49 protein-coding genes, 2 tRNA genes and 1 pseudogene (1 of these 52 running past the window's edge) are annotated in these 57,671 nt (G+C 61.8%); 18 read left to right on the forward strand and 34 right to left on the reverse strand.

Annotated features, from left to right (window positions below):
- A protein-coding gene (locus tag G3N58_RS08605; RefSeq protein WP_205988904.1) for a DUF3443 domain-containing protein crosses the window boundary here: on the forward strand, positions 1 to 707 show its 3' portion. The gene continues 562 nt to the left of window position 1, outside the view; 707 of the gene's 1,269 nt are visible here — the last part of the coding sequence; its start codon lies off the left edge, out of view; it ends in the stop codon at positions 705 to 707.
- Between the two features lie 100 nt (positions 708 to 807).
- Here G3N58_RS08605 and G3N58_RS08610 read toward each other — a convergent pair whose 3' ends face one another.
- Positions 808 to 1,275, reverse strand: coding sequence for a hypothetical protein (locus G3N58_RS08610; protein ID WP_205988903.1), 468 nt, complete (start codon positions 1,273 to 1,275; stop codon positions 808 to 810).
- A gap of 211 nt (positions 1,276 to 1,486) precedes the next feature.
- On the opposite strand from G3N58_RS08610, the gene G3N58_RS08615 reads away from it, so the two are divergent.
- Both G3N58_RS08615 and leuA read left to right on the forward strand, forming a co-directional pair.
- Complete coding sequence (locus G3N58_RS08615) at positions 1,487 to 2,143, forward strand: cadmium resistance transporter (protein ID WP_167043462.1); 657 nt, start codon at positions 1,487 to 1,489, stop codon at positions 2,141 to 2,143.
- Between the two features lie 340 nt (positions 2,144 to 2,483).
- Complete coding sequence (gene leuA, locus G3N58_RS08620) at positions 2,484 to 4,190, forward strand: 2-isopropylmalate synthase (RefSeq protein WP_167283257.1); 1,707 nt, start codon at positions 2,484 to 2,486, stop codon at positions 4,188 to 4,190.
- Between the two features lie 182 nt (positions 4,191 to 4,372).
- Here leuA and G3N58_RS08625 read toward each other — a convergent pair whose 3' ends face one another.
- From G3N58_RS08625 to G3N58_RS08645, 5 genes are all read right to left on the reverse strand, one after another.
- The gene (locus G3N58_RS08625; protein WP_167043466.1) at positions 4,373 to 5,152 is read right to left on the reverse strand and encodes an amino acid ABC transporter substrate-binding protein; all 780 of its coding nucleotides are present in this window, start codon (positions 5,150 to 5,152) and stop codon (positions 4,373 to 4,375) included.
- A gap of 282 nt (positions 5,153 to 5,434) precedes the next feature.
- Positions 5,435 to 6,670 carry a benzoyl-CoA 2,3-epoxidase subunit BoxA gene (boxA, locus tag G3N58_RS08630; RefSeq protein WP_167283258.1) on the reverse strand — a complete coding sequence of 412 codons (1,236 nt, stop codon included), beginning with the start codon at positions 6,668 to 6,670 and terminating at the stop codon, positions 5,435 to 5,437.
- A gap of 57 nt (positions 6,671 to 6,727) precedes the next feature.
- Complete coding sequence (gene boxB, locus G3N58_RS08635) at positions 6,728 to 8,155, reverse strand: benzoyl-CoA 2,3-epoxidase subunit BoxB (protein WP_205998930.1); 1,428 nt, start codon at positions 8,153 to 8,155, stop codon at positions 6,728 to 6,730.
- A gap of 97 nt (positions 8,156 to 8,252) precedes the next feature.
- Positions 8,253 to 9,932, reverse strand: coding sequence for a 2,3-epoxybenzoyl-CoA dihydrolase (gene boxC, locus G3N58_RS08640; RefSeq protein ID WP_205998931.1), 1,680 nt, complete (start codon positions 9,930 to 9,932; stop codon positions 8,253 to 8,255).
- 118 nt (positions 9,933 to 10,050) lie between these two features.
- A complete protein-coding gene (locus G3N58_RS08645) occupies positions 10,051 to 11,016 on the reverse strand; it encodes a helix-turn-helix transcriptional regulator (RefSeq protein WP_167043474.1) in 966 nt (321 codons plus the stop codon).
- A gap of 226 nt (positions 11,017 to 11,242) precedes the next feature.
- On the opposite strand from G3N58_RS08645, the gene G3N58_RS08650 reads away from it, so the two are divergent.
- The 5 genes from G3N58_RS08650 to G3N58_RS08670 all read left to right on the forward strand — a co-directional run bounded on the left by G3N58_RS08650 (position 11,243) and on the right by G3N58_RS08670 (position 17,103).
- Positions 11,243 to 11,710 carry a DUF4863 family protein gene (locus G3N58_RS08650; protein WP_167043476.1) on the forward strand — a complete coding sequence of 156 codons (468 nt, stop codon included), beginning with the start codon at positions 11,243 to 11,245 and terminating at the stop codon, positions 11,708 to 11,710.
- A 131-nt stretch (positions 11,711 to 11,841) separates the two neighbouring features.
- The gene (locus tag G3N58_RS08655) at positions 11,842 to 13,455 is read left to right on the forward strand and encodes a benzoate-CoA ligase family protein (protein ID WP_205998932.1); all 1,614 of its coding nucleotides are present in this window, start codon (positions 11,842 to 11,844) and stop codon (positions 13,453 to 13,455) included.
- Positions 13,456 to 13,474: 19 nt separating this feature from the next.
- Complete coding sequence (locus G3N58_RS08660; RefSeq protein ID WP_205998933.1) at positions 13,475 to 14,344, forward strand: alpha/beta fold hydrolase; 870 nt, start codon at positions 13,475 to 13,477, stop codon at positions 14,342 to 14,344.
- Between the two features lie 239 nt (positions 14,345 to 14,583).
- A complete protein-coding gene (locus G3N58_RS08665; protein ID WP_241017038.1) occupies positions 14,584 to 14,877 on the forward strand; it encodes a hypothetical protein in 294 nt (97 codons plus the stop codon).
- Between the two features lie 105 nt (positions 14,878 to 14,982).
- Positions 14,983 to 17,103 (forward strand): phospholipase C, phosphocholine-specific, encoded by a 2,121-nt coding sequence (locus G3N58_RS08670; RefSeq protein WP_167283264.1) that lies wholly within the window; start codon positions 14,983 to 14,985, stop codon positions 17,101 to 17,103.
- Between the two features lie 149 nt (positions 17,104 to 17,252).
- Here G3N58_RS08670 and G3N58_RS08675 read toward each other — a convergent pair whose 3' ends face one another.
- Entirely contained in the window at positions 17,253 to 17,633 is a 381-nt protein-coding gene (locus G3N58_RS08675; RefSeq protein WP_205998935.1) for a DUF5594 family protein, read from the reverse strand.
- A 283-nt stretch (positions 17,634 to 17,916) separates the two neighbouring features.
- On the opposite strand from G3N58_RS08675, the gene G3N58_RS08680 reads away from it, so the two are divergent.
- A complete protein-coding gene (locus G3N58_RS08680) occupies positions 17,917 to 18,783 on the forward strand; it encodes a hypothetical protein (protein ID WP_167043488.1) in 867 nt (288 codons plus the stop codon).
- Positions 18,784 to 18,792: 9 nt separating this feature from the next.
- Here the strand turns inward: G3N58_RS08680 and G3N58_RS08685 are convergent, their stop codons facing one another.
- The gene (locus G3N58_RS08685; protein ID WP_205998936.1) at positions 18,793 to 19,701 is read right to left on the reverse strand and encodes a LysR family transcriptional regulator; all 909 of its coding nucleotides are present in this window, start codon (positions 19,699 to 19,701) and stop codon (positions 18,793 to 18,795) included.
- A gap of 119 nt (positions 19,702 to 19,820) precedes the next feature.
- Between G3N58_RS08685 and G3N58_RS08690 the strand changes: the two genes are divergently transcribed.
- The 5 genes from G3N58_RS08690 to G3N58_RS08710 all read left to right on the forward strand — a co-directional run bounded on the left by G3N58_RS08690 (position 19,821) and on the right by G3N58_RS08710 (position 26,065).
- The gene (locus G3N58_RS08690) at positions 19,821 to 21,029 is read left to right on the forward strand and encodes an acyl-CoA dehydrogenase family protein (RefSeq protein WP_167283267.1); all 1,209 of its coding nucleotides are present in this window, start codon (positions 19,821 to 19,823) and stop codon (positions 21,027 to 21,029) included.
- A gap of 12 nt (positions 21,030 to 21,041) precedes the next feature.
- A complete protein-coding gene (locus tag G3N58_RS08695) occupies positions 21,042 to 22,172 on the forward strand; it encodes an acyl-CoA dehydrogenase family protein (RefSeq protein WP_205998937.1) in 1,131 nt (376 codons plus the stop codon).
- A 150-nt stretch (positions 22,173 to 22,322) separates the two neighbouring features.
- Entirely contained in the window at positions 22,323 to 22,742 is a 420-nt protein-coding gene (locus G3N58_RS08700; protein ID WP_205988891.1) for a lysozyme inhibitor LprI family protein, read from the forward strand.
- Positions 22,743 to 23,069: 327 nt separating this feature from the next.
- Positions 23,070 to 25,313: a TonB-dependent siderophore receptor gene (locus G3N58_RS08705; protein ID WP_205998938.1), complete on the forward strand. Its 2,244-nt coding sequence runs from the start codon at positions 23,070 to 23,072 to the stop codon at positions 25,311 to 25,313.
- Positions 25,314 to 25,381: 68 nt separating this feature from the next.
- A complete protein-coding gene (locus G3N58_RS08710; RefSeq protein WP_167043497.1) occupies positions 25,382 to 26,065 on the forward strand; it encodes a Fe2+-dependent dioxygenase in 684 nt (227 codons plus the stop codon).
- Between the two features lie 65 nt (positions 26,066 to 26,130).
- Here the strand turns inward: G3N58_RS08710 and G3N58_RS08715 are convergent, their stop codons facing one another.
- The 5 genes from G3N58_RS08715 to G3N58_RS08735 all read right to left on the reverse strand — a co-directional run bounded on the left by G3N58_RS08715 (position 26,131) and on the right by G3N58_RS08735 (position 33,212).
- The gene (locus tag G3N58_RS08715) at positions 26,131 to 26,895 is read right to left on the reverse strand and encodes a ParA family protein (RefSeq protein WP_167043499.1); all 765 of its coding nucleotides are present in this window, start codon (positions 26,893 to 26,895) and stop codon (positions 26,131 to 26,133) included.
- A 253-nt stretch (positions 26,896 to 27,148) separates the two neighbouring features.
- Positions 27,149 to 29,269 carry a bifunctional diguanylate cyclase/phosphodiesterase gene (locus G3N58_RS08720; RefSeq protein ID WP_205998939.1) on the reverse strand — a complete coding sequence of 707 codons (2,121 nt, stop codon included), beginning with the start codon at positions 29,267 to 29,269 and terminating at the stop codon, positions 27,149 to 27,151.
- A gap of 809 nt (positions 29,270 to 30,078) precedes the next feature.
- Entirely contained in the window at positions 30,079 to 30,681 is a 603-nt protein-coding gene (locus G3N58_RS08725) for a PAS domain S-box protein (protein WP_205998940.1), read from the reverse strand.
- A gap of 271 nt (positions 30,682 to 30,952) precedes the next feature.
- The gene (chrA, locus tag G3N58_RS08730; RefSeq protein WP_205998941.1) at positions 30,953 to 32,197 is read right to left on the reverse strand and encodes a chromate efflux transporter; all 1,245 of its coding nucleotides are present in this window, start codon (positions 32,195 to 32,197) and stop codon (positions 30,953 to 30,955) included.
- A gap of 121 nt (positions 32,198 to 32,318) precedes the next feature.
- Positions 32,319 to 33,212 carry a LysR family transcriptional regulator gene (locus tag G3N58_RS08735; RefSeq protein ID WP_205998942.1) on the reverse strand — a complete coding sequence of 298 codons (894 nt, stop codon included), beginning with the start codon at positions 33,210 to 33,212 and terminating at the stop codon, positions 32,319 to 32,321.
- Between the two features lie 137 nt (positions 33,213 to 33,349).
- On the opposite strand from G3N58_RS08735, the gene G3N58_RS08740 reads away from it, so the two are divergent.
- Positions 33,350 to 33,760 (forward strand): cupin domain-containing protein, encoded by a 411-nt coding sequence (locus G3N58_RS08740; protein ID WP_205998956.1) that lies wholly within the window; start codon positions 33,350 to 33,352, stop codon positions 33,758 to 33,760.
- Between the two features lie 12 nt (positions 33,761 to 33,772).
- Positions 33,773 to 34,009: a tautomerase family protein gene (locus tag G3N58_RS08745; RefSeq protein ID WP_205998943.1), complete on the forward strand. Its 237-nt coding sequence runs from the start codon at positions 33,773 to 33,775 to the stop codon at positions 34,007 to 34,009.
- 315 nt (positions 34,010 to 34,324) lie between these two features.
- Here the strand turns inward: G3N58_RS08745 and G3N58_RS08750 are convergent, their stop codons facing one another.
- The 3 genes from G3N58_RS08750 to G3N58_RS08760 all read right to left on the reverse strand — a co-directional run bounded on the left by G3N58_RS08750 (position 34,325) and on the right by G3N58_RS08760 (position 37,577).
- Positions 34,325 to 35,374 (reverse strand): porin, encoded by a 1,050-nt coding sequence (locus G3N58_RS08750; RefSeq protein WP_240159021.1) that lies wholly within the window; start codon positions 35,372 to 35,374, stop codon positions 34,325 to 34,327.
- A 120-nt stretch (positions 35,375 to 35,494) separates the two neighbouring features.
- On the reverse strand, positions 35,495 to 36,826 hold the full coding sequence (locus tag G3N58_RS08755; protein WP_205998944.1) for an MFS transporter: 1,332 nt from the start codon (positions 36,824 to 36,826) through the stop codon (positions 35,495 to 35,497).
- A 46-nt stretch (positions 36,827 to 36,872) separates the two neighbouring features.
- Entirely contained in the window at positions 36,873 to 37,577 is a 705-nt protein-coding gene (locus G3N58_RS08760) for a DJ-1/PfpI family protein (RefSeq protein ID WP_205192971.1), read from the reverse strand.
- Between the two features lie 102 nt (positions 37,578 to 37,679).
- Here G3N58_RS08760 and G3N58_RS08765 point away from each other — a divergent pair, with 102 nt between their 5' ends.
- Positions 37,680 to 38,630, forward strand: coding sequence for a DJ-1/PfpI family protein (locus G3N58_RS08765; protein ID WP_205998945.1), 951 nt, complete (start codon positions 37,680 to 37,682; stop codon positions 38,628 to 38,630).
- A 118-nt stretch (positions 38,631 to 38,748) separates the two neighbouring features.
- On the opposite strand, the gene G3N58_RS08770 is transcribed toward G3N58_RS08765, so the two are convergent.
- The 4 genes from G3N58_RS08770 to G3N58_RS08785 form a co-directional block, all read right to left on the reverse strand.
- Complete coding sequence (locus G3N58_RS08770) at positions 38,749 to 39,165, reverse strand: DUF2817 domain-containing protein (protein ID WP_205998946.1); 417 nt, start codon at positions 39,163 to 39,165, stop codon at positions 38,749 to 38,751.
- Positions 39,166 to 39,174: 9 nt separating this feature from the next.
- Positions 39,175 to 40,251, reverse strand: a complete 1,077-nt coding sequence (locus G3N58_RS08775) for a GlxA family transcriptional regulator (RefSeq protein ID WP_205998947.1) — start codon at positions 40,249 to 40,251, stop codon at positions 39,175 to 39,177.
- Between the two features lie 291 nt (positions 40,252 to 40,542).
- Positions 40,543 to 41,952, reverse strand: a complete 1,410-nt coding sequence (locus tag G3N58_RS08780; protein WP_205998948.1) for a lyase family protein — start codon at positions 41,950 to 41,952, stop codon at positions 40,543 to 40,545.
- A 21-nt stretch (positions 41,953 to 41,973) separates the two neighbouring features.
- Complete coding sequence (locus G3N58_RS08785) at positions 41,974 to 43,323, reverse strand: MFS transporter (RefSeq protein ID WP_205998949.1); 1,350 nt, start codon at positions 43,321 to 43,323, stop codon at positions 41,974 to 41,976.
- Positions 43,324 to 43,526: 203 nt separating this feature from the next.
- Here G3N58_RS08785 and G3N58_RS08790 point away from each other — a divergent pair, with 203 nt between their 5' ends.
- Positions 43,527 to 44,510, forward strand: a complete 984-nt coding sequence (locus G3N58_RS08790) for a LysR family transcriptional regulator (protein ID WP_167043524.1) — start codon at positions 43,527 to 43,529, stop codon at positions 44,508 to 44,510.
- A gap of 159 nt (positions 44,511 to 44,669) precedes the next feature.
- Here G3N58_RS08790 and G3N58_RS34100 read toward each other — a convergent pair.
- From G3N58_RS34100 to G3N58_RS08855, 14 genes and pseudogenes are all read right to left on the reverse strand, one after another.
- A pseudogene (locus G3N58_RS34100) lies at positions 44,670 to 44,880 on the reverse strand (SET domain-containing protein-lysine N-methyltransferase); the annotation flags it as partial.
- Positions 44,881 to 45,223: 343 nt separating this feature from the next.
- A tRNA-Pro gene (locus G3N58_RS08795) sits at positions 45,224 to 45,300 on the reverse strand.
- A 78-nt stretch (positions 45,301 to 45,378) separates the two neighbouring features.
- Positions 45,379 to 45,801: a MerR family transcriptional regulator gene (locus G3N58_RS08800; RefSeq protein WP_167043539.1), complete on the reverse strand. Its 423-nt coding sequence runs from the start codon at positions 45,799 to 45,801 to the stop codon at positions 45,379 to 45,381.
- Positions 45,802 to 45,845: 44 nt separating this feature from the next.
- Positions 45,846 to 46,256 (reverse strand): integration host factor subunit alpha, encoded by a 411-nt coding sequence (locus tag G3N58_RS08805; RefSeq protein ID WP_205192979.1) that lies wholly within the window; start codon positions 46,254 to 46,256, stop codon positions 45,846 to 45,848.
- Positions 46,257 to 46,321: 65 nt separating this feature from the next.
- Positions 46,322 to 48,757 carry a phenylalanine--tRNA ligase subunit beta gene (gene pheT / locus G3N58_RS08810; protein ID WP_205998950.1) on the reverse strand — a complete coding sequence of 812 codons (2,436 nt, stop codon included), beginning with the start codon at positions 48,755 to 48,757 and terminating at the stop codon, positions 46,322 to 46,324.
- 160 nt (positions 48,758 to 48,917) lie between these two features.
- The gene (gene pheS, locus G3N58_RS08815; RefSeq protein ID WP_167283278.1) at positions 48,918 to 49,931 is read right to left on the reverse strand and encodes a phenylalanine--tRNA ligase subunit alpha; all 1,014 of its coding nucleotides are present in this window, start codon (positions 49,929 to 49,931) and stop codon (positions 48,918 to 48,920) included.
- 158 nt (positions 49,932 to 50,089) lie between these two features.
- On the reverse strand, positions 50,090 to 50,449 hold the full coding sequence (gene rplT, locus G3N58_RS08820) for a 50S ribosomal protein L20 (RefSeq protein WP_006052502.1): 360 nt from the start codon (positions 50,447 to 50,449) through the stop codon (positions 50,090 to 50,092).
- Positions 50,450 to 50,478: 29 nt separating this feature from the next.
- The gene (gene rpmI, locus G3N58_RS08825; protein ID WP_167043545.1) at positions 50,479 to 50,676 is read right to left on the reverse strand and encodes a 50S ribosomal protein L35; all 198 of its coding nucleotides are present in this window, start codon (positions 50,674 to 50,676) and stop codon (positions 50,479 to 50,481) included.
- A gap of 261 nt (positions 50,677 to 50,937) precedes the next feature.
- Positions 50,938 to 51,462 carry a translation initiation factor IF-3 gene (infC, locus tag G3N58_RS08830; protein WP_075643713.1) on the reverse strand — a complete coding sequence of 175 codons (525 nt, stop codon included), beginning with the start codon at positions 51,460 to 51,462 and terminating at the stop codon, positions 50,938 to 50,940.
- A 50-nt stretch (positions 51,463 to 51,512) separates the two neighbouring features.
- Positions 51,513 to 53,420 (reverse strand): threonine--tRNA ligase, encoded by a 1,908-nt coding sequence (gene thrS, locus G3N58_RS08835; RefSeq protein ID WP_167283279.1) that lies wholly within the window; start codon positions 53,418 to 53,420, stop codon positions 51,513 to 51,515.
- A 274-nt stretch (positions 53,421 to 53,694) separates the two neighbouring features.
- Positions 53,695 to 53,771, reverse strand: a tRNA-Val gene (locus G3N58_RS08840).
- A 153-nt stretch (positions 53,772 to 53,924) separates the two neighbouring features.
- Positions 53,925 to 56,168, reverse strand: coding sequence for a bifunctional (p)ppGpp synthetase/guanosine-3',5'-bis(diphosphate) 3'-pyrophosphohydrolase (locus tag G3N58_RS08845; RefSeq protein ID WP_167283280.1), 2,244 nt, complete (start codon positions 56,166 to 56,168; stop codon positions 53,925 to 53,927).
- A gap of 83 nt (positions 56,169 to 56,251) precedes the next feature.
- Positions 56,252 to 56,605: a RidA family protein gene (locus G3N58_RS08850; protein ID WP_205998951.1), complete on the reverse strand. Its 354-nt coding sequence runs from the start codon at positions 56,603 to 56,605 to the stop codon at positions 56,252 to 56,254.
- An 84-nt stretch (positions 56,606 to 56,689) separates the two neighbouring features.
- The gene (locus tag G3N58_RS08855) at positions 56,690 to 57,604 is read right to left on the reverse strand and encodes an alpha/beta hydrolase (protein WP_205998952.1); all 915 of its coding nucleotides are present in this window, start codon (positions 57,602 to 57,604) and stop codon (positions 56,690 to 56,692) included.
- Between the last annotated feature and the right edge of the window lie 67 nt (positions 57,605 to 57,671).

Below are 57,671 nucleotides of genomic sequence, written 5' to 3' on the forward strand. Positions count from 1 at the left end.
GCCCGGCGATGCTGACGGTCGCGAGCCTGCACTCGAACGGCATTCTCGGCGTGGGCCTGTTCCCCGTCGATTGCGGCAGCGGCTGCGCGAACGCCGCGCTGCCGCGCTGGTACTACAGCTGCACCACGAGCGGCACCTGCACGGCCAGCGCGCAGGCCGTCGCGCAGCAGGTGACCAACCCGGTCAGCAGTTTCGCGCTCGACAACAACGGCGTCGTGATCGACCTGCCCGCCGTCGCCGATGCCGGCGCGGCGAGCGTGTCGGGCTCGCTGATCTTCGGCATCGGCACGCAGGCGAACAACACGCTCGGCGGCGCGAGCGTCATCAAGGCGAATTCGGTGACGGGCTACGTGACCACGACCGCGGGCGAGCAGACCTATACTCTGAGCTACCTCGACAGCGGTTCGAACGGGTTCTTCTTCCACTCGTCGCAGTTTCCGCTGTGCGGCATCTGGTACTGCCCGGGCTCGACGCAAGCCGCGAACGCGTCGATCGCAGGAAGCAATGGCGTGTCGAACACGGTCGCGTTCGATGTCGGCAATGCGAGCACGCTGTTCGCGTCGTCGAACAACGCGTTCGACAACCTCGCGGGCACGTCGAGCCAAGGCTTCGCGTGGGGCTTGCCGTTCTTCTACGGGCGACGGGTTTATACGGCAATCGCGTCGCGTAATACGGCGGCCGGAGCCGGGCCGTATTACGCATTTTGAGGGAGTGAGGAGGCGCGCTGACGGATTCAGCGCCGAGGCGGCGAGGAAATCTGGCTGGGGTGGAAACCGGTGCCGCCCTGGCACCGGCGCTCCCGTCGATTCAACCCGCGGCGCCGTCCGCCTGCTCCGCCGGTGCCGCGAGCTTCGCGGGCGCGAGCCAGCGGAATACGTCGAGTTCTTCGCCGTGGAACGTGCATTCGGCGGCAGCCGGTGTCACGACCTTTTTGGGCGCCGCAGGCTTGGCCGCCACGGCGACAGCCGAGGCTTCCTTCGTCGCCGAGGCCATGACCGGTGCCGAGGCCGCCCGCGGAGCGGACGCCGCGGCCGCAGCCGAGGCGGCTACTTCGGATGCGCTCGGCACATGCTCGATCGAGCCTTCGACCACCACGCGCGAGCCGCGAATCGCAACGCCGCGATGCGCGACACGCAGCGTATCCGACGACGTTTCGGCCAGCCTGTTTCGCATCAGTTGCTCGCATGCGCCCGAGTTGCGGGAAGCGATCGTGCAGGCCGTCAGCAGCGCGGCGGCGATCGCGACACAGGCGATAGGGAGAATCCGCATCTTCATCGACATTCCGTTTTTTAGCCGTCGGCCATTGTAGCTTACGGCCCCGCCCGCCGGCGGCGCTGACGCATGCCGCATGCCGCATGCCGCCTGACGCATGCCGCTTGACCTCGCCGGATCGCATCGGCATCGTGTGGGTCGGCCGCGTTGCCGTCCAGCGGAAGGGCCACTGGGCCCGGCGCGGTTTTGCCATCCTGTATCGATCCGTTTCCTTATGTTCAGCCTCGTCCTGCTCGCAATCGTCGCCTATGCCGCGACCAATATCGACAACCTGTTCGTCCTGCTCGCGTTTCTGACCGAAGCCGGCGCCGAGCGCCGCCGCGTGATCGCGGGACAGTACGCGGGCTCGCTGATCCTCGTCGCGGCGGCACTGCTGCTCGCCGCGCTGCTCGCGCGCCTGCCGACGGGCTATGTCGGCCTGCTCGGGTTCCTGCCGATCGGCGTGGGCCTGAGCAAGGCCTGGGAGCGCTTCGGCCCCGCCCGCGCGCAACGCGAGGACAACGGCGCGGAGCCCGATGCGGGCGAGCCCGCCGCGCATGCTCCGGCCGCTCGCCACAGCCCGGCGCCCGCGGGACGCGGCTCGTCGAGCTGGGCCGTCGCAAGCGTTGCGATCGCCAACGGCTCGGACAATCTCGCCGTCTATGTGCCGCTGTACGCGAGCCACGGTGTCGGCGAAAACGCGCTCGTATCGCTCGTGTTTGTCGTCATGATCGGGCTGTGGTGCGCCGGCGCCGTATGGCTGGTCGAGCATCCGCTACTCGGCGCGCCGGTGCGCCGCTACGGCTCGGCGCTGCTGCCGCCGATCCTGCTTGCGATCGGCGTATCGACGATCGTGCACAACGATACGTTGCACGTCGTATTCGGGCTGTAGACGGCGCGGTGCGGGACCGCCACGGCGCAAAGCCCGCTGCCCCACGAGCCACGAGCCACGAGCCACGAGCCACGAGCCACGAGTCACGAGCCTTGACTCCATCCCGATAATATGTTCCCATTGCGCCCTATGTACCGCGCCCAGACCACCCTATCGCTACTACTAGCCCGCTCTACCGGGCTAGGTCTGCTGCTGCGCGCGTCCGCTTCTCTCTGATACACCGAAGCAACCGCTTGATTCCCCAGTAACTGACCCAGCCCCGGTTTCCGACCGGCGGCCCAGTATCGCGTTTTCGTCGTCCGGTCGACACCTGCCACGGTCTCACCCTCGGATGATGAAAATGTTGAAGAACCCCGCTACCAAATACCGCTCGTTCAAGCCGATCAATTTGACGGATCGCCAATGGCCGTCGCGCACCATCACGCGCGCACCGATCTGGATGAGCACCGACCTGCGCGACGGCAACCAGGCGCTCTTCGAACCGATGAACGCCGAGCGCAAGATGCGCATGTTCAAGACGCTCGTGCAGATCGGCTTCAAGGAAATCGAAGTCGCGTTTCCGTCGGCCTCGCAGACCGACTTCAACTTCGTGCGCGAGCTGATCGAGGGCGGCCATATTCCCGACGACGTCACGATCGAAGTGCTCACGCAAGCGCGCGACGATCTGATCGAGCGCACCTTCGAATCGTTGCGCGGCGCCCCGCGCGCGATCGTCCATCTGTACAACGCAACCGCGCCGGAATTCCGCAAGATCGTCTTCGGCCTCGACAAGAACGGCGTGATCGAACTCTCGCAGAAGGCCGCGCGCACGATGAAGCGTCTCGCCGACGCGCAGCCCGACACGCACTTCACACTGCAATACAGCCCGGAAGTGTTCAGCGGCACCGAACTCGAATTCGCCAAGGAAGTCTGCGACGCGGTCTTCGACATCTGGCAGCCGACGCCCGAGCACAAGGCGATCGTCAACCTGCCCGCCACTGTCGAAATGGCAACGCCGAACGTCTACGCCGACCAGATCGAATGGATGCACCGTAACCTCAAGCGCCGCGATTCGCTGATCGTCTCCGTGCATCCGCATAACGATCGCGGCACCGCCGTGGCCGCCGCGGAACTCGCGGTGATGGCCGGCGCGGACCGCATCGAAGGATGTCTGTTCGGCAACGGCGAGCGCACCGGCAACGTCGATCTGGTCACGCTCGCGCTGAACCTCTACACGCAGGGCGTCGACCCCGAACTCGATTTCTCGAACATCAACGAAGTCGCGCGCACGGCCGAAGAATGCACGCAGTTGCCGGTGCATCCGCGTCATCCGTATGTCGGCGATCTGGTCTTCACCGCGTTCTCGGGCTCGCACCAGGACGCGATCAAGAAGGGCTTCGCCGCGCAGAAGCCGGACGCGATCTGGGAAGTGCCGTATATGCCGATCGATCCGAGCGACCTCGGCCGCACCTACGACTCCGTGATCCGCGTGAACAGCCAGTCGGGCAAGGGCGGCATCGCGTATCTGCTCGAACAGAGCTATGGCGTCGTGTTGCCGCGCCGTCTGCAGGTCGATTTCAGCTCGGCCGTGCAGCGCTTCACCGACGAGAGCGGCCAGGAAGTCACGCCGGCGCAGATCTGGGAACTGTTCCAGCAGGAATACGTGAGCACGGCCGAGCCGGTCCGCTATATCGGCCACAGCCTGTCGGAGCGTGACGGCCGCGAACACATCAAGCTCAACGTCGAAATCAACGGCACGGCGCGCGTGCTGTCCGGCGCGGGCAACGGTCCGCTCGACGCGCTGATGCATGCCTTCGACGTGCCGGTGCGCATCCAGCACTACGAAGAACGCGCGCTCACGCAAGGCGCCGACGCCCGCGCGATCGCGATCGCCGAAATGGCCGGCGCCGAGGTGTCCGGCAGCGCGTTCGGCGTCGGGGTCGATGCGAACCTCGTGACGGCGTCGATCCGCGCGGTGATCAGCGGTGTCAATCGCGCGTATGCGCGTGCCAATGCGCAAGCGCAGGAGCGCTTCTTCGAAGCGGCCTTGAGCGATGCAACCGTGTGAGGCGCGTGAGTAGTGTGCGTTGCCGGTCCGCTGTGCCGGTCTGGTAATCGGTGCGGCGCGCGGTAGTATCGGGAGGGGGCGTTGCAATTGCAACGCCCCTTCTTTTTTATTGCGGCTTCGTTTCACCGGCTCATGTCACCGCTTCATCGCACCGACTCACCCGCGAGAACGGCGCCACGCGCTCAACGAAACACGTCGCGACCGAAATACTTCTGCGAAATCCGCTGATATGTGCCGTCTTTTCTCAGGCCGGCGAGCGCCTCGTTGAGCGCCGCGCGCAGCTTCGGATTGCCCTTGCGGATCAGCACCGCGGACTGGCCGCTGTCCTCGCCCGACGTATCGACCGCGACGACCTTGAGCCTCACGCCGGGCATGCGCTTCCTGTAGTCGATAAACGACAGCGAATCGTTGACGGTGGCATCGACGCGCCCCCCGGCGACCAGATCGATCGATTCCTCGAAGCCGTGCGTGGGGATCACCTGCGCGCCGTGCGCCGCCGCGATCCGGCCGAGATGGCTCGTCGGCGTATTGGCGGATTTCCGGCCCAGAAGGTCGTCGAAGGATTGGATCGTCGTGTTGTCCGAGGCGACGATCAGCACCGCGTGCGACGTGATGTACGGATCGGAGTAATCGTATTTGAGCTTGCGCTCGTCGGTCACGGCGACTTCGTTGATGACCGCGTCATAGCGGTCGATGTCGAGACCGGCCAGCAGCCCTTCCCATCGGGCCTCGATGAATTGCGGCTTGACGCCGAGACGCTGCGCGATCGCCGTGCCGAGTTCCACGTCGAAACCGGTCAGCCTGCCCGCGTCGTCGTGAAAACTGTACGGCTCATAGGTGCCCTCCGTGCCGATGCGGAACACGCCCGAGGTCCGGATCTGCGCGAGTTTGTCGCCGGCGAATACTGGGTTCGCGACCACCTGCAGCAGCACGGCCAGCACCAGCAAACGAATCGGCTTCATCGAGGGCTCCAACAGATTGGCCATGCCGGTGGCCCGGATTGAAATCCGAGAGCGCCGGCTGGCGAGCGCTATCGGGCGGCATGGGCCGACTGTAGCAAACCGGTCGTTTTTTTCAAGAAGCAGGTCCAGGCGGCAAGCGGTGCCGGGCGGCACGATGGAAAGCCAGATCGGCGAGGAAAGAACGCGTCTCGAGTCCGCGACGCATGAATTCGACGCGATCCCCCGCATTGCCGCGCGTCGCCGGAGAGTTTGATGCGCCGTCCCGGAAGCCATTCCGGGACGTCAGTATGTCTCCAGATGCAGCCGCCCTTCGCGCTTCAACTTCGCCCACAGCGCTTCCCAGTCGAGCTGATGCTGCTCGCCGATATCCTTCAACGCCTGCAGCACGCCGTCTTCCATGCCCTTGAGCCCGCATACGTAGATATAGGTGTTGTCATCCCTCAGCAGGTTTGCGACGTCGGGGCCGCGCTCGCGCATCGCGTCCTGCACATAGCGCTTCGCCTGACCCGGCGTGCGCGAAAACGCGAGCGTGGTGTCGATGAAATCCTTCGGCAGATTCGTCAGCGGTCCAAAGTAAGGCAGCTCTTCCTGAGTGCGCGCGCCGAAGAACAGCATCAGCTTGCCGGTCGCGCCCTTCAGACGCTTGCGCCGCCGATACTCGGTCATCGCGCGCATCGGCGCGGAGCCGGTGCCCGTGCAGATCATCAACAGATGCGAGTTCGGATGATTCGGCATCAGGAACGTGCTGCCGAACGGGCCGATCACGTTGACCACGTCACCCTTCTTCAGATCGCACAGATAGTTCGAGCAGACGCCGTCGATCGTATCGCCATGCTGGCGCGACACGCGCCTGACCGTCAGCGACACGTTGTTATAGCCGGGCCGCTCGCCGTCGCGCGGACTGGCAATCGAATACTGGCGCGCATGATGCGTACGGCCATCGGCGGCGGCGCCCGGCGGCAGAATGCCGATCGACTGCCCTTCGAGCACCGGAAACGGCATAGAGCCGAAATCGAGCACGATGTGATGAATGTCGCTCGACGTCGCGCTGTCGGTGAGCCGGTAGTTGCCGACCACAGTCGCGGTAGTCGGCGTCTTGTGCGTGTAGAGATTCACGTACGGCTTCGCGGCCGACCACGGCGGCACGACCGCGCCGCGCACGGTATCGACTTCGATGCCGTCCGCTTCGGCGGCGGCGGCGTCGCTCGCGGCGGGCGCAGCTTCTTCGGCCGGCACCGCCATCGTGTTCTGCTCCGGCAGCACGTCCCATGTGAACTGCTCGTCGATCGAATACGCGTCGGCCTTCAGCACCGTGCGCCAGTTGTCGATCGCGCCGGTCGGGCACGGCGGCACGCAGGCCATGCAGCCGTTGCAGACCTCGGCCTTCACGACGTAGTTGTTGTCGTCGTGCGTAATTGCGTCGACCGGGCAAGTCTCTTCGCAGGTATTGCAGCGAATGCAGATTTCCGGATCGATCAGATGCTGCCGCAACACTTCGATCGACACTGGAGCGTTCATGACTTCCTCCACCTGGTGATACAGCGCGCCTCTCGTGCTTCGCCTGCCGCCATCGCTTCAGTTAAAGCGCACGTACTCGAAATCGACGGGCTGACGGTTCACGCCCATCGCGGGCGGTGCGATCCAGTTCGCGAACTTGCCCGACTCGGCGACACGGCCCATCAGCGACGCAACGAACGCGCGGTCCTCCGGCGTGGCGAGCCACTTCGCTTCGTTGGCGGCCCATTCGGCTTCGCCAATCACGCGGCCATCGGGCGACACGCGCGTGCCCGCGAAGGTGCCGATCTGCCGGTTGAATGCCTTGTGCGGCACCGTCATGCGGAAATCGATGCCGGCCTTCTCAAGCACCTTGTTCCAGCGCCCGACGCCCGCGACCGAATCCTTGATGTAATCGTCGCGCAGCACTTCGTTCATCGCGTTGAGCATCGGCACCTCGCGCTCGACGAGCTTGCCGTCCTGCACGTCGAGCAGCTTGTAACCATGCTCGCTCAGGCGATGATCGTCGTCGCGCTTGCCTTCTTCATAGCGGCCCTTCAAGCCCGAGCTATAGAACGTCGCCGCGTTCGACGAATGATCGGCGCCGAACAGGTCGATCGTGACCGAGTAGTGGAAGTTCAGATAACGCTGGATGGTCGGCAGATCGATCACGCCGGCCGCGCGAATCTTCGCGACGTCGTCGGTGCCGAGTTCGTTCATCACCTGCGCAGTGCGCTGGATCACGCGCGAGACGCCCGACTCGCCGACGAACATATGATGCGCTTCCTCGGTCAGCATGAACTTCGTCGTGCGCGCGAGCGGATCGAAGCCCGACTCGGCCAGCGCCGACAACTGGAACTTGCCGTCGCGGTCGGTGAAGTACGTGAACATGTAGAACGCGAGCCAGTCCGGCGTTTTCTCGTTGAACGCGCCGAGAATGCGCGGATTGTCGTCGTCGCCCGAACGGCGGCCGAGCAATGCTTCGGCTTCCTCACGGCCATCGCGGCCGAAGTAGCGATGCAGCAGATAGACCATCGCCCATAGGTGGCGCCCCTCTTCGACGTTGACCTGGAACAGGTTGCGCAGGTCGTACATCGAGGGCGCCGTCAAACCGAGGTGACGCTGCTGCTCGACCGAAGCCGGCTCCGTATCGCCCTGCGTGACGATGATGCGGCGCAGGTTCGCGCGATGTTCGCCGGGCACGTCCTGCCATGCGGCTTCGCCCTTGTGCTCGCCGAAGTGAATCTTGCGGTCCTGCTCGCCCGGCGTAAGAAAAATGCCCCAGCGGTACTCGGGCATCTTCACGTAGTCGAAGTGCGCCCAGCCGCCCGCGTCAACGCTGACAGCCGTGCGCAGATAGACGTCGTAGCCGTGCGAACCTTCCGGGCCCATATCGCCCCACCACGACAGGAAGTTCGGCTGCCATTGTTCGAGCGCGCGCTGCAAGGCGCGATCGTCGGCAAGGTTGACGTTGTTCGGAATCTTTTCGCTGTAGTTGATCGTGGACATGGTCGGTTCCCTGAGTCGGTTCCCTGTTCAGAAGCTGCAATCGCGAGAAGCGCATATCGGCGGACGGCGCGATGAGGTCAATCGGGCGTCACGCGCCTCAAACGCGCGATACGTCGAATTGCGCCTTGCTGCCCTTGCCGTACACCTTGAGCGCACCCTTCTCGCCCACCGCGTTCGGCCGGTTGAAAATCCAGTTCTGCCAGGCGGTGAGCCGGCCGAAGATGCGCGTCTCCATCGTCTCCGGGCCGTTGAAGCGCAGATTCGCTTCGAGGCCCGTCAAGGCATCGGGCGACATTGCCGCGCGTTCTTCGAGCGCAATACGGATTTCGTCGGCCCAGTCGATATCGTCGGGCGAGGCGGTCACGAGACCCAGGCGCTCGGCCTCGACGGCCTTGACCGGCTGGCCGATCAGCGCACGCACCGCGTCGAGCGGTTCGGTTTCCTCATAGAAGCGCCGCGCAAGCCGCGACTGCTGCGTGACCATCGGGTACAGACCGAAGTTGACTTCCGACAGCGTGATGGCCGGCTCCTCGTCTTCGTTGGCCGGCAACGCGGCCATATAGGTGCGGTCGGCCGCGAATGCGAATTCGGCGAAGGTGCCCGCGAAGCACGAGCCCGGTTCGATCAGCGTGAATAGCGAACGCGACGACACATCGATGCGCGCGAACGTGCGGCGCAGCAGGCCGATCGTTTCGCGCACGAGCCAGTGGTCCCTGTGCTGCAGCAGCGTCGCATCGACGGCGAGCAGGTTGCGCGCATCGCCTTCGGTCCTGAACACCCACGTGCCGATGTCGAGTTCGTTGGTGCGCATCGACAGGATCGCGTCGTCGAGTTCGCGTGCGAATTGCAGCGGCCACCAGTTCGCGCCGGCCGCGACGATCGCATCGAGGTCCGCAGGCTGCACCTCTTGCGGCGCGCGTGCGGTGAAGGTCGCCACGCGTTTCGCGCGATCGATCGTAACGTCGACGGTCCGGTAGCCAAGACCGTCTTCGCGCTCGGTGCGCTCGATACGCGTGAGCGCAACGCCTGGCGCATCGGCTGGGCGATCGCTGTGCGCGGCAAGGTCGAGCGCGCGCGCCTGGATCGCCTGATCGAACCGGTTCGGCTTCACGACTTCATCGACGAGACGCCAGGCCTTCGCGCGCTCGCCGCGCACGCCTTCGACCACCGTGCAGAAAATATCCGCGCGATCGTGGCGCACCTTGCGCTTGTCGGTGACGCGCGTGAGACCGCCCGTGCCCGGCAGCACGCCGAGCAGCGGTACTTCCGGCAGCGACACCGACGAGGAACGATCGTCGATCAGATAGATTTCGTCGCAGGCGAGCGCCAGTTCATAGCCGCCGCCCGCGCAGGCGCCGTTCACCGCGGCGAGAAACTTGAGCCCTGAATGGCGCGACGAATCTTCGAGCCCGTTGCGGGTTTCGTTCGTGAACTTGCAGAAGTTGACCTTCCACGCGTGCGTCGAAAGGCCCAGCATGAAAATGTTCGCGCCCGAGCAGAACACGCGGTCCTTCAGGCTCGTCACCACCACGGTCCTGACTTCGGGATGCTCGAAGCGGATGCGCTGGATCGCGTCGTGCAGTTCGATGTCGACGCCGAGGTCGTACGAATTCAGCTTCAGCTTGTAGCCGTCGCGAATACCGCCGTCTTCAGCGATATCGATGCCGAGCGTCGCAACCGGACCGTTGAAGCTCAGCTTCCAGTGCCGGTACTGCGAGGGATCGGTGCGGTAGTCGACCCGCGCGGCCGGCGCAACGGCGGGGTGTGCTGTGGACATGGGGCGTCTCCTGACTGGACGATGCGAATCTGTTTTTTTGAACAATAGTGCATCAACATATCCGAGTAAAGAATTTTAGTGCATTTTTAGGTGCAAACCCTGACGCCCCAGCGACCGCTCAGCCGGCCCGCGCCTCGTCGGGCGCTTCCGCCGCGAGGCGCGCGGCAAGCCGGTCGCGCAATTGCAGATAGGCGTCGGCAAGCGTCTTCTCGCTCGTGTCGAAGCTCATGTCGGCACGCCCGTATAGTTCGGCGCGGCCCGCGAGGATACGTTTCAGGTCGTCCATCGCCTCGTTGTTGCCCGACATCGGCCGCAGATCGCCCTGCGCGACGACGCGGCGCATATGCTCCTCGGGCGTCGCCTGTAGCCATACCGTGAAGCAGTGCGACAGCAGCGCATTGAAGGTGCCCGACTCCGACACGAGCCCGCCCGGCGACGCGATCACCGCGCGCTCGTGCTCCTCGATCACGGCGTCGAGCGCGCGCTGTTCGTAGCGCCGGTAAGCGCTCGCGCCGTACAGCGAATGAATCTCCGACGGCGGACAGCCCGCAAGCTGTTCGATCACGCGCGTCAGCTCGATGAACGGCACCTTGCGCTCCTGCGCGAGCATGCGCCCGAACGTCGATTTGCCCGCGCCGCGCAGGCCGATCAGCGCGATGCGGTGCTTGCGGTGCGGATCGCGCGGCGCCTGCGCGAACATCTCGGCCAGCGCCGCGCGCGCGCGTTGCAGCGCCGCCTGGTCGCGTCCTTGCAGCAATTCGCGAATCAGCAGCCATTCGGCGGACGCCGTGGTTTCGTCGCCGACCACTTCGGCGAGCGAGCAGTTCAGCGTGGCCGCAAGCTGCCGCAGCACGAGCACCGAGGCATTGCCGAGGCCCGATTCCAGATTCGCGAGATGCCGCTCCGAGAGGCCGGTTTCGGCCGCGAGCGTCTTGCGGGTCATGCCGCGGCGCGCGCGCAGCAGGCGCACGCGCTCGCCCATCGCGGTCAGAAACGGATCGCGCTCTTCACGCTCGCCGCGCTCGGCGCGAGCCGGGTCGGCGGCGGCTTCATCCAGCGGTGCGGCGGAGTATTTTCGATTCATGTTTTGCGACCTCGATACTTCGATATATGTACTATAGTGCTTGACACGCACTAGATGAACAGTTTAATTTTCATCAAAAGCCGCTTCAACTACAAACGCTCACGAAATATCAGAACACCGCCGGCTGGCCCGGCGGCGTAACGGAGACAGCGCGGCAGCACGCATGCAGCAAAGTTCCGGCGGTGGAACGTCTGCCCTGCGTAAACGCGCTTTTCTGGAGGCTCGCATGTCCCCGCAAGAATTCCAGCACCTGATCGCCGGCGTAACGGCACAACTTGACGGGCGCCCGCTCGACGCGTCGCTCGCGGCCTGGCTGAACGCCACCTGGCCGGCCGGCAGCACGACTTTCCGCGAACTCGCCCAGGCCTGCCGCGACGGCGTCGCCGAAGGCTGGCTGTGCAACCGCGAAGCGGGCGGCATCCGCTACGGGCGCATCTTCAAGGCGCTGCCCGAGACCCACGGCTTTTCCGTCGACGTCGTCGCGATGCAGGACATTGCCGGTCCGCACCATGTGCATCCGCACGGCGAAATCGATCTGATCATGCCGCTCACCGAAGGCGCGACGTTCGACGGCCATCCGGCCGGCTGGTGCGTGTACGGCCCCGGCTCCGCGCATCGTCCGACGGTCGCGAACGGTCGGGCGCTCGTGCTGTATCTGCTGCCGCAAGGCGCGATCGAATTCACCGCGACATAAAACCGCCGGCGCGACGGCACAAGCCATAGCGGCAGCAACGTCAGCGCGGCGCATGGCGACGCGAGCATCAGGCATCGAGCGGATCACGAGCGCCAAACAGCCGGACCGCGCCCACCGATGGAGGAGACAATATGGAACCCCCGCTGGAAACGAGCGCGCGAACGAGTGCGCATCAGGCGGCCGCGCCGCCACCCCCGCTCTTCAATTTCGCGCGCTATCTGTTCGAACTGAACGAGGCGCGCGCGAACAAGCCTGCCTATATCGACGACACGCACACGCTGACCTATGGCGAACTCGAACAACGCGCGCGGCGTTGCGCGAGCGCCCTGCGAACGCTCGGCGTGCATCCCGAGGAACGCGTGCTGCTCGTGATGCTCGATACCGTGTCGCTGCCGGTCGCATTTCTCGGCGCGCTCTACGCCGGCATCGTGCCGGTCGTCGCGAACACGCTGCTGACCGCCTCCGACTATACGTACATGCTCACGCATAGCCACGCGCGCGCGGTGATCGTGTCGGCGGCCTTGTTGCCGAACGTCGCGCAGGCGCTCGAAAGCATCGATCAAGACGGCTGCCAGTTGATCGTCTCGCAGCCGGAGCCGTCGGCGGATGCGGCGCCCACTACCTCGCTCGACGCGCCCCGCTTCGAAGACCTGCTCGACGCCGCGCCACCCGCCCTCAAAGGCTGCGCCAACAGTGGCGACGACATCGCCTTCTGGCTCTACTCCTCGGGCTCGACCGGCAAGCCGAAAGGCACAGTCCACACGCATGCGAACCTGTACTGGACCGCCGAGCTGTATGGCAAGCCGGTGCTCGGCATCGTCGAGAGCGACGTGGTGTTTTCGGCAGCCAAGCTGTTCTTCGCCTACGGGCTCGGCAATGCGCTGACCTTTCCGCTGTCGGTCGGCGCGACCGCGATCCTGATGGCCGAGCGCCCCACCGCCGACGCGATCTTCGCGCGCCTCGTCAAGCATCGTCCGACCGTGTTCTGCGGCGTGCCGACGCTCTACGCGAGCATGCTCGTCGCGCCGAATCTGCCCGCGCGCGCCGAGGTCGCGATACGCGTATGCGCGTCGGCGGGCGAGGCGTTGCCGCGCGACGTCGGCGAGCGTTTCACCGCGCACTTCGGCGCCGAGATTCTCGACGGCATCGGCTCGACCGAAATGCTGCACATCTTCCTGTCGAATCGCCCGGGCGAAGTCGAATACGGCACGACGGGACGCCCGGTGCCGGGCTACGAGGTCGAGTTGCGCGACGAAGCCGGGCAGCCGGTGCCCGATGGCGAAGTCGGCGATCTGTACATCAAGGGGCCGAGCGCGGCGCTCATGTACTGGAACAATCGCGAGAAATCGCGCGCGACGTTTCTCGGCGAATGGATTCGCAGCGGCGACAAGTACCGGCGTCTCGCCAACGGCTGCTATGTCTACGCGGGCCGCAGCGACGACATGCTGAAGGTGAGCGGCCAGTACGTGTCGCCGGTCGAAGTGGAGATGGTGCTGGTCGAGCATCCGGCCGTGCTCGAAGCGGCGGTGGTCGGCGTCGATCACGGCGGGCTCGTGAAAACGCGCGCGTTCGTCGTCCTGAAGCGCGAGTTCGCACCGTCTGAGATACTCGCCGACGAACTGAAGGCCTTCGTCAAGGAACGGCTCGCGCCGCACAAGTATCCGCGCGACATCGTGTTCGCCGACGATCTGCCGAAAACCGCCACCGGCAAGATTCAGCGCTTCAAGCTGCGCGAACAGTCATAAGTCATAAGGTGATCCATTCATGCCGAACCCCGCAACGGCCGCCGCTCCTGTTACGCCCGCTCCCGCCGCCGGCGCGAGCCGCTTTGCCGAACTGCCCGCAAGCGCGGCGCATGGCGCGTTGCGCATCGAGTATCGCTGGCTCAACGAACCGGCGGCCCCGCGCGCAGAAGACGCGCCGCTCGCGCTGTTCCTGCATGAAGGACTCGGCTCGGTGTCGATGTGGCGCGACTGGCCGCAACGTTTGTGCGAACGGCTCGGCCTGCGCGGGCTCGTCTATTCGCGGCCGGGCTATGGACTCTCGACGCCGCGCGCGCCTCATGTGAAATGGCCGGTCGACTTTATGACCGCGCAGGCCCGCGACATTCTCCCCGCGCTGCTCGACGCGCTCCGCATCGATGCGTGGCAACGCCGGCGCATGTGGGTGATCGGCCATAGCGACGGCGGCTCGATCGCGCTGCTCTACGCGGCGCTGTATCCCGAGGCACTCGCGGGCGCGGTCGTGATGGCGCCGCATGTGTTCGTCGAAGACCTCTCGGTGGCCAGCATCGCGCAAACGAAGCAGCTCTACGAAACCACCGACCTGCGCGACAAGCTCGCGCGCCACCACGCCGACGTCGATTCGGCCTTCTATGGCTGGAACGATATCTGGCTGAATCCCGCGTTCAGACAGTGGCGCATTGTCGATACGCTCGCCTCGATTCGCCAGCCGCTGCTCGCGATCCAGGGCCACGACGACAACTACGGCACGATGGCGCAGATCGACACGATCGCCGCACGCGTGCCGCATGCGCAGCTCGTCAAGCTCGCCGCCTGCGGGCACTCGCCGCATCGCGACGCACCGGCCCCGCTCGACGACGCGATCGCGGCATTCATCGCAGCACAGCGATAAACCGCGCGACGGAAGCAACCAGAGCAACCGGCGCGGCCATCGACATCAGCACCAGCACAGGGCTGCGCCGCTTCCTTACCAATACTTCATAAAAATTACACGGATCGGCGATTATGCTGCGGCATCGCTGACCTCGGCACATCGATGCCCTGGCGTCCCTTCCTCACATTGGAGAGAGTGACATGCCCTTCGTGCCGAAGCTGAGTCGTGCATTGCCGTGCAAACGTTTGGCTCCCGGTTTGGCTCATGCTTTCGCGATCGTCTCGCTCTGCGCACTCGGCACCGCATGCAGCCACGACGACCCACCCGCCGACACGAGCACGCTCGGCTCGACAACCGAACAGCGCGCCGCGCAAAGCGATAACAGCGCCGGCACCAGCAGCTTTGCCACCGCGCCGCCGGCCGACCCCGCACCGGCGACGCTCACGATTCAGACTCCCGCGGCCCCCGCTTCCGACGTCGGCACGGCACTGTCCGCCGCCGATGCGTCGCGCGCGCCGCTCGCGAGCCCCGTCATCCACACCGTGGATTGAGTTCCGCGCCGCGCGCGGTGAGCGGCCACTCTTTCCGCGCGCGACGCATCGTCACAGTGCATCTTCGCAGTGCACTTTCCTCCACCGAAGATCAAAGCCAGAACCATGACCTCAAAAAATCGCCGTGATTTTCTGCGCTCGGCCGCGCAAGCCGCCGGTTCCTTCACCGCGTTGAGCATGCTGCCGCCCGGCATCCGCAACGCCCTCGCCATTCCGGCGAACAACTGCACCGGCACGATCCGCGACGTCGAGCACATTGTCGTGCTGATGCAGGAGAACCGCTCGTTCGATCATTACTTCGGCACGCTCAAGGGCGTACGCGGTTTCGGCGACACGCGTGCGATCAACCTCGCGAGCGGCCAGCCGGTCTGGTATCAGCCGCTCACCACCGATGCCGCCGGCGCCAATTACGTGCTGCCGTTCCGTCCCACCGCGCCGAACCTCGGCCTGCAATTCCTGCAGGATCTCGCGCACGACTGGGGCACCACGCACGCGGCCTGGAACAACGGCCGCAACGATCAGTGGGTGCCCGCGAAAGGCGCGACGACGATGGCCTACCTCACGCGCGAGGACATCCCGTTTCACTATCAGCTCGCCGACGCGTTCACGATCTGCGATGCGTATCACTGCTCGCTGATGGGCCCGACCGATCCGAACCGCTACTACATGTGGAGCGGCTGGGTCGGCAACGACGGCAGCGGCGGCGGCCCGGTGATCGACAATTCGGAACTCGGCTACGGCTGGTCGACCTACCCCGAGGTGCTGCAGAACGCCGGCATCTCGTGGAAGATCTATCAGGACATGGGCAACGGGCTCGACGCGAACGGCTCGTGGGGCTGGACGCAGAACGCGTACATCGGCAACTACGGCGACAACTCGCTGCTCTACTTCAACCAGTATCGCAACGCGCAGCCGGGCAACCCGCTCTACGACAACGCGCGCACCGGCACCAACGCGGCGAACGGCGACGGCTATTTCGACATCCTCAAGCGCGACGTGCAGAACAACACGCTGCCGCAAGTCTCGTGGATCGTCGCGCCCGAAGCCTATTCGGAACATCCGAACTGGCCGTCGAACTACGGCGCGTGGTACATCGATCAGGTCCTGCAGATTCTCACGTCGAACCCCGAGGTGTGGAGCAAGACCGTGCTGCTCATCAACTACGACGAGAACGACGGCTTCTTCGATCACCTCGCGCAGCCGTTCCCGGCGGCGTCGAGCGCGAACGGCCTGTCGACCGTCAGCATCACGCACGAAATCTATCCCGGCGATGCGAAGACGCCCGCCGCGCCGTACGGGCTCGGCCCGCGCGTGCCGATGCTGGTGGTCTCGCCGTGGTCGAAAGGCGGCTACGTCTGCTCGGAAACGTTCGACCACACCTCGGTGATCCGCTTCATCGAAAAGCGTTTCGGCGAACATCACAACCTCGGCGAATCGAACATCACGCCGTGGCGTCGCGCGGTGTGCGGCGATCTGACCTCGGCCTTCAACTTCAGCAATCCGAACGCCAACCTGCCGTCGCTGCCGAGCACGACCTCGTACGTGCCGCCCGATCAGAACCGTCATCCGGATTACATCCCGCAGCCGCCCGCAGCCCAGGCCGTGCCGCAGCAGGAGCCCGGCGTGCGTCCCGCGCGCGCGTTGCCGTATGAACTGTTCGTGCGCGCCGACGAAGGCTCGAACGGCAAGCTGACGATGCGCTTCATCAATACCGGCCGCGCGGGCGCGGTGTTCCTCGTCTACGTGACGAACGGCGCCGCCGCGCCGCTCAGCTATACGGTCGAAGCCGGCAAGCACCTGCAGGACACCTTGCCGCTCAACGCGGACGGCACCTACGATTTCACCGTGCACGGCCCGAACGGCTTCCTGCGCCGCTTCGCGGGCAAGGTCGTCGCGCGCAGCAGCTGGTGGGAGCGCAAGGAGATCGCGCAGCCGGATATCGCCGAGGGTTACGACGTCGCCAACGGCAATCTGCAATTGCGTCTGGAAAACACGGGCAGCGCGCGTTGCCAGTTCACGATCGTCAATGCGTACGATCCGCACAATGCGATCCGGCATTCGGTGCGCGGCGGCGATACCGATCAGCTATACCTCGATCTGCGCAACGCGCACGGCTGGTACGACCTGTCGATCACGGTCGACACCGATGCATCGTTTGCGCGGCGCCTTGCCGGTCACGTGGAAACCGGCAAGAGCAGCATGAGCGATCCGGCTTTGGGTAGCTAAACGGCGGCTCGACGTCACGCGAGTCCCGCGGTAAAAACAACGGCCGCTGCGATCGATGTCGCAGCGGCCGTTGTTTTATTGGGCCTGCCGATTGCCGATTACCGATGCACGCACGCGCATAACCGGGCGCATAGATCGGCGCGCCCTGCCTACGATTCGAAATCGAGCCCGCCGAGCAGCGCGACCGGTTCGCCCTGCGTATGCGTGAGGAAATCGAGTTCGCGCGCCTGGGTCCACGCCTTGAGCTTGCGCGGCAGCGCGGCGAGATAACCGGCGAAGCGCGCCGTGCCCTGCTCGCCCATCAGTCGTTCGATTTCGTCGCTGTCCCAGGTCAGGTAAAGATTCAGCGGATGCGCGTAGTAACCGAGTTCATCGAGCGGCGTCGCATGAATCCGCACGCGGGTCGGCTGACCGTGCCCGCCATACGGCAGCACTTCGGTATGCACGGTCTTCGCGAAACATGCGCCGATCGCCTCGGCGATGCGCGGCGCGAACTCCTTGTCGAAACGAACGGCGCTTTCCGGACGCATCCAGGTCTCCGATGTCGTGCGTAGTGGGACTGGGCATCGTAGCACGCGGGTCGGTGCGGACTCGCGTGCAGGCGCTCGTGTTCAGGGGCGTTGGCTACGTCCGGGGAAGCGCGGCCCCCGCGCCCTATCGCATGTACCCCCTCGCACCGCACCGATCGATTCAACGTTTTGCGACAACTCCTGTGCGATTACGGCCCTTTACGTCAGACCTGTGCCACGCGCGTCTAGCATCCAGAGAGGCCACCAGGCTGGTCGTGCCAGATGATTTTTCCACGGATGGCTTATGAGCAAGGCAAGGTTCGCATCGTTCTGGCACGGCCCGGAACTCTCCCCTTACGAAGTCGCGTGTCTGCAATCGTTCACCCTCTATGGCAGCGAGGTCGCGCTTTATAGCTACGAGCCGATCGCCAATCTGCCGCCCGGCGTGAGCGCGAAAGACGCGCGCGCGATTCTGCCGCCCGACACGCTGAACGCCTTTCCGATTCAAGGCGTGCCGTCGATGGCGCATTTCACCGACTATTTCCGCTTCGCGATGTTCACGAAGACCGACGAAATCTGGGTCGACACGGACATGCTGCTGCTGCGCGATTTCGATCTCAACGCGAAGGGCGACCTGATCGGCAAGGAAACGCCGTCCAGCATCTGCACGGCGATACTGCGGCTCGATCCCGACTCGCCGCGTCTGTACGAACTGCTCAAGCGCGTCAAGGCGATGCAGGGCACCGAAATCAAATGGGGCGACACCGGCCCGCGCCTGCTGACCGCGGTCTACGGCGTCAAGGCCGGCTTGCCCGAGAGCCTGTTCTACCCGGTCCACTTCGACGATTACTACAAGCCGTTCCTGCCGCGCCATTTCGAGGAATGCGCGGCGCTGTGCTCCGACGCGTACACGCTGCACCTGTGGAACAACCGCGTCGTGAAGATGGCGCTCTTCAAGCGTATCGGTCCGCCTGCCGGTTCGTTCCTGCATCACGTGTTCGAGCAGAGCGGCGCGAACCGCCGGTTTGGCGAATTCTATCCGGCCAACGTGATGCAGACGATGATCGACAACGCGGTGCAGAAAGTCGGCCGCGATGAAGGCGTACGCAAGCTGCTGCGCGTCGGCGTGCCGATGCTCAGGACCGCGCTCGGGCGCAAGCTCGGCGCATAGACGCCCGTCTCACGCGGCGGCACCCCTGCCCGCGCCGTGCGCCTGCGCGAGCATGAACTCGATGAACGTCGCGGCCGCGCGCGTGTGATGCCGGTTCGGCATATACACCATGTACATGTGCGTGCCGAAGATGCTGAGGCGCCATTCGTCGAGCGCGGTCAGCACCGCGCCGCGTTGCAGATCGTCCTGCACCACGTAGTCGGGCACGATGCCGACGCCGAGCCCCGCGAGCAGCGCCTCGCGTAAAAACAGAAAGTTCTCGGAGATGATCGTCGGTTCGAGCAGCACCTCGTGGCGCTCGTCGCGCAGATACGCGGCCAGCCGCAACTGCCTGCCGATCACGGCCGCGCTAATCAGCGGCGCGGCGCGCAGGTCGTCGAGCGTCGCGGGCATGCCGTGCGTGTGCGCGAAGCCGGGCGAGGCGCACGCGACATATCTGACCGGCCCCATGTCGCGCGCGACGAGGTTCTGCGGCGGCTCGGACATGACGCGCACGGCGATGTCGACTTCATCGCGCAGCAGGTCTTCGACGCGGTTCTCGAACATCACGTCGAGCACGATGCCTGGATGCAGACGCTTGAACGCGATCAGCCAGGCGGACATCACGAGTTGGCCGTAGCCGCTCGGCACGCTCAGCCGCACGCGGCCCTGCAGGCTTTGCCCGAGCGTCGCGACCGACTCGCGCGCGGCCAGCAGCGCGTTCTGGATCGTGCGGCCATGCTCGTAGAGGCGCAGACCGATCTCGGTCGGCTCGACGCGGCGCGTCGTGCGCCGCACCAGCTGCACACCGATCGAGCGCTCCAGCTGATTCAGGTGATAACTGACGTTCGCGCGGCTCATCTTGAGCCGGCGCGCGGCTTCGCTCAGATTGCCGGCGTCGAGAATGTCCACGAGCAGGGTCAGGGAATTGACGTCCATCGCGGCGACTTTGTCAAAATAATTTTGACAGTCTGTCAATCGGGCATGCCATTGTCAATCAACGCTGACCACTCCAGAATGCGCATCAGCCCCCACGAACATGGATGGAAGACCCCGCGATGGATCTGAACTTCACCCCCGAAGAAGAAGCGTTTCGCACCGACGTGCTGGCCTTCCTGCGCGAAAAGCTCCCGCGGCGTCTCGCCGATAAAGTGCACCGCGGCCGCCGCCTCACGCGCGACGACATGGCCGAGTGGCACGCGATTCTCAACGCGCAGGGCTGGCTCGCGAACCACTGGCCGCAGGAATATGGCGGCCCGGGCTGGAACGCGGTGCAGAAATTCATCTTCGAGAACGAATGTGCGCTGGCCGGCGCGCCGCGCATCGTGCCGTTCGGCGTCAACATGCTCGGGCCGGTGCTGATCCGATACGGCAGCGAGGCGCAGAAACGGCGCTGGCTGCCACGCATTCTCGACGGCTCCGACTGGTGGTGCCAAGGCTATTCGGAGCCGGGCGCGGGCTCCGATCTCGCCTCGGTCAGAACCACGGCCGTGCGCGGCCAGGATGCGCACGGCGAGCATTACGTCGTCAACGGCCAGAAGACGTGGACCACGCTCGGCCACTACGCGAACATGATCTTCTGCCTCGTGCGCACCGCGACCGATGTGCGCAAGCAGGAAGGCATCAGCTTTCTGCTGATCGACATGAACACGCCCGGCGTCGAAGTACGGCCGATCATCACGCTCGACGGCGAGCATGAAGTCAACGAAGTGTTTTTCACCGACGTGCGCGTGCCCGCGGAGAATCTCGTCGGCGAAGAGAACAAGGGCTGGACCTACGCGAAATATCTGCTTACGTACGAGCGCACCAATATCGCGGGTGTCGGCTTCTCGGTGGCCGCCTTCAACCGTCTGCGCCAGATCGCCGCGCAGCAGCGCCGCAATGGCCGCCCGCTCGCCGAAGACCCGGCGTTCGCGGCACGCATGGCGCGCGTCGAGATCGATCTCGAGAACATGAAGACGACCAACCTGCGCGTGATCGCGGCAGTCGCGGGCGGCGGCGTGCCCGGCGCCGAAAGCTCGATGCTGAAGATTCGCGGCACCGAAATTCGCCAGGAGATTTCATCGCTCACGCGCCGCGCGATGGGCGCCTATGCGCAGCCGTTCGTCGAAGAAGCGCTGCACGAAGGTTTCGACGGCGTGCCGGTCGGCCCCGACGAAGCCGCGAGCGCGGCGGCGCTGTACCTCAACAATCGCAAGCTGTCGATCTTCGGCGGCTCGAACGAAATCCAGAAGAACATCATTGCCAAAATGATCCTCGGACTCTGAGAGACCCACGTCATGAATTTTCGGCACACCGAAGACCGCCGCATGCTGGCGGACACGCTGAACCGCTTCGTCAGCGAACAATACGGCTTCGAGACGCGCGACCGCATCGCGCGCTCGGCGCATGGCTTCAGCCCTGAACTGTGGCAACGCTTCGCGGAACTCAGCATCGTCGGCGCGTTGTTCGATGAAGCGAGCGGCGGCTTCGGCGGCGGCGGTTTCGATATCGCCGTCGTGTTCGAGAGCTTGGGGCGCGGGCTCGTCGTCGAGCCGTTTCTCGATACGCTGATCGTCGGCCGCGCGCTCGCGCGCAGCGGCAGCGCGGCGCAGAAAGCGGAACTGGCCGCATTGATCGACGGCTCGCGTATCGCCGCGCTCGCGCATGGCGAGCCGGACAGTCATTACGAACTCGCTCGCGTAAGCGCAACGCGCGCGCAGCGGCACGGCGATGCCTGGACCCTGAACGGCGCGAAGGCCGTGGTTCAGCATGGCGAGCAGGCGGCGGTCTTTCTGGTGTCGGCGCGCACGAGCGGCGCCGACGATGCCGCAGCGGGCCTCACGCTCTTTCTCGTGCCGCGCGAGGCGGCCGGTGTCAACGTGCGCGGTTATCGCAAGATCGACGGCGGCCGTGCTGCCGAAGTGACGTTCGACCACGTCACGCTCGGCGCGACCGCCCTGCTCGGCCCGGTCGACGCAGGCTTCGCGACGCTCGAATACGCGGTGAGCTGCGGCGTGCTCGCGCTGTGCGCGGAAGCGCTCGGCGCGATGGATGTCGCCAAAGACGACACGCTCGAATACCTGCGCACGCGCAAGCAGTTCGGCGTGCCGATCGGCAGCTTCCAGGCGCTGCAGCACCGCATGGCCGATCTGCTGCTCGAGATCGAGCAGGCACGCTCGGCGGTCATCAACGCGGCCGCCGCTCTCGATGGCGAACGCAAGGCGCGCGAGCGCGCGGTGTCGGCGGCAAAGTACAGCATCGGCCGGATCGGCACGCTGGTCGCGCAGGAGTGCATCCAGCTGCACGGCGGGATCGGCATGACGTGGGAATTGCGGCTCGCTCATTACGCGAAGCGGCTCGTGATGATCGATCATCAGTTGGGCGATGAGGATCATCATCTGGAGCGGTTCGTGGCGTTGGGGGCTTGATAGGCGAAGGCCCAAAATCGTTCGCGAAACGCGCTTCCCTTTGCAAGGTCTGCTAGATTGCTCTCAAACAAAACTCCCAGTGGTGAGCATGTCAGGCTTAATCCATCGCCGCCGCGAAGAAGCCGCACCGTTCATCACGCAACACCAGCGATGAAACCTCTGATCTTGGCGCTGACGTTTATCAGCACTTCCGCATGGGCTGCCGCTCCCGATCCGGTCAGCGAAATCGCGACGCGCAGCGGCCTGCCCGCGAGCGAGGTCGGCGCGGCCTTATCCCATTGCGACGACAACCAGACCAATATGAATTTCTGCGCATGGCGCGATCAGATCGTGGCGGAACAGAAACTGGCGCACATCGTGGATGCGACGGCCGGATCATCGACAGCCTGCAAAGCCGTTCTGGAGAGAAAGATCGCCGCATGGAAAAAACGCCGCGACACGCAATGCGAGAAATCGGCCTCGCATGAATGGGGCGGCGGCTCGATGCTGCCCACCGCCATCGCGATGTGCAAAACAGCCGCGACGGAGCGCATGAGCAAAACCATCCAATCTGAAAAATACAACCGCTAAAACCGGCCATTCAGAAATAAACCCGCCTTCACGCGAAAATGATGCAGAAATAATACAGAAAGAAAAATGAAAGATTATTTCTGTTGAGTTAAGAAACTACATAAGGCATAGTAACGATTCTCATTCAGGTGCTGTTGCAAGCCAGTTGTCCCGTTGCCCCCCGCGACGCCGGACCAGCCAGCAAGACCGGTTGAGTGCCAAGACAACAACGCCGTAAAGCCGCATTGCGCAGCAGCGTCAGCACTCGCCCCTGGGGCGAATCAGAGGGCCGTCTGGAAAGCGTGGGCCAAGGCGTTGGCTAATAAATCCACACTCCAGACATACCAGATGCTGACCAAAACTCCGCTCGCTATCGCGGTGATGGGTCTCTTTTGCGCGCCCATCGCGACTTCCGCCTTCGCGCAGACGAACACCGCCACACCCGCCGCCGCATCGTCCCCGGTTGCCTCGTCCTCTGCCGCCGCTTCAACGGACAGCGCATCGAGCCAGCCGCAGACGCTGCCTACGGTTCAAGTGACGGGGCATGCGGAAAGCACCGGCTTCCAGACCGACCGCACGAACATCACCGGCGTGTCGACCGACGTGCACGATATTCCGCAGGCGGTCACGGTCGTCAACCAGCAGCTGATGCAGTCGCAAGGCGTCACGTCGTTCTCGGACGCGCTGCGCAACGTGCCGGGCGTCACGATCGGCGCGGCCGAAGGCGGCGTGATCGGCAACAACATCAATCTGCGCGGCTTCACCGCCAACAACGACATCTATCTCGACGGCTTTCGCGACCGCGGCCAGTACTATCGCGACACCTTCGACCTGGAATCGATCGACGTCCTGTACGGCCCCTCCTCGCTCTACTTCGGCCGCGGCTCCACGGGCGGCGTCATCAATCAGGTGACGAAGCAGGCCAACCTGACAAAATCGGCCTCGGTCTCGACGACGATCGGCACCGACGACCACTATCGCACCTCGGTCGACTTCAACCAGCCGCTCACCGATACATCCGCGTTCCGCATCAACGCGTTCGGCCAGTCGCTGCACGGCTCGCGCGACGTGATGTCGAGCAAGGACTACGGCATCGCGCCGACCGTGAGCTTCGGGATCGGCACGCCGAACGAGTTCACGCTGTCCGCGCTGATCCAGCACAACCGGGACATGGCCGACTACGGCGTGCAGTCGGTCAACGGCGCGCCCGCGCCGGTCGGCCGCTCGACCTTCTACGGCTTCACCGACGACCGGACCCTGCAGGACAATCAGACCGTGACGGGCCGCTACATCCATCGGTTCGAAAACGGCTTCGTGCTGCGCAATCAGGCGCAGCTCAGCCATACCGACACCGACGCCCGCGAAACGAGCCTGAAACGGGGTCTATTTACCGGCCCGTTCGCCAACTCGCCGGCACTCGGGGCGGGCAACTTCACCGACCTGCCACTCTCGTCGCTTTACGTCGGCCTCGTGAGCCGCGACCGCGTCATCGACAATCATTCGATCTACAACTCGACCGATATCGAAGGCACGCTCGGCAGCGGATGGATCAAGCACAAGGTCGTCGCAGGCATCGATCTCGGCCACGAGACCTACACCAATCAGGGTTATCGCGTGACCGGCCCCGGCATGCCGAAGGGCAGCGGCACGATCGCGATCGTGCCGCTGCTCGACCCGCCCTACAATCCTCGCCCGGCCGGCTCCGTGCAGACGCTCGACAACCTCGCGGAGTCGTCGGCGAATTCGTTCGGCGCCTACGTGAACGACACGATCTCGCTCGGCGAGCACTGGAAGGTGGTCGGCGGCGTGCGCTGGGACCGCTTCCAGGCCAGCATCGCCAACACGACGACGGCGCCGGCCTACGCCAGCCAGACGAACTACTTCACCAGCGTGCGCACGGGCCTTATCTATCAGCCCACCGACTGGCAGTCGTACTACTTCTCGTACGGCACGTCGTTCGACCCGTCGCTCGAAGCGCTCACGCTGACCTCGGGCACGCAGAACCTCGCGCCCGAACACAGCAAGTCGTACGAGATCGGCAGCAAGTGGGATCTGCTCGACGGCAATCTGTCGATTTCGCAATCGCTGTTCCAGATCGAGCAGAGCAACACCCGCACGCAGAACGGCGACGGCACCTATACGCTCGACGGCGACACGCGCGTACGCGGCTACCAGATCGGCGCGACCGGCCGCCTCGGCAGCAAGTGGCAGATCTACGGCGGCTATACCTATCTCGACAGCGAGATCGTCAAGGCGCTCGACGGCACACAGGGCAATACGCTGCCGAACACGCCGCGCCACATGGCGACGCTGTGGGTCACGTACCAGCCGGTCGAGCATTGGGAAATCGGCGGCGGGCCGATCTACATGTCGTCGCGCTACCCGGCCACCGACAACGTCGTGAAGGTGCCGAGCTACGTTCGGGTCGACGCGATGGCGGCTTATCATACGAAGCGGTATGACGTTCAGCTCAACCTGCTGAACCTCACCAACAAGCTCTATTACGACCAGCTGATCGCGTCCGACGGCGGACGCTCGGTGCCCGGCATCGGGCGCACGCTGCTGGCTACCTTCAACTACCGGTTCTATTAAGGCCGGAACGCATCCGGCCGGATGCGCGCGCCGCTGCCGCGCCGCTTGGCCGGATCAAAGGAATCATCATGCTCATCCGGATTCCCAGCCTGCTCGACGCCGACACCGTGCGCTACATCCGCGGCGCGCTCGAAGCGCCCGACAGCCCGTGGGTCGACGGCCGCGCGACGGCCGGCTATCACGGCGCGGAGGTCAAGCAGAACCAGCAGCTCGACGAAGAAGCGCCCATCACGCGCGAACTCGCCGACCGCGTGCTCGCGGCGACCGAGCGCCATCCGTTCTTCATCAGCGCGGCGCTGCCGAATCGCGCGTACGTGCCGCATTTCAACCGCTACTCGGGCGGCATGACCTTCGGCTCGCACATCGACGGCGCGGTGCGCGTGCTGCGCTCGGGCCTCAAGGTCCGCACCGACGTGTCGATCACGGTGTTCCTGTCCGAGCCGCACGAGTATGACGGCGGCGAACTGCGAATCGAGGACACCTACGGCGCGCACGAAGTCAAGCTGCCGGCCGGCGACGCGATCCTCTATCCGGCGACGAGCATGCATCACGTCGTGCCGGTCACGCGCGGCGTGCGGCTCGCGAGCTTCTTCTGGGTCCAGAGCCTCGTGCGCGACGATAACCAGCGCGCGCTGCTGTTCGAACTCGACAACACGATCCAGCGGCTCAACGCGACGAACGCCGATAACGCGTCGCGCCGCTCGCTCGTCGGCATCTATCACAATCTGCTGCGGGTCTGGAGCGAGACCTGAGTCGGCCCTAAGTCGACCCTAAGCCGGTCATGAGCCGGCGGCATGCATCGGACCCGCCGACCGGACTACCCGGCCAGTTCCCGATGCAAGGCCGTAAACTCCTGGGTGAGCTTATGACGCGGATCGTAGTGAATCATCGGCCGCGCATACTGATGGGACTCGCGAATCTTCACCGACGCCGACAAGCGCGAGTCCAGCACCGGCAGCCCCTCGCTGACGAGTTCCTCGACGAGCTTCACCGGCAGGCTCGCGCGCGGCTGGAACTGGTTGATCACGATTCCCTCGACTTCGAGCGCGGCATTGTGGTCCTGCTGAATCTCCTTGACGTTGTCGAGCAGCGCGTAGAGCGCGCGGCGCGAAAAATCATCGCAGTCGAACGGAATCAGGCAACGCTCGACCGCGATCAGCGCGGAACGCGTGTAGAAATTCAGCGCCGGCGGCGTGTCGATATAAATCTCGTCGTACGCATCGAGTTCGTTCAGTGCGTCGCGCAGCTTGTAGATCTTGTAGCGCGATTCGAGCTTGCCGTGCAGCGCATCGAGATCGGCATGCGCGGGCATCACGTCGAGATTCTCGAACGGCGTCGGGTGGACGAACGTCGAGGCGGGCGTCGGCCGGAAGCTGAAATTCAGGGCCGTTTCGAAGAAATCGGCGACGCCGGGCTTGAGATCCCGCGCCTGTTCGCCGAGCAGATACTGGCTCGAATTGGCCTGCGGATCGAGATCGATCACGAGCGTCCGCTGGCCTTCGTTGGCGCTAATGGCGGCCAGGTTGCAGACGATCGTCGATTTGCCGACCCCACCCTTCTGATTGAATATCACACGCCGCATAAACCCCTGTCCCTTTTGACGAATGCGCAAAGCGCACAGCTTACTCCAGTGGCGTGACAGCGCGAACAGATGGATATGAAAGAAAAGCCCTTGCGTCTGCCCCGGTGGCCACGCCGAGCCTGGCGCCAACGGGCGGCGCTCTTTCCCCGGAGTCGATACGTTCGCCGTTGTGCCGATTGAGCCCTGGGTGCGCCCCGAATGAGCCTCGATTGAGCCCCGATTGAGCCTTGGGTTGAGCCCTGCCTGAAGGTCTTCAAGGTCCATCGATAGATGCCGCATCCGGGTCGGCCAGCACCTGCTCCTGCTCCTGCTCCGGAAGCGGGAACGCCTCGATGAAATCCTCCGCCGCCATCGGCTTGCCGAGCAGGAAGCCCTGCAGGGCATCGCAGCCGAGCCCGGCCAGAAACGCCTGTTGCTCGACGGTTTCCACGCCCTCCGCGACGATCTTCAGATTGAGCGTTTGCCCCAGCGCGATGATCGCCGAGACGATCGCGGCATCTTCCGTGTCATGCGTGAGATCGCGGACAAAGCCGCGGTCGATCTTGAGTTCGGCCGCGGGCAGGCGCTTCAGATACAGCAGGCTGGAATAGCCCGTGCCGAAATCGTCGATCGAAATCCGCACGCCCATCTTCCTCAATTGCATGAGGATCTCAAGACCCGTCTCCACATCGGACATCGCGGTCGATTCGGTAATTTCCAGCGTCAGGCAGCCGGGATCGAGCGCGTGGCGTGCGAGGGTATTGCGTACCGTCTCGAACAGCCCCGCGTGCCGGAACTGCAAGGCCGAGAGATTGACCGCGATCGACCAGTCCGTTCGACCCAGCCTGTGCCATTCGCTCAGTTGCCGGCAGGCTTCATCGAGAACCCAATCGCCGATTTGCACGATCAGCCCGGTTTTTTCGGCGACGGGAACGAACTGGCCCGGCGCAATCAACCCGCGCGTCGGGTGCATCCAGCGCACCAGCGTCTCGGCGCCGGTCACCTCGCCGCTCGCCGCATCGAATTTGGGCTGATAGTGGAGAATCAGCTCGCCTCGCGTGAGCGCCAGACGCAGGTCCTGCACGAGCTGCATCTGCGCCTCGACGTTGACGTTCATCGAGGCTTCGAAAAAGCAGTAGCGATTGCGCCCCAAGCCCTTCGCGTGATACATCGCCGCATCCGCGTTGCTCAGGAGATCGTCCTGATGCTCGCCGTCGTCGGGATAGATGGCGATGCCGATACTGGTCGAGACCCTCAGTTCCTGGCCCTCGACCTCGAACGGTTCTTCGACCGCCCTGACGAGTTTTTCCGCAATGCTGGCCGCATCCGCGTGATCGCCGATGCCGGCCAGCAGCACGAACTCGTCGCCGCCGACACGCGCCGCCGTATCCTGCACGCGGATGTTGTCGCGAATGCGCTGCGCAAACGCGACGAGCAGCAGGTCGCCCACGTGATGGCCGAACGCGTCGTTGACCGGCTTGAAGCTGTCGAGGTCCATGAACAGCAGAGCAAAGCGGCGCTGGTCCCGGCCCGCCTGCTGAATCGCCTGTTCGAGGCGGTCGTGCAGCAGCACGCGATTCGGCAGCTTGGTCAGCGTATCGTGGAGCGCGAGATAAGTCAGTTCCTCGTTCGCTTCCGCCAGCGAGGTCGCCAGCACGGCGGTCTCGGCTTCCAACCGCAGGTCGAGCACCAGAATGATCAGCGTGATCGCGAGAATCGCCAACGTCGCGACGATGATGACGACGGCCAGCCAGCCCTTGTTCATGCCGCCGTGCGCCGCGCCGCACAGGCTGCCGAGCGGGAACCGCGCGGCGGCCATGCCCGTGAAGTGCATGCCGACGATCGCGCCGCCCATGAGCAGCGCGGCGCCGGCCCGCAAATACCGGATTCTCGGGGTCTGGCGGCGCAGGTGAAAGGCAATCCAGAGCGCCACCGCGGACGCGAGCACCGCAATGACGAGGGATAGCGCGAACAGCAGCGGGTCGTACTCGATACCCGGCGACATGCGCATCGCCGCCATGCCCGTATAGTGCATGCCGGCGATGGCGATCCCGAGCAACAACGCGCCCACGCCCAGATGCAGGCGCGGCAGCGATGCATGGGAGACCAGTCGCAGCGCGAACGCCGACGCGGCGATGGCGATCAATAGCGACAAAACGGTGATCGCCGGATCGTAGCCGAGGGGAATCGGCAGGCTGAACGCCAGCATGCCGATGAAATGCATGGACCAGATGCCGACGCCCATGGCGCAGGCGCCGCCTGCCAGCCACCAGCGCGCGGCCCGGCCCCTGGCCGTTGCGATGCGCCGCGTCAGGTCGAGCGCCGTAAACGATGCGAGGCTCGCCACCAGCAACGAGCAAACGACGAGTAGCGGGTCGTAGGTGCCGGCTAACATCAACGGCTGACCTCTTCTTCTCCATGCTTTTTCCGCGCTGAATCTGCGTTGAGTTCGCGCCGGGGTTTGCCTTGACGGTTGCCCTGGAGCCCGACGCGAATACGCCGTGCTTGCGTCTCGTGGGTCTCGTGCGTCGAGCCTGTTCCGGCCGCCCGCGGTAACGCACCGGCCCGAGGTACGGCCATGTCCGGGGTTTCGCCTCTCAAACGCTGCTGCTCAGCCATTCATGTCATCCCCATTACGTGGTCCAGATGGGCCGCCGATTGTGCGGACAACGCGCTTCGGCGCCGCCGTTCGACGACGATCCCCGCTCAGGCTGCCAAAGCCGCCCCCGACAGTATCGAGGCGAAGGGGATTATCCGTCGTTCCGTGGATTGAATGGTTATTTTCGCTTTTTTGTATGGCTGGCTGATTAACAACCCGGATTACAGACGGTGAACAGATCAACCGTCGCTCGCAACGCCACGTTTGTTTCGCGCGTTGGCATTGGCGTTGGCGTGCCGGAAATTCCAGGCGGAGAATTCAGGCGAAGGAAACCCTCTGATTAGCAGGATAGGTTCGGCAAACCGTTTCGGATAGCATCCGTTCCTGCATACAGGCTAACCGCATCGCGGGCGATGCGGGAAACCCGACCGGTAAGCCACAAAAAACGGCATCGCTAGAGACCTGAGAGAACCCGACAGGAGCCCAGAAAACGCGTGTAAAAGCGGCGGGCTCTGCGCGGCGAATGCCGCTTGACAAGGCTGACTCGCGGATATTGCGGGTAGGGCTTGCCGGCGGCTACTTTTTCCGCGCGAGGAGAACCGCCCTTACCTTTCGTGCGCCTGTGCGATGCTGCTCGAGAGATGCTTGAGCCATAAGCTCATCAAGCCCGCCCGGCCCCGCACGCCGTATTTGCGAAAGATTCCGGTGATATAGGAATGCGTGGTCGAGGCAGCAAGGCCCAGCCGCTCGGCGATCTGTTTCTCCGACGCCTCGGTCAGCAGCAGGTCGAGCACCTTGCGTTCATGCGGCGCAAGAAGCGACAACAGCGCCAGGGGGGAAGCGTCCCGGCGACGCAGCTCGGTCACGTCGCGAGCTACCCCGACGCGCAGGCGCTCGTGCTCCAGCCAGCGCGCCGACCACGTGACGTAGACATCGCGTCCGTCCTTGTGTCGATAACGGTTTTCAAAACCGACCCGCTTGCGGCCGGCCAGCACCTCGCGCGCCTCTCTGAGCGTGGCGTCCTGATCGGCTGGCACCACGAAGTCGATGATGAACTGATCGACGAAATCGCCCGGTACGTAGCCAAATATATCCTCGCACGCCGGACTGACATGCAGGATGCGCCCCCGCTCGTTCACGAGGAAAATCGCGTCAGGCGAACCCGCTGCAGAAGTGGTGACGAGGTCGTCGAAGAGTTCGCTTTTCATAGCCGTGTACAGACTTCCCTTGCATCGCGCTTGTGGAATCACCTCGCTGGTGCGTGGTTGATAAAAACCGACTAGGCTGGCGCCACAGCGTAACGCGATACAAATACACGGTCAATTCGACTTGCCGGATAGGCGGAATCACCATACCACTGCGGTAAAAATGTCTGACGATTGAATTTCATCATCTTGACAAATACCCGCTTGCCCCCCGGACGATGCCGCCATACCGGTCGTCAGGTGGCACGCCGCCACGGCAAGGCCGGCTGAGCCGTTACATCGCCTGGTGCAGAACGCCTTGCACCACGCCGGCTGCGACGCAGAAGACAACGACCGCGAGCGGCGGCACTTTCCATCGAGTCAGAAGACAGAACCCGATGCATGCCGTGGCGAAATCGGCCTGGGTGCGAACCGCGCTCGTCCATACCGGTAAGTAAAGTGCGGCGGCCAGCAGACCGACGACGGCGGCATTGACACCCGCGAGCGCTGCCGACATTGCCGGACGGGCACGCAGCGCCTGCCACCACGGCAACGCCGCAAGGACCAGCAGCAGGCCCGGCAGAAAGATACCCAAAGTCGCCAGCAGCGCGCCGCTCCAGTGCCTGGGCGGCGCGGCCATCATCCAGCCAAGGAAGGCCGCAAAGGTGAATAGCGGACCCGGCACAGCCTGGGCCGCACCATATCCGGCAAGAAAGTCGCCCGGCGCGATCCACCCTGTCGAAACCGTCTCATGCTGCAGCAGCGGAAGCACCACGTGTCCACCGCCGAAGACCAGCGCGCCCGAGCGGTAGAACGCCTCGAATACGCGTACGCCCTGCGCGGCTCCGGGCACATTCAGCATCGGCAGTCCGAACAGCAGGACACCAAACGCGATCAACGCGGCAAGACCCGCCCTTCGAGATACATGGAATTCGCCCGGGTGCCGCGTCATGTTACGCGCCGCTTGCACGTCCCCGGTTCGGCACAGTGCAAGGCCAAGCAAGGCACCCATGCCGATTACCGCGAGTTGCGCGTAAGCGGTGGACAGAAGGCTCAGCAGCACCACGCTGGCCAGCGCGATCGCCGCGCGACGCAGATCGGGACACAGGCGCCGCGCCATATCCCAGACGGCCTGGGCCACCACGGCAACCGCCACCAGTTTCAGGCCGTGAATCACCCCCGTGCCGACCCGGCCGCCCAGATTCGGCGCGATGGTCGCAAAGGCCAGCATCGCGAACACCGACGGCAGCGTGAAGCCGCACCAGGCGGCGAGACCGCCGGCCCACCCGGCCCGCAGCAGCCCGATCGAAAAGCCCGCCTGACTGCTCGCCGGTCCAGGCAGAAACTGGCAAAGCCCCACCAGATCGGTGAAAGTCTCGTCGTCCAGCCAGCGGCGTCGCTCGACGAACTCGCGGCGAAAGTAGCCGATGTGGGCAATCGGGCCACCGAAGCTCGTCAGCCCAAGCTTCAGAAAGACCGTGAAAACTTCAAAGGCGCGGCCCAGCCGGGTGGCGCGCGACGGCGACATTTCAGCGTCCATGGCGGTGCGGGTTCGAGCGATCTCGGTGCGAGGCATGAGTGGGTGAGAGAGTCATCGTCGCCATGACCTGCTCCATGGGTATGCGGGCGAAAAAAACGCAGCGCGGAAAGGTGTGCGCGCTTCAACCACGGTAGCGAAGCGCATCGGCGATCACGGCAAACGCCGGCGATGTTTGCCGTCGACTCGCATAGTAAAGATGATAGCCGGGCAGCGTCGGACACCATGCGTCGAGCACGCTCGCGAGCCGCCCCTCGGCCAGATACGGAGCAGCCAGATCATGGGGCACGTAGGCAAGTCCGTATCCTTCCAGCGCGGCGTCAAGCATTTGCGGTGTCGTATTGAAGATGAATTGACCACTGACGTTCACGTGCAATGCTTCGCGCTTCCTTGCGAATTCCCAGGCGTACAATCCGCCGCGCGTCGGAAGACGAAGATTGATGCAGTGATGAGCCGCCAGATCATGCGGTGTGACCGGCGGCCGATTCGACATCAGATAGTCAGGTGAACCAACGACTGCCATTTTGAAGTCGGGACCGATACGTAGGGCAATCATGTCCTGTGCGATCAGATCGCCGCTCCGCACACCCGCGTCGAACCGCTCCGCCACGATATCGACCATCGCGTAGTTGATGTTGATTTCCACCGAGATGTCGGGATAGCTGCGCAACACCTCCTTCAACCTGGGCCAGAGAATGGTATCGGCCGCGTGATCGTGAGCCGAAATGCGGATCAACCCTGCCGGCTTTCCCCGCAGCGCGCTCAGCGACATCAGTTCCGCCTCGATCCCCTCGTAGTAGGGTCCGACGTTCGACAACAAGCGCTCACCTGCTTCGGTGGGCGAAACGCCCCGGGTGGTCCGGGTCAGCAATCGCAAGCCTATTTTCTCTTCCAGACCGCGCATCGAATGACTCAGCGCGGATTGCGATACGCCGAGTTGAGCCGCCGCGCGAGTGAAACTGCGCTCGCGCGCGACGACAAAAAACGCCCGCAGGACATTCAGATCAACGTTCGTCATGATGAATTTGGCTCATATCCGTTTGCCAAGTCTAGCAGCTACCGGATGAATCACACGATCAGTACAGTGCCTCCATCAGCCACGTAGCGCATCCGGCTGGCATGAGCAAACCTCGAAACGGGAAGCGAAAAATGGAAATCGAAGTCAAGCGTTGCGGGAGCGTTCCTTCCGCCAGGGGCCCGGCCGACTGGTTCACGGGCAGCGTTCGCATGGACATGCTGTTTCCACCCCACGAGCCGGCTCGTGCCTCCGGTGGCAGCGTGACATTCGAACCGGGTGCGCGTACCGCGTGGCATGAGCACCCGCTCGGTCAGACGCTGATCGTCACTGCGGGCTGCGGCTTTGTGCAGCGTTGGGGTGGTTCGCTCGAAACGATACGTCCGGGCGACGTGGTCTGGATTCCCGCGGGCGTCAAGCATTGGCACGGGGCTTGTGCCGATACGTCGATGACGCATATCGCCATCCAGGAAGCGCTCGACGGCAAGGTCGTCGACTGGCTCGAACAGGTCAGCGACGATCAGTATCCCGGCTCCGCCGGTTCACGCTAACGGGAGCCAACGATGCCGCACGTCATCGTCAAGTTATGGCCGGGCAAATCGGAGCAGGAGAAGCAGCAGCTATCCGATGAAATCACGAAGGCCGTGACCCGCATCCTTGGGTATGGAAAGGAGTCCGTTTCCGTGGGTATCGAGGTGGTGCAGCCCTCGGCCTGGGTCAGGGACGTCTATCATCCTGACATTCGCGATAAGTGGGACACGCTTTACCAACAGCCGGGGTATGACCCGTCGAGTTTATAGCTCGGGGAGGATCTAGGCAGGTCTGCATTGCGTCGTCTTTGTCATGCTTATGCCTGCTCATGCCGAGCCGATTATCCAGAGTGCCTGACACTCTCCAGATCGGCTCGGGGCGTCACGTGCTTCGCTGCCGGTATTCCGGTGTGCGCAACATCCGCAAGATAGTCCTGATGCCATGCCGCGATGACGGCGCGTGCGTGAGCGAGCGTCGTGACATCGTGCCGATTGGCGGCGTGCGCGGCCAGCCGCTGAGTCGTCCTGGCCGTATCTACGCCGACCGCGGTTACGATCATGCTCTGCTGCTCTGGCATTCAAGCGCTAGAATCGGTGGCGGATACCGATTCGCGCACCAGTCTGGACATCGGATCCAGAGGGCGACCCGAGTGCGGCCTGAACCTGCGCGCCAAACGCATGATCGTGCGCCAATGCCGCGATAACGTAGACGTCTGTGCTCTTCGACAAGCTGTAGTCCGAGACGAGTGTCAGTTGATTTGCGCTTCCCAGTCCATTGTTGCGCTTCTGAAACTGAGCGCCGCCGCCGAGCATAAGTGCTGGCGTCAGTCGATAGGTCATACCCGCTTCGGCAGTCGTTGCCCGGGCCTGATCGCCGCCAGTCAAACGAACATCGGTCAACATCGCAAACATCTTCGCCGCGCCGATCTCGTACGATGCGCCACCCGCAAACTCACGTGAGTTGCCGCCTGTTTTGACATCGTGTTGACCGAAATAGGCAAGTGATGCACTGAATGAGCCTTGCCGATAGTTGACGATATAAGCCTGGGAACTGCTTGCGGCAATCGACCCTGGCGTATTGCCGAATCCGAACATTGCGCCCGCAGAGAAACCGGCGACAACCGGAGACATGTATTTGACAGCGTTGTTCACTTGATCGCCCCATACGCGATTGTCCAAGCTGTAGCCGCCAGCCGCGTAAGCGGGAAGACTCCACGCTAGCAGACCGGCTGGAGTATTCGCACCGATCGCATACGCAAACATTTGATCACCGATGAAGTCGAATTGACGACCCAGCGTCAACGTACCCCATGGTCCTGCGCCACCGACATAGGCTTGTCTTCCGAATTCCAGACCGCCCTGTCCCAACGCACCGTTTGAAAGCTGAAAGCCATTCTCGAGCACAAAAATGATTTTTTCCTGGTCGCCTAAATCCTCTGCTCCCCGTAGGCCCCAGCGGTCGCCTTGCGCCGAGCCAGACGTGAACTGCAGATCCGCACCATGCGTCTTGCCACTCTCGACGTTATTGGTATAGGTGATGCCAGCATCCATCAGGCCATACAACGTAACGGATGACTGCCCATAAGATGAGGCAACCCATAGCATCGAGCACAATGCCAAGAGTACATTTTTCAATTTTATCTCCTGATTTATATATATTTTATTCAATCAATGAATGCGCCTACCCGCTTGATATTTAATATCATCAAGCCGCTTGCTTCATCTAATTGAGAGGAACGAACGACTAATTCACCACTACTCTGGGCTCACGGCCGCAGGATCTTCAGATCTTTTGAACAGTATTGCAATTGCTGAAATGAGACCCAGAACCGAGACAATAGAGACAAACAATCCAGGCGCTGCACTATTCCCTGTGATTCTGGTCAATAACGAAGTCAGAAGTGGCGTAAATCCTCCTAGCAGCGCCGCTGCAATGTTGTAGGAGATAGCCAGGCCACTAAATCTCAGTCTGGTGGGAAACAACTCGGACGCGAGTACCCCGAAGGTGCCAGAGATCAACGAGCAGGCGGTCGCAGCCAGACAGAACGCGACATACGGATCTATCGCTTTAGAAGCGATTGACGTATAGAGCGGATAGCTACCCAGAGCAATCAACGCCGCGCCTGCAATATAAATCGTCGTCTTTCGGATGATATCGCTTAGATATCCTACCAGGACAATCGCGACAGACATGATGGCAACGGAGAACATCACAAGCGAGCTTGCGGCTTGTGCAGAATAGGACGCCACCTGAGTCAGATAGGGAACCATAGCCACGTTGAGCACTGCGATGAGTGCCTGATTCAGGCCTACGATACCGATTCCCATCAGAATCTGCGGAAGGTGTGCCTGAACGACTTCGAGCGCAGGTACCTTGGCCCGCTTTTTCTCCTTAACGGACAGAAAAAGCTCCGTCTCGCGCAAGCTCCTCCTCATCAATGCGCCAATGGCGCCGAGCACGCCACCGATCAGGAACGCTATTCTCCAGCCTATCGACAACATATCGGGCTCGGTCAACGTCGCATGGAGCACAATGCTGACGATCGCGGCAACCAGACTTCCTGTATTCACGCATGCGAACATGAGGCCGCACGCGAGCCCACTTTTCCCTGGCGCAGTCTCAACGACGTAAGCGATGGCACCGGGTAGCTCCCCCCCAATACATGCACCTTGCAGAAAACGCAGGACCACGAATGCGGCACTCGCCGATGCCCCAACAATTGCATAGGTGGGCATAAAAGCCATTCCGGCGGTAGTGACCGTCATCGTCACCAGCGAAAGCTGAAACGCCGAGCGACGACCGAACTTGTCTCCGATATGGCTCAGGACCAACCCGCCCAGCGGTCGAGCCATGTAACCCACAGCAAATGTGGCGAAGGTTGCAATCATTGAGACGACGACGCTGCCGGAAGGAAAGAAAGACCTGGCGATATACGGCGCAAAAATGCCGTACACGATGAAGTCATAGAACTCCAGTCCTCCGCCGACGCTAGCGATGAAGATTGTGCGCCATTCGACGGACTTTCCCGACGTGTGCTGTGAGCTGCTCGAAATATCTGGCATATTTGCCGCGTTGCCCAGATTCATGGTGTCCCTCCTCTTCATTGCCTGTCACTCGGTACGTCTCTGCGATTCAGTCGGGACAAATCTGATTCATCCTTGCGCAAGCGGACAGAACGGCTTCCCGTCGATTAGCCTTGCGCTGGGTGCTTGCGACTTCAAGCCGCTCGACTACGTCCACGGGTGCGGTTTCTGGTGTGCCGGCGTCAAACGGCGGCTCCGGGTCGTATTCCAGGAGCAGTTGAATGCCCTCCGCCACCTGTTTGCCCGCGAGCTCGCCCACGACCTTTAATGCCATGTCGATGCCGGCTGTGACGCCTCCGGAAGTAAACATTCGTCCGTCTATCGTCATGCGGTTGCGACTAGGCGTCGCACCGAAATGGGTCAGCAGATCCACCGCCTGCCAATGACAACTCGCCCGGCGTCCGTTGAGACATCCTGCTGCGCCAAGAAGCAGGGAGCCCGTACAGATTCCAAAAACATATTGAGCATGCTTCGCCTGGTTCCGGACAAATTCCACGACGACAGGGTTCAGCATGGCGTCGTCAACGCCCGGCCCTCCCGGCACGACAAGCAAGTCGTACAGGGGCGCGTCGGAAAACCGGACGGTCGGTACGAGTCGAAATCCACGGCCGCACGGCACAGGATCCGTGGTTTCGCTAACGAGATCGACCGACCAACCCGCAACGGCGCTCAAAACCTCGAGAGGCCCCGTCAAATCCAACTGGGTAATGCCTGGGAACATCACCATTCCCACACGAAAGCCCGCGTTCGTCATACCATCATTCCTTGCCGTTAAATGTGTTGAAACGATTCTAGGAGGAGGAGAGTGGCAAAAAACTCAAATCGCCCCCCTTTCCTGCCAAACGAGCCACGCCTTGTGGCTTTTGTCGTGTACGACGAGTACCAGCCACTGGACATCGCAGGGCCTATGCAGGTCTTCGCCCTGGCAAACCGGGAAATGTCCTCGCCCGCCTACACGCTCATAACGGTTTCAGAGGTGCCTGGCAGGGTTCGCGCCAGCGCCGGACCTGATATCGTCGTCGACGCGGATCTAAAAACATTGGATCAGGCAGACACGATCGTCGTCCCTGGCGGCACCGGTGTGGAAAGAGCTTGTGCAAGTCGCACACTCACGAGTTCGATCTCAGGTAGCCAGGCAACGGCGCGACGGCTTTGCTCCGTATGTACGGGGGCATTCCTGCTGGCGGCCGCGGGTGTTCTTGACGACAGACGGGCAACGACGCACTGGGAGAAATGCGACGCACTGCGCTCCAGGTATCCGAAGATCCGTGTGGAGGAGTCGCCGATCTTCGTGAACGACGGCAACGTCTGGACATCGGCGGGTGTAACCGCCGGTATCGACATGGCCCTTGCGTTGGTGGAAGAGGACCATGGTTACCGCGTGGCGGCATCTGTGGCCAAGAAGCTCGTTGTTTATTTGCGGCGCCCCGGCGGACAGGCCCAATTCAGCGAGACACTTGTCATGCAGGAAAAGGCCGGAGCAGCTGAATTTTCCCCCCTGATGGCCAAGGTATCGGCCGCGCTTCACAAAACGTGGAGTGTCGAGGAACTTGCCTCAGCGGCCGGTCAGACATCGAGAACGTTCCAGCGACGCTTCAGGCTGGCTATGGGGTGCTCACCTTTCGTCGCTGTCCAGGAACTGCGGCTATCGAGAGCTCGAATCATGTTGGAGACAACCACAAGCGGAACTGCGATTATCGCGGACCGCTGCGGCTTCGCCTCGGAGGAGCAAATGCGCAGAGCCTTTCAACGCAAGTTCGGCCTGCCACCCTCCGCGTTCCGCAGCTTTTTCGGAAAGCATGGCTGAATTGCGTCATCGGGAAGGTCGACGGTTCTCCTCAAGAGGTGATACAAAACTTTTCCCCGCCTCGGTATTGCTCTACGCGGCAGTCCCGCGAAGCGTACTGAGGGCGAGAAAAATCAGTCTATTTCAGCCTCACCATGGCTTGGCCAACGGCGCTTCGAAACTGAGCGGGTACCATGCCACGCCAAAGATCGGTGTCGACATAAAAGGCGTCACGGATCTGCTTCTTGACGGCGACGAAGTCCATCTCGCTGGTTGGGTAAAGATGGAGTCGATGGTCACCTCGCAAAGCATCGACAAACTCTTCGAGGGCGACGGTACCGAACTCGAGTGCGATCACGGTCGTCTCCGTATGGAGGCACGCTTCGTATACGAGTCCCGAAATTGTCCCCGTGACGACGGCGGACACAGAGTCGCCGGCAAACGGTGCAGCGACATCGATGCCCCACCAAGATCTGGCGCGTGCCAACTCTATTGGGTCGGGCCGGCCTACAGACAGTTTCTCGCCATGACCTGACGGTCCCCGCCGACAATTCACGGCACAGGATCAGTTCAATCCGCTCGCGCTGCGCGAAGGCAATAAACGCAACGGATTCCCGACATCGCCATGCTCGTTTTTCAGCTCTGTCTGTGCCAGGCGGCGATCTTCCGTTGGCGGCAAGCCAAAAAAATCCTTATAGCTTTGACTGAAATGGGCCAGAGAATGAAATCCGCTCGCAATCGATATATCTGAAATATTCATATTTGATTGAACAATCCGCTCTCGCGCGCGGCGTAGCCTGATGGCAATATAGCATCTTTTAATCCCGCCTCCTGAATTTCTCCCAAAAATGCGCTGTAGCTGTCTGGTTGAAATTCCGATCCGTCGCGATAGCTCCTCACATGAAAGTGGTTCTTCTACGTTATTTTCCATTATTTCAATGGCAGATCGCAGAATATCCTGGTGAAAACCGTATCCATCGATTTTCGGAGTCGGCTTCAAAGATTCCCCGCCTCTTATCGACTCAATAACGAGAAATTCCAATATATTTTTCTTTAAATCACTTCCAATTTCCCCATCAATTAAATGCAACATCATGTCCAAAGACGCGGTGCCACCGATACACGTAATTCTGTCCCGATCAACGACAAAAATCCGTTTCTCAAATTTCACTCTATGAAACATCTCCTTCTGCATTGTTAGATACTCCCAATGAATCGTGCACGAGTACCCATCAAGGAGCCCCGCTTTAGCCAGAACGAATGAACCTGTGCACATCCCTCCAAGGAGAACTCCTGAGGCTGCAAATTTCCTCACGAGTGACAGACACGAAGCAAGTCTTAACCGATGTACATCGTTTCCAGCACATATAAACAAGATATCCGGTAATGGAGCATCTTGAATCACCTTTGTTTGAAATGAAATTCCATTGCTTGATTCAATTGCTCCGCCGCCTTCTGAATAGAGTGTCCACTTGAACAGATCCTTCCGTCCGAGCTGATTTGCCAATCGCAATACTTCTATCGCATTTACGAGCGGATTCATCGTAAAATTCGGGATCAGTAAAAATGAGAAATTCCTCACTCCACTAATCATTTTTTTGAATTTATCATGCGATTTCATTGGGCCACAAATTTCTTCCATTTTCCGCCCCTCGGAGAACGGTCGCCCGGTTAAATTCAACGCGATTTAGAATGAAAAATTTCAATAAAACAAAAATTTTTTTCATATCAAGGCGATGACATAAGTCCTTTTCATTCTCCGGTTTGGATGCATGGGCCGGTTCGAATCTGTCACACAGTTATTGGTCTTTAGCCGCCGCCAACGAGATGGCTTCAATTTTCAGATGACGTACGGCTAGCGTTGGCCGCGCCGCGGTCCGATTTTCGACGAGTTATGCTGAGCTAGTCTTCCTGTCGACCGCAGCGGGTTTGCTCACATTTGTGGATGAGGGAGATCAGGGTGGAAACTGCTTTGTCGCAGGAGTTCCTGCACCTCGCCTTCGCTCACGATACCTTCGTCAACGAGTACCTTTAACAACGTCTTTCCCGATGCCACTGCTTGACGTACTAGAGATGACGTCCGCGCATATCCTATTTTTTCTTTGACTACAGGTGCTATCGCCATCGAGTCAGCGAGATGTCGCATGCTCAACTCATGATCGGCCTTGAGCGGGCGCACCACGTGGGTATCAAACAGAAATACCGCTCGCTCCACGAGCCTCAGTGCCTTGAATAAACATGTCGCGATCAATGGCTTGTAGTTGTTATTTTCCAATTGTCCACCGGCGCATGCGAGCATCACGCTGTGCTCAGCGCCGGATATCATGAAGGCCGCCTGCGTTAGTCCTATCGCATGCACCGGGTTTATCTTGCCAGGCATCATTGACGACCCGGCTTGATGCGGCGCCAAAGCGAGTTCTGCAATGCCGCCACGCGGTCCCGAACTGAGAAGTAAGATATCGTTGGCAATCTTCGAGAGTGAAAGGGCCACTGTTTTTATCGTGGCAGCGAGTGTGGCGAAACCGTCCATGTTCTGCACGGCGTCGAATAGATCGTCGACCTGCGTGAGTTGCATACCGGCAAGTTCCGATAACTCAGCGGTGACCGCCTCACGATAACCACAATAGCTGCCAAGCCCTGTACCGACCGCCGTCGCTCCCAGACATATTGCGCGCAGAGCCGGCAACTGCGCGACCAGCGCGGAGGCACTGCGCTCAGCTAGCGATGCGTAACCACCGAACGCCTGATCCAACCGCATTGGCAGAGCATCCTGCAAGCAGGTTCGCCCGAGACGTAAGACTCCCCCGAATTCGCTTTGCTTGTCGCGTAGCGATAGCGCAAGCTGCCTGACCACGTTCCCGACAGTCTGAGTCTCCTCGTGTAACGCAAGTTTCATTGCACTAAGAAGTGCATCACTCGTCGATTGGCCAAGATTCACGTGGTCAATGGGATGCAAAAAACGGTATTCGCCAGGTGCATGTCCCATTAACTGCAGAGCCCTATTTGCGATCACCTCGTTGATGTTCATGTTGATGGACGTACCGCAAGCCCCTTCGAGCGGATCGACGATCAGGGCTTCTGTGTGGTGCCCCTGAACGAGTTCCAGACAGGCCGCGCTGATACATTCACCCTGCTCCCGGGTGAGCTTGCCGTGACGCACGTGCACTCGCGCAATCGCGCGCTTCGTTCGCGCCAGCCAACCAACGAGGCGCGGGTACTGGGCCAGAACTTCATCGGAATACTGGAAATTCTGCTTTGCACGTAGTGTATTAATGCCGTAAAGCGCGTCGGCGGGCAATTCGCAATCGCCGAGCGAGTCACTTTCAGTTCGGTACCCTTTCATAGCTCTCTTCATCATGTATGGTTACCCAACCAACGATTCATGCCGCGTCTCGGGTGCCAGGAACGCGCAAGTTACGCCGCCCACCACCAGGACTGCAATGCAAAGAAGCACCGCTGTCGGGCCACCGTACGCTGTAACGATCGTGGGGAGTGCAAATGTGGCAGATGCGGAGCCAAGCCGGCTCGCAGCGACGGCGAAGCCCAGTCCAGTCGCCCGCACGTTCGTCGGAAATAATTCTTGCGGATAGAGAAATACCAGATTATTAGTTCCACTTAGTACACAGGCGAATATGGCAAACAACGCAACGATGAGTGTGTCGGGAAGACTGTTGCCAAGCGACAGTGCGGCAAGCGAAGATGCTGCGAGAAAAAAACCCGTCAAGAGAAACGTTCGCCTGCCGACACGATCCACCAGTAACGTGCCGCCGATTGCTCCGATCAGAAGAAACAGGTTGTATATCAAGCCAGCAATGAACTTGTTTGCGATATGCATTGAATCAAAAACCATGGGCGAAAACGTGCCTAACGAAAAATATGGAATCACAAGGCACATATAGGAGAAACAGGCGACAAAAAGTCGGACTCGCCACTTTTTGGAGAACAGACTTGCGACACCTGCCATCCCGGAGGGTACGGCCGATGGTCCGATCGGACTGAGGATTACGTTGACTCCAATGCGGGTCCGGACGATCGCCTGCGCTTCCGTGAGACGACCTTTGCGCTGAAGCCACAGGGGGGATTCCGGTACACGCACACGAAAGAGGAAAGCCACCGCCGATGGAATTGCACTCGACAACAGCATCAGCCGCCAAACATCCACACCGTGGTCTTTCAATACGTAACCGACGATATACGCACCTGTGTAGCCCAAGGTCCACGCTATAGCGAGCCAACTTAACAGGCGTCCGCGCATACGACGTGGGGAATACTCGATCAACATCGCCTTGCTTACCACATAGTCGAATCCGAGTATTACTCCAAGCAAAAGACGTAGGACTAGTAGTTGTCCGGGATTCGTCACCCAGTACTGTGCTAACGAAATAATCGAAAACAGCGCCATATCGTAGTTGAATACAGCGCGGCGCCCAGCGCGATCGACGAGCGGACCAGCTACCAGGCTGCCCACAAATAGGCCAGCCAAGGACGCCGCTCCCAGAAGCCCCAGCCAGTATGCGTTGAGGTGCAACTGCGGAGCCGCGACGGCCAGTGCAATACCAATAATACCCAGGATGAAACCATCGCTGAATTGACCGCCAGTGCCAGCCAGCGTGACTAGCAAGTGAAACTGCGTTAGTGGTGCATCCTCAAGATTGACCTGTTCACGCGATTCTGCCGTGGGGCCTATCGCAGTCGCGTCGGTGTATGGGATCATGCTGACTGTCTCCTGTCTAATATGTGTTGTCGTCTGACAGCAACCATTCTAGGAGGCAGGGCGGCTCTATATTTCGCAAAAACACTACAATAAAGAATTCTTATAACCGTTATGAAAGCATCCGATAGGCCTCAATCCGAAGCTTCATCGGGACGGCGATTTCGCTGACTCCACCCTGCGTCACCAGTGCTGCAAGGACCAATATGATTCAGCTTTCGGACCGGCCGATTGATCTCTACCAGATCGACATCTTCTTAACGGTCGCGGCGACCGGTAGCATGTCGAGCGCCGCAACTGTGCTCGGGGTTAGCCAACCAGCGGTGTCACACGCGCTGGCACAACTTGAGCAATCACTTGGACTCGTACTGGTGGACCGGTCGCGGCGTCCACTAATGCTAACGTCGGCCGGCTTTTATATCGCGAATAATGCGGGCCCGGTGATTGCCATGGCGCGTCAGTTGAAAGCGCAGGCCATAGAGGCTTCAAAGCATGAAAGTGTCTATGTTCGGATAGGCGTGATTGATTCAGTGGCCAACGCGATCGGACCGGAGTTAATCCGGTGGCTGCTGGAACGGACCAGCGGACTGTCAGTTCAAATCGGTATGGCGGTTGATCAGGAAGATGCGCTTGCGAACCGTGACGTAGACCTCATTATCTCCACCAATCCATTGGTAGATCGAAAAGAATTCAGCCATCACTTTTTGTATCGAGAGAACTTCGTAGCAATCATGTGCCGCGCTAATCGTTGTAGCACACCTGCAACACTGCAATCGCTCGCGGCGTCACAGGCATTCATTCGGTATCGGCATGTTTCCACTCTGGGTATTCGTGTCGAGCGCATCCTGCGGTACAACGCTGTCGACCCTCCAAGAAAACTTGAGGTCGATCATGCCGAGACGCTAACGCTGTTGGTTTCGCAAGGGCTAGGTTGGGCGATTACGACGCCGACCTGTTTGCTTCAAACAGGAGAGCGATTCATTGATGCGATTGACCTGGTTCCAATTGATCGAGGCAACTCAATGCGATCTATTTTTCTTGTAACGCGCAATGGTGAATTTTCAACGCTCGCAGACGGGCTTGCAAATAAGGCCCGAGAGGCCCTAACGAGTTTGCTTGCGAATTTTCCGCGATTACGAACATATGCCCCGGAAGGCTCCATCGAATTCACCGAGTCGTCAATGGAGTAGATCTCAGTGAAGGTCTGGTGCGCCAGATTCAAACCGGATCTCATCGTACTTGGCAAGAAATGCCGTTGGCGGTCAATAAATGTTCCGCCCAACCACTTCCCGACAACGGATCGCCCGCGGCGAAATGGTCCAGATGTACCCGAGAATGATGAACATGAAAAAGACCAGCTCGCCCATCTCTATGGCCTGGCAGTTTAGCGCGCATGCGTGGTTAATGAGCGCGCGCTGTTGCCGCTGCTGCCGCCGACGACCTGCCGATTCGAAAGAATCCGAAGACGAAGGTGCGTCCTGTCTCGGATCGATGACGGGCGGTCGCGCGGCGCCAACTGGTCACTTCGCCTACGCACTCGGTGAGCCGCTCGCTTGCCACAGCTGCGCTCTACCGCCCAGCGACGCTGGCAACAATACGAAGCTCTTTTTGTTTCGGCTAAATTGGCCGCCTACTGGCGAAGACGGGGAGAGTCGAACAACCACAGGTTGCGAAATCAGCCTGTACTATGCGCTGCGCGGAGATAGGCGATTCCTTGCTCATGGCCAACGGCGAGCAATGAGGTCGACTTGCCTTATCCGTGATCGGTAGCGCCGTCGCTAACACGCCTTTGCCCTCTCCGTAATGCAAAAAGAAGGTAAAGATGGTGGGGTAAAAAGTGGGGGTAAAAATTGAGGCAAAGAAAAACGGCTTACAGACAATCGTCTGTAAGCCGTTGATTTTTTGGTCGGGGCGAGAGGATTTGAACCTCCGACCACCTGCACCCCATGCAGGTACGCTACCAGGCTGCGCTACGCCCCGAACAGAAGAAAATTATAACAGACACTTGATTCGATTAGAACTGCCCCGCACGAACAAAGCAAGGAAGAACCGTCCGAACTAGTGGCCTAGCAGATCGATCACGTTCTGCAGTTCCTTGCGCAACTGCTCGACATCGACCACTGCCGTCACCGTAGTTGATGAAGCCACCTGCGCTACCGCCCCCTCGCCCTCGGCAGTCGCCGCGCCCTCTTCATCCTGCGGTGCATGACCGCCATGCGCATCGAGCCGGTTGCGCGCCCCGTTGATCGTGAACCCCTGCTCGTACAGCAACTCGCGGATCCGACGGATCAGCAGCACTTCATGATGCTGGTAATAGCGGCGATTGCCGCGCCGCTTGACCGGCTTCAACTGGGTGAATTCCTGCTCCCAGTAACGCAGCACATGAGGCTTCACGCCACATAGTTCGCTGACCTCACCAATCGTGAAGTAGCGCTTCGCCGGAATCGGAGGCAAGACGACTTTTTCGATCGTCGCGGTCATCTTCGGTCAGCCGTGATGGGTTGCGCGGAAAGCGCGCCAGGCGATCAGCGCGCGAAGCTCGCCTCGGCGCCGTTCTCCACCAGCGCTTTCAGCTTTTGACTTGCATGAAACGTCACAACGCGGCGCGCGGCGATCGGAATCGCCTCGCCCGTCTTCGGGTTTCTGCCGGGACGCTGGGGCTTGTCGCGCAACTGGAAGTTGCCGAACCCGGACAGCTTTACGCTGTCGCCGCTCTCGAGTGCATCGCGAATCACCTCGAAGAACGCTTCGACCATGTCCTTGGCTTCCCGCTTGTTGAGCCCGACATTGTCGAACAGCAACTCGGCAAGTTCCGCCTTGGTCAGTGTCGGCGTTTCAGCGGAAACGGCGGCGGGTGATGTCGGAATATCTCGAATCATGGCGCTACGCTGCGCCGTAAGAAGGGCTTCGAAATCACTCGAGTTCATTTCATTCATATCTATCAAATGGCGCGCCAAACATAAAACAATGGATGCGGAAACAGCCGTGCAATTGTTGCGGGTTATCCGCGCAACCGTGCGCCATATACTCGAGCAAGACGTTCCACCAGAGTTTGAATGGCCAGATCGACCGTTTCATCCTGAAGGGTTCCGCCAGTATCTTGCAAGGTCACCCGGAACGCAAGGCTTTTCTCGTGCGCGGCCAGACCACCGGAAGTATTTGATTTTGGACGGAATTCGTCGAAAAGTGCAACCTTCTGGACAGCCTTGCAGGCCGGTTCGGACTGGGCCTTCTGAAGCTCGTCGAGCAGCGCCTGAACCTCGATTTTCTGATCGACGACCACCGCAATATCACGTCGAACCGGCGGGAATTTTGAAACTTCCGACGGAATCGGCAATATCCGCTGCATTAATGCTTCCGCTTCGATTTCAAACAGAATCGGCGCATGCGGCAAATCATATTTTTGCATCCAGCGCGGATGCAATTCGCCGACCCAACCCACCGCGCGGCCATTCAATTCGATACGCGCGCTGCGTCCCGGATGCAGCGCCGGATGCTCGGCCTTCACGAAACGCGCAACCGCGGGTGCGACCAGCGCTTCGAGATCGCCCTTCACATCGAAAAAGTCGACCGCGCGTGCCGGCGTGCCCCACTGCTCTTCGAGCGCGGCACCATAGGCAAGCGCGCCGATCATCTTCGGCTGCGCAAAGCCTTCGACGGTCAGCTCGCCGGCCTTGATCGACGGATCGTGCAGGAACACGCGACCGGCTTCGAACACGCGCACGCGGTCCGCGGCGCGACGGTTCAGGTTCGTGCGCAATACGTGGATCAGGCTGCCGAACAGCGTCGTGCGCATCACCGACAACTGGCTCGCGATCGGATTGAGCAGACGCACCGGATTGCTATTGCCCGCGAAGTCCTGCTCCCATTCGGCGTCGACGAAACTGAAGTTCACCGTTTCCGCGTAATCGCGCGCGGCAAGCGCGTGGCGGATCACATGGATCGAGCGCTGCGTCTCGTGGGTCGCACGCATTTCGCTCGTCGCGACCGGCGGGTGAGCCGGAATCTTTTCGAAGCCGTAGATGCGCGCGACTTCCTCGATCAGGTCCTCTTCGATCTCGATATCGAAGCGGTACGACGGCGGCATCACCGAGAACGTATCGCCGTCGCGTTCGAACGAGAGGCCGAGGCGCGTGAAAATCTGCGCGATGTCCTCTGCGCCGATCGCCACGCCGATGATGCGGTTCGCGCGCGCGACACGCATCTTCACGGGTTCGCGCTTCGGCACGTTGACGGTCTGGTCATCCACCGGACCCGCTTCGCCGCCGCAGATGTCGAGGATCAGTTGCGTGATGCGCTCGATATGCTCGACGGTCATCGCGTAGTCGACGCCGCGCTCGAAGCGATGGCCCGCATCGGTCGAGAAGTTGTACTTGCGCGAGCGGCCGCGAATGCTATCGGGCCACCAGAACGCGGCTTCGAGATAGATGTTGGTGGTGTCGAGCGTGACCGCGGTGCTGTCGCCGCCCATGATGCCCGCGAGGCTTTCGATATGCTGCTCGTCGGCAATCACGCCGACCGTTTCGTCGAGTTCGACCGTGTTGCCGTTCAGCAGCTTCAGCGTTTCGCCCTTGCGGCCCCAGCGCACGTCCATGCCGCCGTGAATCTTGTCGAGATCGAACACGTGCGACGGCCGCCCCAGTTCGAGCATCACGTAGTTCGAGATATCGACGAGCGCGGAGATGCTGCGCTGGCCCGAGCGTTCGAGACGCTCGACCATCCATTGCGGCGACTTCGCGCGCGCATTGACGCCGCGGATCACACGGCCCGAGAAACGGCCGCACAGATCGGGCGCCGAGATTTTCACGGGCAGCGTTTCGCTAAGCTTGATCGGAGCCGGCTTGATGTCGAGCGGGCGCAGCGGTGCGCCGGTAATCGCCGACGTTTCGCGCGCGACGCCGAAGACCGACAGGCAGTCGGCCTTGTTCGGCGTGAGCTTGATTTCGAAAACGGTGTCGTCGAGATTGAGCGTCTCGCGGATGTCCTGGCCGATCGGCGTATCTTCCGGCAGGATCATGAGGCCGCTATGATCTTCCGAGAGCTTCAGCTCGCGCGCCGAGCACAGCATGCCCTGGCTTTCCACGCCGCGCAGCTTCGACAGCTTGATCGCAAACGGCGCGCCGCCCTCTTCGACCGGCGGCAGTTGTGCGCCCACCAGCGCGACCGGCACCTTGATGCCCGGCGCAACATTCGGCGCGCCGCACACGATGTTCAGCGTCGCGCCGGTGCCGGCGTTGACCTGACACACGTTGAGCTTGTCCGCATCCGGGTGCTTGACCACTTCCAGCACCTGGCCGACGACGATCTTCGAGGTCGGCGGCGCGGCCGGCCGCAGGTCTTCGACTTCGAGACCCGCCATCGTCAACGCGTGCGACAGCTCGTCGGTGGTCAGTTGCGGATCGACAAAAGTTCTGAGCCAGGATTCCGGAAATTGCATGGTTCTGTGTACGTTCTGATCAGGTTAGGTCCACGTCCGGCAGATGCTTCGTGCAACTCGGCGGTCGTGCGCCGGTTCGGCAGGCACTGCCGGAGACGCTCGCGGCGCGCACCGGGTGCGCTGCCGCGTTCTATGCGTTGTCGCGCTCGCGCGCGCCGGTTCATGCGAATTGACGCAGGAAACGCAGGTCGTTTTCGAAGAACAGGCGCAGGTCCTGCACACCGTAACGCAGCATCGTGAGACGCTCGAGGCCGCTGCCGAAAGCAAAGCCGATGTAGCGCTCCGGGTCGAGCCCCATGTTGCGGATCACGGTCGGGTGAACCTGGCCCGAGCCCGAAATTTCGAGCCACTTGCCGGCGTTCTTGCCCGTTTCGAACAGCATATCGATCTCGGCCGACGGTTCGGTGAACGGGAAATACGACGGACGGAAGCGCACGAGAATGTCGTCGCGCTCGAAGAATTTCTTCAGGAAATCGGTGTAGACGCCCTTCAGGTCCGCGAAGCTGATGTTCTCGTCGATCCACAGGCCTTCGACCTGGTTGAACATCGGCGAATGCGTCGCGTCGCTGTCCACTCGATACGTGCGGCCCGGCACGATCACCTTGATCGGCGGCGTGTTGGTGCGTGCGTAACGCACCTGCATCGGGCTCGTATGCGTGCGCAGCAGCAGCTGGCGACCGTCGGCGTCCTTGCCGTCGACGTAGAAGGTGTCCTGCATCGAACGCGCCGGATGGTTTTCCGGGCTGTTCAGCGAGGTGAAGTTGTACCAGTCGGTTTCGATCTCGGGGCCGTCGGCCACATCGAATCCGATCGTACGGAAAATCTGTTCAACGCGCTCCCAGGTGCGCATCACCGGGTGCAGGCTACCCGCGCCGGCACCGCGGCCCGGCAGCGTGACGTCGATCGCTTCGGCGGCGAGGCGCTGGTTCAGCAGCGCCTCGGCAAGCGCCTGACGGCGTGCCGTCAGCGCGGCTTCGACCTGTTGCTTGACGAGGTTGATCCGTGCGCCTTCGGTCTTGCGCGTTTCGGGATCGAGTTTGCCAAGCCCTTTCAACAGCTCGGTCAACGCACCCGACTTACCGAGAAAGCGCGCTTTCTCGTTTTCGAGGGTGGTGACATCGGAGGCTTCTGCGAAGGCTTTTTGCGCGTCGGCGACAATCTGGTCCAGATCCATTGATCCCATCATTTCAACGTCAGTGTTCTATCGAAACAAAACTGGTTCTACCAACAAAAACGGGGCTCGGTGAGGAGCCCCGTTTTTGTTGCAGCGTCACCGGGACTACCGGATGTTCGCTGCAACGAACCACGCAGTTTTAATTGCCAGAAGCGCAATCAGGCTGCAACGGCGGCTTTCACCTGCTGAACGATCGCAGCAAAAGCAGCCTTGTCGAACACAGCCATGTCGGCCAGCACCTTGCGGTCCAGTTCGATCGACGCCTTCTTCAGGCCGTTGATGAACACGCTGTACGTCATGTCGTGCTGACGCACCGCCGCGTTGATACGCGTGATCCACAGTGCGCGGAACACACGCTTCTTGTTGCGACGATCGCGGTAGGCGTACTGGCCTGCACGCATGACCGCCTGCTTGGCGATGCGATAGACGTTATTGCGACGGCCGCGGTAACCCTTGGCCAGCTTGATGATCTTCTTGTGACGGGCCCGTGCGGTAACCCCACGTTTTACTCGAGGCATGTTTCGCTCCTATGAGTGTCGGTTAAGGGTTAAGCGAACGGCAGCATTGCGCGAACGGAGTTCAGATTGGAATCATGAACTGCCGTGGAGCCGCGCAGATGGCGTTTGTTCTTGGTGGTCTTCTTGGTAAGAATGTGACGCTTGAAGGCCTGACCGCGCTTGACGGTACCGCCCGGACGCACCACGAAACGCTTTGCAGCGCTCTTCTTGGTCTTCATCTTCGGCATGACAACTCCATTATTAGATGGATATGGGTGTGCGGTCGGCCAGTTGGCCATTTCCCGCCCTTCGAAACCCATTCCACTTGGTATGCAAACCGCCGATACCGCCAGCGGCCGCTTTTCGGGAACCATCGCACACTACTTGCATGTGCGCCGTTCCGAAACCTTCCGATACCGTGACAGACACCCGGCACGGCACCTTGCAAATTTTTGCCACCGAAGCGCGCACCACATGGTGCGCCGCCGCTCCGGCCAACTGCCTTGCGCTTACTTCTTTTTCTTCGGCGCGAGCACCATGATCATCTGGCGCCCTTCCATTTTCGGCATCTGCTCGACCTGACCGACTTCGTCGAGGTCGGTGCGCAGGCGTTCGAGCATGCGCATGCCGATTTCCTGGTGAGCCATTTCGCGGCCACGGAAACGCAACGTGATTTTCGTCTTGTCGCCGTCTTCGAGGAAGCGAACAAGGTTGCGCAGCTTGACGTTGTAGTCACCGTCGTCGGTACCCGGGCGGAATTTGACTTCCTTGACCTGGATCACCTTCTGCTTGAGCTTGGCCTCGTGTTGCTTCTTCGCTTCCTGGTACTTGAACTTGCCGTAGTCCATCAAACGGCAAACCGGCGGAACCGCTTGCGGCGCGATTTCAACCAGATCCACGTCCTGCTGCTCCGACATACGGAACGCATCAGCGAGTTTCACGATGCCGAGCGGTTCGTTCTCGACCCCGACCAGTCGCACCTCGGGTGCTGTAATTTCACCGTTGATGCGGTGCGCAGACTTATCAGTAGCGATGTTACGTTTCCTCTAAAAATTAAAAAAAACGAGCCGGGCTGCCAAGTGGCTCAATTGAACGACTGCACGCCCTGGCGCAGACGCTCAATGAAGGTATCGACAGGCATCACACCCAGATCGACACCGCCACGGGCACGCACGGCTACCGTTTGTGCTTCACGCTCTTTGTCGCCGACCACGAGCAGGTACGGGACCTTTTCCAGCGTGTGCTCGCGTATTTTATAGCTAATCTTCTCGTTGCGCAAATCAGCCTCAACTCTAACCCCTTGTTTTTGCAACGATTGGGCTAGAGACTGCGCATATTCGGCCTGACTTTCCGCGATATTCATGACGACGACCTGCATCGGCGCGAGCCACGCGGGCATTGCACCAGCATGGTGCTCGATCAGAATCCCGAGGAAACGTTCCATTGATCCGACGATTGCCCTGTGCAGCATGATCGGGCGGCGGCGGCTGTTGTCCTCGGCGACATATTCGGCGCCAAGACGCTCCGGCAACACCATGTCGAGCTGCAACGTGCCGCACTGCCACGAGCGGCCAAGCGCGTCCTTGATGTGATATTCGACCTTCGGGCCGTAGAACGCGCCCTCGCCCGGCAGCTCTTCCCAGGTCACGCCGCAGGCCGTCAGCGCCTCGCGCAAACCCTGCTCCGCGCGATCCCAGGTTTCGTCGGTGCCGGCGCGCGCGTCGGGGCGCAACGAAAGCTTGATCTCGACATTGTCGAAGCCGAAGTCACGATAGACGCTCATCGCCAGCGTGTTGAACGCGATCGATTCGCTGATGAACTGGTCTTCGGTACAGAAAATATGCGCGTCGTCCTGCACGAAGCCGCGCACGCGCATCAGGCCATGCAGCGCGCCCGACGACTCGTTGCGATGGCACGAACCGAACTCCGCATAACGCAGCGGCAGATCGCGATACGAGCGCAAACCGTGATTGAACACCTGCACGTGACCGGGGCAGTTCATCGGCTTGATCGCGTAGTCGCGCTTTTCCGATTCCGTCGTGAACATGTTTTCACGATAGTTCTGCCAGTGACCCGACGCCTCCCACAGCGAGCGGTCCATGATCATCGGCGTCTTGATTTCGAGGTAGCCCGCGTCGTTCACGCGACGGCGCATGTACTGCTCGACCTGCTGCCACAGCGTCCAGCCGCGCGGATGCCAGAACACCATGCCCGGCGACTCGTCCTGCATGTGGAACAGGTCGAGCTGCTTGCCGAGCTTGCGGTGGTCGCGCTTCTCGGCTTCTTCGAGCATGTGCAGATACGCTTCCTGATCTTCCTTCTTCGTCCAGGCCGTACCGTAAATGCGCTGCAGTTGCTCGTTCTTCGAGTCGCCGCGCCAGTACGCACCCGCGACCTTCATCAGCTTGAAGACCTTCAGCTTGCCCGTGGACGGCACGTGCGGGCCACGGCACAGGTCCGTGAAGCCGCCGTGCGAGTACAGCTTGATTTCGTCGCTGGCGGGAATCGCCTCGATGAGCTCGGCCTTGTATTTTTCGCCGATGCTCTTGAAATACTCGACCGCCTCGTCGCGCGACACCACGCGGCGCGACACCGGCTCGTCCTTCTTCGCGAGCTCCTGCATGCGCTTCTCGATCTTGTCGAGATCTTCCGGCGTGAAGGGACGGTTGTAGGAAAAGTCGTAATAGAAGCCGTTGTCGATGACCGGCCCGATCGTGACCTGCGCTTCCGGGTACAGATCCTTCACCGCGTACGCAAGCAGGTGCGCCGTCGAGTGGCGGATGATATCAAGACCGTCTGCGTCCTTTTCGGTGACGATGGCAAGCGCCACGTCGCGATCGATCAGCGCGGACGTGTCGACGAGCTCGCCGTCGATTTTTCCGCCGAGCGCGGCTTTCGCGAGGCCGGGGCCGATCGAGGCGGCCACTTCGGCGACGGTCACCGGATGCTCGTACTGTCGAACAGAACCGTCAGGCAAACGTATCGAAACCATTGCGTTCTCCGTGGTGCCGACCGGCGCGGCACATACAAGCAGGTCAAAAAAGAAAAAGACAAAAAAAATGCGGCCCCGCTTTCGAGGGGCCGCATTCACACTTCTTGCAAACTACATTGGCGAAAGTGGTCCTCGACTAGCGTCGCTCCGAAGTAGTTTCGGTCAACGTTCGCGGTGCCATAACCGTTTCGCCCTCAGCCGTATCCGGCCTTTTTGCGCCAAGGCGCTTACTGCAGTTTGCGAAACCCCGGCCAAGCCGGAATTTCTTTTTCGTTGGTAGGCTCGATTGGACTCGAACCAACGACCCCCACCATGTCAAGGTGGTGCTCTAACCAGCTGAGCTACGAGCCTGAAGAAACGAGAGTATATGGGGTCCAGAAAAACTTGGCAAGTACTTTTATGCGGAGACTTTAAATTTCACGTTGAGGTCGCGAGCAGTATTTCCGTTCATCGAACGGACGCGCGAGCGCTTGCCCTGCAAACCCTCGCAACGCATCACGCGCCTCAGTTCTTGCGCGACGCCCGCACCACGCCCGTCACTTCGCCGAGCAGCGTGCACGCGCGCTGAATCTGCGCGGAACTCGACACCTCGACGGTAAATTGCATGAACGCGGCGTTGCGGCGCGATTGCGTCTTCACGCCGATCACGTTCATCTTTTCCCGCGCAAACACTTCGGAAATGTCGCGCAGCAGTCCTTGCCGATCCGTCGCTTCGATGCTGAGATCGACCGGATAGACCGAGTGGCCGCGCCCGCTCATCACATCCGCCGACCATGCCGTTTGCAGCACGCGCTCCGGCGCGCGCTCGGCCATACGGCGGAACGTCGCGCAGTCGCTGCGGTGTACCGACATGCCCTTGCCGCGCGTGACAAAGCCGCTGATATCGTCGGGCGGCGCCGGCCGGCAGCAACGCGCGAGCTGCGTGAGCAACGCGTCGACGCCGACCACGAGCACGCCAGTGGACGCGCCGCGCGCGACGCTCGCACCGCTGCTGCGCTTCTCGAATTTCTCCGGTGCATCGACCTCGGGCGCGGGCGGCGGCGCATCGTGCAGCGCCTGCTCGACGAGCCGCAGGCTGAACTCTTCCTTGCCGACCACGGAGAACAGATCGTCGGTGGTCTTGAAGCCGAGCCGAGCCGCCAGCTGATCGAGATTGACCGAGGTCTTGCCCTCGCGCTGCAAGGTCTTTTCGACCATCGCGCGCCCGTTCGCGATGTGCTCCTGCAAATCGACCGCGTTGAACCACGCGCGCACTTTCTGCCGCGCGCGCGAACTCTGCAGATAGCCGAGCTGCGGGTTGAGCCAGTCGCGCGACGGACCACCCTCCTTCACCGCGACGATCTCGACCGTCTGCCCGTTCTGCAATGCCGTGTTGAGCGGCACCATCGCGCCGTCGACGCGTGCGCCGCGGCAGCGATGCCCGAGCTCGCTGTGCAGGTGATACGCGAAGTCGAGCGGCGTCGCGCCGTGCGGCAACGGGATCACGCGCGCCTGCGGCGTCAATACGTAGATATGGTCGTCATCGAGCGTGGCCTGACGCAGTTGCTCCCACGGCTGCGCCGCGCGCTCCGCGCCATGCTCGCCCTCGGACACTTCGTCCTTCCACGCAAGCAGTTGGCGCAACCATGCGATCTTCTCGTCATACTTCTCGTTCGCTGCGAAGGTGCCGCCGTAACCGCGCGCGCCCGCTTCCTTGTAGCGCCAGTGCGCGGCCACGCCATATTCGGCGAAGCGATGCATTTCCTGCGTGCGGATCTGCACTTCGAACGCGCGGCCGTCGTCGCCGATCACGACCGTGTGCAGCGACTTGTAGCCGTTCGGCTTCGGCCGCGAGATGTAGTCGTCGAACTCTCTCGGCACCGGCTGCCACAGGTTGTGCACGATACCGAGCACGGTGTAGCAGTCCTTGATATCCGGCACGATCACACGGAATGCGCGCACATCGTAAAGCTCGGCGAAATCGAGTTCCTTGCCGCGCATCTTGCGCCAGATGCTGTAGATATGCTTCGGCCGGCCACTCACTTCGGCATGAATATGCGCGGCGGCCAGCTCCTGCTGCAATCGTTCGATCGCCTGCGCGACATAGCTCTCGCGCTCGACACGCTTCTCGTCGAGCAGCTTCGCGATGCGCTTGTACGTGGCCGGCTCTTCGAAGCGGAACGCAAGATCTTCGAGTTCCCACTTCAGTTGCCAGATGCCGAGACGGTTCGCGAGCGGCGCGTAGATATCGAGCGTCTCGCGCGCCACGTCGGGCGACGGCGTGACTTTTGCCGCCGCGTAATAGCGCAGCGACTGCAGGCGCGAGGCGAGCCGAATCAGCACCACGCGGATGTCCTGTGCGAACGCGAGCAGCATCTTGCGCAGCGCCTCGACCTGGGCACGGCGCGCGGCCTGCGCATCGCGCCCGGCTTCGGGCATCGCATTCTGCGCCGCGCGCAGGCTGACCGTGCCGAGACGCAGCAGCTTGCGCACGTCGCCGACCAGTTGCGCGACTTCCTCGCCGAAGTTGTCGGCGATCACGCGCTCGGGATCGCGCAGATGCGGCGTCAGCGCAAACAGCGCCGCGGCCAGCACGGCCGGCGGATCGACGTTGAGCGTGCGCATGATCGACGCCGTGCCCGCCGCGTGATCCGCGAGCAGTTCGCCCGACGACAGCCGCACCTCGCCCGCATGCTCGCGTACGAACGCCATCGCTTCGTCGAAGGACGGATGGGGATGTGGCGCGTTCGTAACGGTTTCGGTATTCATGGTGCGACGGCCCGCCGGGCCAGACGAATCAACGGGATTGCAACAACGGTACTGCGTAACGGGCATGCAGCGTTGGGCGTGGCCTAGCCGTGCTGCGCCGCGACCACGACGATTTCGACGAGGCACTTCGGGTTCGCGAGCTTCGCCTCGACGGTGGCGCGCGGCGGCGTGTCGCCCTGCGCGACCCACTCGTCCCACACTGCGTTCATGCCGGCGAAGTGCACCATGTCCGAGATGTAGATCTGCACCGACAACAGTTGCGACTTGTCGCTGTTCACCTCAGCCAGCAGACGGTCGATGTGGCCGAGTACCTCGCGCGTCTGACCCGTGATGTCCTGATCCGTGTCTTCGGCGATCTGCCCCGCGAGATACACGGTGCCGTTATGCAGGGCGATTTCGGAAAGACGCTTGCCGACGTGATGACGAATGACTGCCATAAAAAATCCTGAACGGGTAGGTTGGTCGAAATGCATTCCGCGCGACACTGGCCACGAACGGTCCATGCCACGCGGAGCCTAATATTATGACGCGTTCGCGCCGTCACCGATGAAGAACCGCCGCGCGATCGCGATCTGGTCTGCCGCGAGAAATGCCGGCGCGTGTCCGACGCCGGGAATCTCCACGCTCGATACGGCGGGGCCGCTCGCCACCATCTTCGCGACGGTTTCACGTGAGAGCAGATCGGACTGCTCGCCACGCACCACGAGCACCGGTCCCTGGAACGCTGCGAGCGAATGCCAGAGCGCGGCCTCGCCGAGCTTCGCGGCGTCTTCGGTCACCGCCGCAAACGGCTGCGCGATGCGCGGGTCGTAGCGCAGCACCCACGCACCGTCCTGTTCGCGCAAAAGCGGCGTATTGATTTCGCGCCATTCGTCCGGCGTGAGCGGACCGAAGCTTTGCGCAAGTTCAGCGGCGTAATCGATACCTTGCTGCAGCGTTTCGAAACGCACCGGTTTGCCGAGGTAGTCGCCGATACGCTTCACGGCCGCCGGTTCGAGGTGCGGCCCGACGTCGTTCAGCAGCATCTTGCGGATCGGCGTTGCGGGCAGACCGGCGAGCCCCATGCCGATCAAACCGCCCATCGACGTGCCGAACCAGTCGACGCTCTCGACGTCGAGCCGCGCGATCAGCGTGACCATGTCGGCGACGAACTGCGGCACTCCGTATAAGTTGGGGTTCGCGAGCCACGACGACAAGCCCCGACCGACCACGTCCGGGCAGACGACGCGATAGGTCTCGGCGAAGTCGGCGGCGAGGCGGTCGAAATCGCGCCCCGATCGCGTAAGTCCATGCACGCACACCAGCACGCGCGGATTGTCCGGGTCACCCCATTCGGTATAGGCGACGCGATGCAGCCCGGCGGCGCTCGCGCACTGCACGTAACGTTGACGCGGCTCGGGCCGCCCGGCGGTGGAAGCGGAAGTCGTTGCGGTCATCTGAGGTCCTTGCAAAGGCGCGGCTGATGGGTCTTGAACACGGGATCCTGAACGCGGGATCTTGAAC

Origin of the sequence: Paraburkholderia sp. Ac-20342 (genome assembly GCF_017104985.1) — a bacterium.
Classification (GTDB): domain Bacteria; phylum Pseudomonadota; class Gammaproteobacteria; order Burkholderiales; family Burkholderiaceae; genus Paraburkholderia.

Excerpts from the sequence above, each read along its gene's own strand:
- G3N58_RS08610 (WP_205988903.1), bottom strand. The coding sequence starts at position 1,275 with ATGAAGATGCGGATTCTCCCTATCGCCTGTGTCGCGATCGCCGCCGCG.
- G3N58_RS08615 (WP_167043462.1), top strand. The coding sequence starts at position 1,487 with ATGTTCAGCCTCGTCCTGCTCGCAATCGTCGCCTATGCCGCGACCAAT.
- leuA (WP_167283257.1), top strand. The coding sequence starts at position 2,484 with ATGTTGAAGAACCCCGCTACCAAATACCGCTCGTTCAAGCCGATCAAT.
- G3N58_RS08625 (WP_167043466.1), bottom strand. The coding sequence starts at position 5,152 with ATGAAGCCGATTCGTTTGCTGGTGCTGGCCGTGCTGCTGCAGGTGGTC.
- boxA (WP_167283258.1), bottom strand. The coding sequence starts at position 6,670 with ATGAACGCTCCAGTGTCGATCGAAGTGTTGCGGCAGCATCTGATCGAT.
- boxB (WP_205998930.1), bottom strand. The coding sequence starts at position 8,155 with ATGTCCACGATCAACTACAGCGAAAAGATTCCGAACAACGTCAACCTT.
- boxC (WP_205998931.1), bottom strand. The coding sequence starts at position 9,932 with ATGTCCACAGCACACCCCGCCGTTGCGCCGGCCGCGCGGGTCGACTAC.
- G3N58_RS08645 (WP_167043474.1), bottom strand. The coding sequence starts at position 11,016 with ATGAATCGAAAATACTCCGCCGCACCGCTGGATGAAGCCGCCGCCGAC.
- G3N58_RS08650 (WP_167043476.1), top strand. The coding sequence starts at position 11,243 with ATGTCCCCGCAAGAATTCCAGCACCTGATCGCCGGCGTAACGGCACAA.
- G3N58_RS08655 (WP_205998932.1), top strand. The coding sequence starts at position 11,842 with ATGGAACCCCCGCTGGAAACGAGCGCGCGAACGAGTGCGCATCAGGCG.
- G3N58_RS08660 (WP_205998933.1), top strand. The coding sequence starts at position 13,475 with ATGCCGAACCCCGCAACGGCCGCCGCTCCTGTTACGCCCGCTCCCGCC.
- G3N58_RS08670 (WP_167283264.1), top strand. The coding sequence starts at position 14,983 with ATGACCTCAAAAAATCGCCGTGATTTTCTGCGCTCGGCCGCGCAAGCC.
- G3N58_RS08675 (WP_205998935.1), bottom strand. The coding sequence starts at position 17,633 with ATGCGTCCGGAAAGCGCCGTTCGTTTCGACAAGGAGTTCGCGCCGCGC.
- G3N58_RS08680 (WP_167043488.1), top strand. The coding sequence starts at position 17,917 with ATGAGCAAGGCAAGGTTCGCATCGTTCTGGCACGGCCCGGAACTCTCC.
- G3N58_RS08685 (WP_205998936.1), bottom strand. The coding sequence starts at position 19,701 with ATGGACGTCAATTCCCTGACCCTGCTCGTGGACATTCTCGACGCCGGC.
- G3N58_RS08690 (WP_167283267.1), top strand. The coding sequence starts at position 19,821 with ATGGATCTGAACTTCACCCCCGAAGAAGAAGCGTTTCGCACCGACGTG.
- G3N58_RS08695 (WP_205998937.1), top strand. The coding sequence starts at position 21,042 with ATGAATTTTCGGCACACCGAAGACCGCCGCATGCTGGCGGACACGCTG.
- G3N58_RS08700 (WP_205988891.1), top strand. The coding sequence starts at position 22,323 with ATGAAACCTCTGATCTTGGCGCTGACGTTTATCAGCACTTCCGCATGG.
- G3N58_RS08705 (WP_205998938.1), top strand. The coding sequence starts at position 23,070 with ATGCTGACCAAAACTCCGCTCGCTATCGCGGTGATGGGTCTCTTTTGC.
- G3N58_RS08710 (WP_167043497.1), top strand. The coding sequence starts at position 25,382 with ATGCTCATCCGGATTCCCAGCCTGCTCGACGCCGACACCGTGCGCTAC.
- G3N58_RS08715 (WP_167043499.1), bottom strand. The coding sequence starts at position 26,895 with ATGCGGCGTGTGATATTCAATCAGAAGGGTGGGGTCGGCAAATCGACG.
- G3N58_RS08720 (WP_205998939.1), bottom strand. The coding sequence starts at position 29,269 with ATGTTAGCCGGCACCTACGACCCGCTACTCGTCGTTTGCTCGTTGCTG.
- G3N58_RS08725 (WP_205998940.1), bottom strand. The coding sequence starts at position 30,681 with ATGAAAAGCGAACTCTTCGACGACCTCGTCACCACTTCTGCAGCGGGT.
- chrA (WP_205998941.1), bottom strand. The coding sequence starts at position 32,197 with ATGGACGCTGAAATGTCGCCGTCGCGCGCCACCCGGCTGGGCCGCGCC.
- G3N58_RS08735 (WP_205998942.1), bottom strand. The coding sequence starts at position 33,212 with ATGACGAACGTTGATCTGAATGTCCTGCGGGCGTTTTTTGTCGTCGCG.
- G3N58_RS08745 (WP_205998943.1), top strand. The coding sequence starts at position 33,773 with ATGCCGCACGTCATCGTCAAGTTATGGCCGGGCAAATCGGAGCAGGAG.
- G3N58_RS08755 (WP_205998944.1), bottom strand. The coding sequence starts at position 36,826 with ATGAATCTGGGCAACGCGGCAAATATGCCAGATATTTCGAGCAGCTCA.
- G3N58_RS08760 (WP_205192971.1), bottom strand. The coding sequence starts at position 37,577 with ATGACGAACGCGGGCTTTCGTGTGGGAATGGTGATGTTCCCAGGCATT.
- G3N58_RS08775 (WP_205998947.1), bottom strand. The coding sequence starts at position 40,251 with ATGGAAGAAATTTGTGGCCCAATGAAATCGCATGATAAATTCAAAAAA.
- G3N58_RS08780 (WP_205998948.1), bottom strand. The coding sequence starts at position 41,952 with ATGAAAGGGTACCGAACTGAAAGTGACTCGCTCGGCGATTGCGAATTG.
- G3N58_RS08785 (WP_205998949.1), bottom strand. The coding sequence starts at position 43,323 with ATGATCCCATACACCGACGCGACTGCGATAGGCCCCACGGCAGAATCG.
- G3N58_RS08790 (WP_167043524.1), top strand. The coding sequence starts at position 43,527 with ATGATTCAGCTTTCGGACCGGCCGATTGATCTCTACCAGATCGACATC.
- G3N58_RS08800 (WP_167043539.1), bottom strand. The coding sequence starts at position 45,801 with ATGACCGCGACGATCGAAAAAGTCGTCTTGCCTCCGATTCCGGCGAAG.
- G3N58_RS08805 (WP_205192979.1), bottom strand. The coding sequence starts at position 46,256 with ATGAATGAAATGAACTCGAGTGATTTCGAAGCCCTTCTTACGGCGCAG.
- pheT (WP_205998950.1), bottom strand. The coding sequence starts at position 48,757 with ATGCAATTTCCGGAATCCTGGCTCAGAACTTTTGTCGATCCGCAACTG.
- pheS (WP_167283278.1), bottom strand. The coding sequence starts at position 49,931 with ATGGATCTGGACCAGATTGTCGCCGACGCGCAAAAAGCCTTCGCAGAA.
- rplT (WP_006052502.1), bottom strand. The coding sequence starts at position 50,449 with ATGCCTCGAGTAAAACGTGGGGTTACCGCACGGGCCCGTCACAAGAAG.
- rpmI (WP_167043545.1), bottom strand. The coding sequence starts at position 50,676 with ATGCCGAAGATGAAGACCAAGAAGAGCGCTGCAAAGCGTTTCGTGGTG.
- thrS (WP_167283279.1), bottom strand. The coding sequence starts at position 53,420 with ATGGTTTCGATACGTTTGCCTGACGGTTCTGTTCGACAGTACGAGCAT.
- G3N58_RS08845 (WP_167283280.1), bottom strand. The coding sequence starts at position 56,168 with ATGAATACCGAAACCGTTACGAACGCGCCACATCCCCATCCGTCCTTC.
- G3N58_RS08850 (WP_205998951.1), bottom strand. The coding sequence starts at position 56,605 with ATGGCAGTCATTCGTCATCACGTCGGCAAGCGTCTTTCCGAAATCGCC.
- G3N58_RS08855 (WP_205998952.1), bottom strand. The coding sequence starts at position 57,604 with ATGACCGCAACGACTTCCGCTTCCACCGCCGGGCGGCCCGAGCCGCGT.